The sequence below is a fragment of the Streptomyces dioscori genome (genome assembly GCF_003024195.1).
GTDB lineage: Bacteria > Actinomycetota > Actinomycetes > Streptomycetales > Streptomycetaceae > Streptomyces > Streptomyces dioscori.
This window is the reverse complement of record NZ_KZ679068.1, coordinates 1-57,671: the sequence shown is the minus strand read 5'-3', so window position 1 is coordinate 57,671 and position 57,671 is coordinate 1. Positions and strand designations below refer to the sequence as shown.

At 68.2% G+C, this 57,671-nt stretch carries 46 protein-coding genes and 8 pseudogenes (1 of these 54 running past the window's edge); 26 read left to right on the top strand and 28 right to left on the bottom strand.

All coding sequences use genetic code 11. From position 1 onward, the window contains the following. A protein-coding gene (locus tag C6Y14_RS43280; RefSeq protein ID WP_107022425.1) for a hypothetical protein crosses the window boundary here: on the bottom strand, window positions 1–286 show its 5' portion. The gene continues 155 nt to the left of window position 1, outside the view; 286 of the gene's 441 nt are visible here — the first part of the coding sequence; its start codon is at window positions 284–286; its stop codon lies off the left edge, out of view. A gap of 23 nt (window positions 287–309) precedes the next feature. On the opposite strand from C6Y14_RS43280, the gene C6Y14_RS46000 reads away from it, so the two are divergent. Then, window positions 310–789 (top strand): helix-turn-helix domain-containing protein, encoded by a 480-nt coding sequence (locus C6Y14_RS46000; protein WP_404828932.1) that lies wholly within the window; start codon window positions 310–312, stop codon window positions 787–789. Window positions 790–1,330: 541 nt separating this feature from the next. Here the strand turns inward: C6Y14_RS46000 and C6Y14_RS43265 are convergent. Then, window positions 1,331–1,981 carry a response regulator transcription factor gene (locus C6Y14_RS43265; protein WP_318658089.1) on the bottom strand — a complete coding sequence of 217 codons (651 nt, stop codon included), beginning with the start codon at window positions 1,979–1,981 and terminating at the stop codon, window positions 1,331–1,333. Window positions 1,982–2,226: 245 nt separating this feature from the next. On the opposite strand from C6Y14_RS43265, the gene C6Y14_RS43260 reads away from it, so the two are divergent. The 4 genes from C6Y14_RS43260 to C6Y14_RS43245 all read left to right on the top strand — a co-directional run bounded on the left by C6Y14_RS43260 (window position 2,227) and on the right by C6Y14_RS43245 (window position 10,413). Further along, entirely contained in the window at window positions 2,227–4,215 is a 1,989-nt protein-coding gene (locus C6Y14_RS43260) for a sensor histidine kinase (protein ID WP_159074422.1), read from the top strand. 139 nt (window positions 4,216–4,354) lie between these two features. Beyond that, window positions 4,355–5,128: a glycoside hydrolase family 25 protein gene (locus tag C6Y14_RS43255; protein ID WP_107022421.1), complete on the top strand. Its 774-nt coding sequence runs from the start codon at window positions 4,355–4,357 to the stop codon at window positions 5,126–5,128. A 534-nt stretch (window positions 5,129–5,662) separates the two neighbouring features. After that, a complete protein-coding gene (locus C6Y14_RS44405; protein ID WP_159074421.1) occupies window positions 5,663–6,757 on the top strand; it encodes a hypothetical protein in 1,095 nt (364 codons plus the stop codon). A gap of 32 nt (window positions 6,758–6,789) precedes the next feature. After that, complete coding sequence (locus C6Y14_RS43245) at window positions 6,790–10,413, top strand: nSTAND1 domain-containing NTPase (protein ID WP_159074420.1); 3,624 nt, start codon at window positions 6,790–6,792, stop codon at window positions 10,411–10,413. A gap of 1,176 nt (window positions 10,414–11,589) precedes the next feature. On the opposite strand, the gene C6Y14_RS43235 is transcribed toward C6Y14_RS43245, so the two are convergent. Further along, window positions 11,590–12,054 carry a hypothetical protein gene (locus C6Y14_RS43235; RefSeq protein WP_225891569.1) on the bottom strand — a complete coding sequence of 155 codons (465 nt, stop codon included), beginning with the start codon at window positions 12,052–12,054 and terminating at the stop codon, window positions 11,590–11,592. Between C6Y14_RS43235 and C6Y14_RS45460 the strand changes: the two genes are divergently transcribed. Next, window positions 12,029–12,481: a DUF6207 family protein gene (locus C6Y14_RS45460; protein WP_225891568.1), complete on the top strand. Its 453-nt coding sequence runs from the start codon at window positions 12,029–12,031 to the stop codon at window positions 12,479–12,481. The two genes, C6Y14_RS43235 and C6Y14_RS45460, sit on opposite strands and share 26 nt — an antisense overlap. A 110-nt stretch (window positions 12,482–12,591) precedes the next feature. On the opposite strand, the gene C6Y14_RS43225 is transcribed toward C6Y14_RS45460, so the two are convergent. Further along, on the bottom strand, window positions 12,592–13,128 hold the full coding sequence (locus C6Y14_RS43225) for a hypothetical protein (protein WP_107022417.1): 537 nt from the start codon (window positions 13,126–13,128) through the stop codon (window positions 12,592–12,594). Window positions 13,129–13,311: 183 nt separating this feature from the next. Continuing rightward, window positions 13,312–14,518: pseudogene (locus C6Y14_RS43220) on the bottom strand (SMI1/KNR4 family protein); the annotation flags it as partial. A 392-nt stretch (window positions 14,519–14,910) separates the two neighbouring features. Between C6Y14_RS43220 and C6Y14_RS43215 the strand changes: the two are divergent. After that, the gene (locus tag C6Y14_RS43215) at window positions 14,911–15,609 is read left to right on the top strand and encodes a hypothetical protein (RefSeq protein ID WP_159074419.1); all 699 of its coding nucleotides are present in this window, start codon (window positions 14,911–14,913) and stop codon (window positions 15,607–15,609) included. Between the two features lie 152 nt (window positions 15,610–15,761). Here the strand turns inward: C6Y14_RS43215 and C6Y14_RS43210 are convergent, their stop codons facing one another. From C6Y14_RS43210 to C6Y14_RS43190, 3 genes are all read right to left on the bottom strand, one after another. After that, window positions 15,762–16,109 (bottom strand): DUF6415 family natural product biosynthesis protein, encoded by a 348-nt coding sequence (locus C6Y14_RS43210; protein WP_107022415.1) that lies wholly within the window; start codon window positions 16,107–16,109, stop codon window positions 15,762–15,764. Between the two features lie 817 nt (window positions 16,110–16,926). Continuing rightward, entirely contained in the window at window positions 16,927–17,739 is an 813-nt protein-coding gene (locus C6Y14_RS43195; protein ID WP_107022413.1) for a maleylpyruvate isomerase family mycothiol-dependent enzyme, read from the bottom strand. A gap of 7 nt (window positions 17,740–17,746) precedes the next feature. Continuing rightward, a complete protein-coding gene (locus C6Y14_RS43190) occupies window positions 17,747–18,514 on the bottom strand; it encodes an enoyl-CoA hydratase/isomerase family protein (RefSeq protein WP_107022412.1) in 768 nt (255 codons plus the stop codon). Between the two features lie 306 nt (window positions 18,515–18,820). On the opposite strand from C6Y14_RS43190, the gene C6Y14_RS43185 reads away from it, so the two are divergent. Continuing rightward, the gene (locus C6Y14_RS43185; RefSeq protein ID WP_107022411.1) at window positions 18,821–19,741 is read left to right on the top strand and encodes a LysR family transcriptional regulator; all 921 of its coding nucleotides are present in this window, start codon (window positions 18,821–18,823) and stop codon (window positions 19,739–19,741) included. Between the two features lie 381 nt (window positions 19,742–20,122). After that, on the top strand, window positions 20,123–20,743 hold the full coding sequence (locus C6Y14_RS43180) for an IS5 family transposase (protein ID WP_263973129.1): 621 nt from the start codon (window positions 20,123–20,125) through the stop codon (window positions 20,741–20,743). Between the two features lie 120 nt (window positions 20,744–20,863). Here the strand turns inward: C6Y14_RS43180 and C6Y14_RS43175 are convergent, their stop codons facing one another. The 11 genes from C6Y14_RS43175 to C6Y14_RS43125 all read right to left on the bottom strand — a co-directional run bounded on the left by C6Y14_RS43175 (window position 20,864) and on the right by C6Y14_RS43125 (window position 33,040). Next, window positions 20,864–21,349 (bottom strand): hypothetical protein, encoded by a 486-nt coding sequence (locus C6Y14_RS43175; protein ID WP_225891570.1) that lies wholly within the window; start codon window positions 21,347–21,349, stop codon window positions 20,864–20,866. Between the two features lie 212 nt (window positions 21,350–21,561). Then, window positions 21,562–22,533, bottom strand: a complete 972-nt coding sequence (pip, locus tag C6Y14_RS43170; RefSeq protein ID WP_107022410.1) for a prolyl aminopeptidase — start codon at window positions 22,531–22,533, stop codon at window positions 21,562–21,564. Window positions 22,534–22,992: 459 nt separating this feature from the next. After that, the gene (locus tag C6Y14_RS43165) at window positions 22,993–24,201 is read right to left on the bottom strand and encodes an MFS transporter (protein WP_107022409.1); all 1,209 of its coding nucleotides are present in this window, start codon (window positions 24,199–24,201) and stop codon (window positions 22,993–22,995) included. Between the two features lie 12 nt (window positions 24,202–24,213). Continuing rightward, window positions 24,214–25,476, bottom strand: a complete 1,263-nt coding sequence (locus C6Y14_RS43160; RefSeq protein ID WP_225891566.1) for a preATP grasp domain-containing protein — start codon at window positions 25,474–25,476, stop codon at window positions 24,214–24,216. Window positions 25,477–25,526: 50 nt separating this feature from the next. Next, window positions 25,527–26,615 carry a radical SAM protein gene (locus C6Y14_RS43155; protein ID WP_159074417.1) on the bottom strand — a complete coding sequence of 363 codons (1,089 nt, stop codon included), beginning with the start codon at window positions 26,613–26,615 and terminating at the stop codon, window positions 25,527–25,529. A gap of 1,160 nt (window positions 26,616–27,775) precedes the next feature. Next, window positions 27,776–28,060 (bottom strand): ester cyclase, encoded by a 285-nt coding sequence (locus C6Y14_RS43150; protein WP_107022406.1) that lies wholly within the window; start codon window positions 28,058–28,060, stop codon window positions 27,776–27,778. Window positions 28,061–28,180: 120 nt separating this feature from the next. After that, window positions 28,181–28,594, bottom strand: coding sequence for a hypothetical protein (locus C6Y14_RS43145; protein ID WP_159074416.1), 414 nt, complete (start codon window positions 28,592–28,594; stop codon window positions 28,181–28,183). 357 nt (window positions 28,595–28,951) lie between these two features. Beyond that, window positions 28,952–29,575, bottom strand: a complete 624-nt coding sequence (locus C6Y14_RS43140) for a class F sortase (RefSeq protein ID WP_199855071.1) — start codon at window positions 29,573–29,575, stop codon at window positions 28,952–28,954. A gap of 101 nt (window positions 29,576–29,676) precedes the next feature. After that, window positions 29,677–30,069, bottom strand: a complete 393-nt coding sequence (locus C6Y14_RS43135; protein ID WP_107022404.1) for a hypothetical protein — start codon at window positions 30,067–30,069, stop codon at window positions 29,677–29,679. Window positions 30,070–30,192: 123 nt separating this feature from the next. Continuing rightward, complete coding sequence (locus tag C6Y14_RS43130; protein ID WP_107022403.1) at window positions 30,193–32,265, bottom strand: sensor histidine kinase; 2,073 nt, start codon at window positions 32,263–32,265, stop codon at window positions 30,193–30,195. Next, window positions 32,252–33,040, bottom strand: coding sequence for a response regulator transcription factor (locus tag C6Y14_RS43125; protein ID WP_225891565.1), 789 nt, complete (start codon window positions 33,038–33,040; stop codon window positions 32,252–32,254). Before C6Y14_RS43125 ends, C6Y14_RS43130 begins: the two co-directional genes overlap by 14 nt. Window positions 33,041–33,192: 152 nt before the next feature. On the opposite strand from C6Y14_RS43125, the pseudogene C6Y14_RS45995 reads away from it, so the two are divergent. After that, a pseudogene (locus C6Y14_RS45995) lies at window positions 33,193–33,314 on the top strand (IS5 family transposase); the annotation flags it as partial. A gap of 376 nt (window positions 33,315–33,690) precedes the next feature. Next, window positions 33,691–34,683 (top strand): aldo/keto reductase, encoded by a 993-nt coding sequence (locus C6Y14_RS43115; protein WP_107022401.1) that lies wholly within the window; start codon window positions 33,691–33,693, stop codon window positions 34,681–34,683. Here the strand turns inward: C6Y14_RS43115 and C6Y14_RS43110 are convergent. The 3 genes from C6Y14_RS43110 to C6Y14_RS43100 form a co-directional block, all read right to left on the bottom strand. After that, the gene (locus C6Y14_RS43110) at window positions 34,680–35,681 is read right to left on the bottom strand and encodes an alpha/beta hydrolase (protein WP_225891564.1); all 1,002 of its coding nucleotides are present in this window, start codon (window positions 35,679–35,681) and stop codon (window positions 34,680–34,682) included. The two genes, C6Y14_RS43115 and C6Y14_RS43110, sit on opposite strands and share 4 nt — an antisense overlap. Window positions 35,682–36,009: 328 nt before the next feature. Further along, entirely contained in the window at window positions 36,010–36,798 is a 789-nt protein-coding gene (locus C6Y14_RS43105; protein ID WP_107022399.1) for an SDR family oxidoreductase, read from the bottom strand. A gap of 38 nt (window positions 36,799–36,836) precedes the next feature. Next, window positions 36,837–37,217 (bottom strand): nuclear transport factor 2 family protein, encoded by a 381-nt coding sequence (locus C6Y14_RS43100; RefSeq protein WP_107022398.1) that lies wholly within the window; start codon window positions 37,215–37,217, stop codon window positions 36,837–36,839. Between the two features lie 78 nt (window positions 37,218–37,295). Between C6Y14_RS43100 and C6Y14_RS43095 the strand changes: the two genes are divergently transcribed. The 5 genes and pseudogenes from C6Y14_RS43095 to C6Y14_RS45990 form a co-directional block, all read left to right on the top strand. Further along, window positions 37,296–38,090, top strand: coding sequence for a MerR family transcriptional regulator (locus tag C6Y14_RS43095; protein ID WP_107022397.1), 795 nt, complete (start codon window positions 37,296–37,298; stop codon window positions 38,088–38,090). 520 nt (window positions 38,091–38,610) lie between these two features. Beyond that, the gene (locus tag C6Y14_RS43090; protein ID WP_225891563.1) at window positions 38,611–39,507 is read left to right on the top strand and encodes a flagellar biosynthesis protein FlhF; all 897 of its coding nucleotides are present in this window, start codon (window positions 38,611–38,613) and stop codon (window positions 39,505–39,507) included. A gap of 271 nt (window positions 39,508–39,778) precedes the next feature. Further along, window positions 39,779–39,878, top strand: a pseudogene (locus C6Y14_RS45455) (Uma2 family endonuclease); the annotation flags it as partial. A gap of 1,561 nt (window positions 39,879–41,439) precedes the next feature. After that, window positions 41,440–42,234, top strand: coding sequence for an SDR family oxidoreductase (locus C6Y14_RS43070; RefSeq protein WP_107022396.1), 795 nt, complete (start codon window positions 41,440–41,442; stop codon window positions 42,232–42,234). Window positions 42,235–42,311: 77 nt separating this feature from the next. Then, window positions 42,312–42,749: pseudogene (locus C6Y14_RS45990) on the top strand (hypothetical protein); the annotation flags it as partial. Between the two features lie 561 nt (window positions 42,750–43,310). Here the strand turns inward: C6Y14_RS45990 and C6Y14_RS43055 are convergent. After that, complete coding sequence (locus C6Y14_RS43055) at window positions 43,311–44,063, bottom strand: SDR family NAD(P)-dependent oxidoreductase (protein ID WP_107022395.1); 753 nt, start codon at window positions 44,061–44,063, stop codon at window positions 43,311–43,313. A 122-nt stretch (window positions 44,064–44,185) separates the two neighbouring features. Here C6Y14_RS43055 and C6Y14_RS43050 point away from each other — a divergent pair, with 122 nt between their 5' ends. From C6Y14_RS43050 to C6Y14_RS45785, 4 genes and pseudogenes are all read left to right on the top strand, one after another. Then, the gene (locus tag C6Y14_RS43050; protein WP_107022394.1) at window positions 44,186–45,136 is read left to right on the top strand and encodes an AraC family transcriptional regulator; all 951 of its coding nucleotides are present in this window, start codon (window positions 44,186–44,188) and stop codon (window positions 45,134–45,136) included. A gap of 617 nt (window positions 45,137–45,753) precedes the next feature. Next, a complete protein-coding gene (locus C6Y14_RS43045; protein ID WP_107022393.1) occupies window positions 45,754–46,329 on the top strand; it encodes a hypothetical protein in 576 nt (191 codons plus the stop codon). A 410-nt stretch (window positions 46,330–46,739) separates the two neighbouring features. Continuing rightward, a pseudogene (locus C6Y14_RS43035) lies at window positions 46,740–47,195 on the top strand (molybdopterin-dependent oxidoreductase); the annotation flags it as partial. Window positions 47,196–47,754: 559 nt separating this feature from the next. After that, complete coding sequence (locus tag C6Y14_RS45785) at window positions 47,755–48,069, top strand: hypothetical protein (RefSeq protein WP_318658088.1); 315 nt, start codon at window positions 47,755–47,757, stop codon at window positions 48,067–48,069. Between the two features lie 23 nt (window positions 48,070–48,092). Here the strand turns inward: C6Y14_RS45785 and C6Y14_RS45445 are convergent. Continuing rightward, window positions 48,093–48,430, bottom strand: a pseudogene (locus tag C6Y14_RS45445) (NF041680 family putative transposase); the annotation flags it as partial. A 53-nt stretch (window positions 48,431–48,483) separates the two neighbouring features. Here C6Y14_RS45445 and C6Y14_RS45440 point away from each other — a divergent pair. Both C6Y14_RS45440 and C6Y14_RS43020 read left to right on the top strand, forming a co-directional pair. Continuing rightward, a pseudogene (locus tag C6Y14_RS45440) lies at window positions 48,484–48,681 on the top strand (IS5/IS1182 family transposase); the annotation flags it as partial. 239 nt (window positions 48,682–48,920) lie between these two features. Continuing rightward, complete coding sequence (locus tag C6Y14_RS43020; RefSeq protein WP_107022390.1) at window positions 48,921–49,919, top strand: STM4015 family protein; 999 nt, start codon at window positions 48,921–48,923, stop codon at window positions 49,917–49,919. A 333-nt stretch (window positions 49,920–50,252) separates the two neighbouring features. Here C6Y14_RS43020 and C6Y14_RS43015 read toward each other — a convergent pair whose 3' ends face one another. Then, on the bottom strand, window positions 50,253–51,233 hold the full coding sequence (locus C6Y14_RS43015; protein WP_225891562.1) for a hypothetical protein: 981 nt from the start codon (window positions 51,231–51,233) through the stop codon (window positions 50,253–50,255). A gap of 1,160 nt (window positions 51,234–52,393) precedes the next feature. On the opposite strand from C6Y14_RS43015, the gene C6Y14_RS43005 reads away from it, so the two are divergent. Next, on the top strand, window positions 52,394–53,332 hold the full coding sequence (locus tag C6Y14_RS43005; RefSeq protein WP_107022389.1) for an alpha/beta fold hydrolase: 939 nt from the start codon (window positions 52,394–52,396) through the stop codon (window positions 53,330–53,332). Window positions 53,333–53,371: 39 nt separating this feature from the next. On the opposite strand, the pseudogene C6Y14_RS45985 reads toward C6Y14_RS43005, so the two are convergent. Further along, window positions 53,372–53,605 (bottom strand): annotated as a pseudogene (locus C6Y14_RS45985) (IS481 family transposase); the annotation flags it as partial. 401 nt (window positions 53,606–54,006) lie between these two features. Continuing rightward, window positions 54,007–54,984 carry an Lrp/AsnC family transcriptional regulator gene (locus C6Y14_RS42990; protein WP_107022387.1) on the bottom strand — a complete coding sequence of 326 codons (978 nt, stop codon included), beginning with the start codon at window positions 54,982–54,984 and terminating at the stop codon, window positions 54,007–54,009. 101 nt (window positions 54,985–55,085) lie between these two features. On the opposite strand from C6Y14_RS42990, the gene C6Y14_RS42985 reads away from it, so the two are divergent. From C6Y14_RS42985 to C6Y14_RS42975, 3 genes are read left to right on the top strand one after another with little or no spacing between them, the layout of a single operon-like run. Next, complete coding sequence (locus C6Y14_RS42985) at window positions 55,086–55,538, top strand: VOC family protein (RefSeq protein WP_107022386.1); 453 nt, start codon at window positions 55,086–55,088, stop codon at window positions 55,536–55,538. Next, window positions 55,535–56,119 (top strand): NADPH-dependent FMN reductase, encoded by a 585-nt coding sequence (locus C6Y14_RS42980; RefSeq protein WP_107022385.1) that lies wholly within the window; start codon window positions 55,535–55,537, stop codon window positions 56,117–56,119. Before C6Y14_RS42985 ends, C6Y14_RS42980 begins: the two co-directional genes overlap by 4 nt. 44 nt (window positions 56,120–56,163) lie before the next feature. After that, a complete protein-coding gene (locus C6Y14_RS42975; RefSeq protein ID WP_107022384.1) occupies window positions 56,164–56,535 on the top strand; it encodes an antibiotic biosynthesis monooxygenase family protein in 372 nt (123 codons plus the stop codon). Between the two features lie 496 nt (window positions 56,536–57,031). On the opposite strand, the gene C6Y14_RS42970 is transcribed toward C6Y14_RS42975, so the two are convergent. Beyond that, window positions 57,032–57,544, bottom strand: a complete 513-nt coding sequence (locus C6Y14_RS42970; protein ID WP_225891561.1) for an amino acid permease — start codon at window positions 57,542–57,544, stop codon at window positions 57,032–57,034. Window positions 57,545–57,671: the final 127 nt, after the last annotated feature.

Below are 57,671 nucleotides of genomic sequence, written 5' to 3'. Positions count from 1 at the left end.
TCCAGCCGTCTTCCCACAGCGTGACGACGAAGGGTCGTCCGGAGCCCGAGGTGCAGGAGTTCAGCGTCAGGGAGGTCCGCCCGGCGTTCTGGGTCCACTCGGACGAGTCGAGCCGGTAGATGAAGGAGAACGAGAGCGGGACCGTCCCCGACGGTCGGGCAGCTGCCGAAACGCTCGGCGTGACATGGGCGGAGACCGGTGACGAGGGCGCGACGGCTCCGGCAGGAGCGGTGAGGGCGGCCGTCGCGGTGACAGCGAACGCGGCGGCGAGAATGCTCTTACGCATCGTGTGTTCCTCCTGGGAAACGAGTGGCGGGCCTGGGCCCGACGGGCGGTGGTGCCCGCCGAACAGATGCTTCGGCCAGCCGGCAGGGCAGCGGAAGCGGTTGCCGGTTTCCCACTCGACCGGATACCTGGAAACCCTTTTTGACCTGGCACTTCCGGCATCCGTGGGGCGGTGCTGCTGTCCTTCGTTTCCCTCTGTGCCCGGGCATCCCTGAGGAGGCGGGCTCCTTTCGGGGCCGTGACAGGAGGGGCAACGTGGTAGAGCCACATGCTGGGGGCGACGGGGCGACGTTCGGCACAGAGCCGCGCCGTCTACGCCGGGCAGCAGGTCTGTCGCTGGCGGACCTCGCCGTGGTACTGGGGACGGGGAAGGGCTATCTCAGCTGTCTTGAGCGGAACATGCAGCGGCCGAGCGAGCAGTTCGCCAGGGTGCGCGACGTAGCGCGCACCACCGGTGGTGCGCTCCTGGCGCTCGCTGGTTCTTTGGCAGAGAGCGGGCGGTGAACGAGTTGGTAAGCCTGCTGGGTGACCCGAGTACGGCCGGTGGGCTAATGATGGTCATCGGCCCGTCTCTGGTCGTCGTGCTCCTGTTCGAGGAGTTGTTCACGCTGTGCGGGACGAGGCCGAGCGCGATGCCTTCGTGGACGAGTTGTGTCGGCGGGCATTGGCGGGTCCTCCCGTGGTGGTCGGCGTGCGCGCGGACTTCCATGAACGTGGTGACCCGCTCGCGGGAGGTGGCTATCTGCACGGCCCCCTGAATACGGCCTACTCCACTTTCGACCGCCTCTCGTAATGTTGAAGTGCGCTCAATCTCCGCTTTGCGAGCGCGCGCCGTTGTGGGACTGCGTGCGAGATCAGGCAGAAAGGCTGCTGCGCAGAACTGACCGGAGATGGCGGCCTGCCCGTTCATCCTTGACGCGGCCGATCTGCTCTGGGGCTGAGGTCGCCGATGAGCCAGGACACGCAGAGGTCGCAGGACTCGGCGATCGCATCGCGTCCACCGAGGCCCCCAAGTGGTAAAGAGCTGCCGCCGGACTCAGGTCTGTCAGTCATCGACGTCTTCACCCAGGCCTGCGGCGCGAGCCCGGGCAACCAACTCTGCCCGCGATGCGGCCTGCATCTTGTCCAGAATGTGCGAGACGTGGTTGCGCACGGTCTTTTCGGACAGCCCCAGTTGCTGGGCGATTCGGTGGTTGGCCTTCCCCCGTGCCACATGGTCGAGGACTTCCCGCTCGCGAGCCGTCAGTTGCGGCAGCACTTCGGGATTCCTGGCGGTGCCTGTACCGCGGAGCAACTGCGTGACGCGAGGGGCGACACCGGCACAGAAGACCGCTCCGCCGGCCGCCGCGGTGCGCACCGCGTGCAGCACTTCCTCGCGTCCGGCACCCTTGACGAGGTATCCCCGGGCACCCGCGCGGACGGCGGCCAGCAGGTGGTCATCGTCCTTGGACATCGTGAGCACCAGGACCGCAACCGTCGGGGCTTCGGCTGCCAGGCGTCGCGTTGCTTCGATGCCCGAGGCACCGGGCGTGCCCAGCTCCAAGTCCATCAGCACGACGTCCGCGGCGGTGGCGAGCGTGGCTGCGACTGCGGAGTCGAGGTCTGCCGCCTCGCCGACGACGGCGATGTCGCTGGAACTTTCCAGCGCGGCGCGCAGACCGAAGCGGAACAGGGGGTGGTCGTCGACGAGTACCACTTTAATGGACATTCGGTCACTCTAGGTTAGCGACCGTCCTGTCTGTGTTGCTTCCTCACTCCATCAGGTGGTTGGCGAATATTCCGACGGAGCACAGTAGTTGCGCCCCCTAGCCTGGCGCCGTGCTCGCACTTCAGCGCTCTGCCTCCGAACCGTCCGGCGCTGCTCCTTCGCGCTGTCCGACGAAGCCTCGCTCCGGGAAAGTGCCGGTCATGGCGACGGTTCTTGTTACAGGTTGCACCGTTGTGGCGATCGCCTCGGCGGTGGTGGCCGTAACCGAGCGCAGACTGGAGCTGTACACCAATGTCGGCTCCTGGACGGCGCGTGCCTTCGTCATGAGCCTGTGCTTCGCGGCTGCCGCCGCGGTCGTGCTGCAAGGCGGCGGGCGGCGTGGCCTGGGCCGCGTACTGACGGTCACCGCGGTGGCATTCAGCGCCTACGGCATGGGCGGGGTGCTCTTCTACGCCGCGAGGAACGGCGGGTGGCATCTGCCTCCCCCGCTGCTGAGCCTGTTCAGGGGTACGGCCACCATGACGATGTTCGGCTGCCTGGCGGTGCTGCCGCTGTGGTTCCCCCACGGTCGGCTGGAGCACCGGTACTGGCGGCGGATCATTGTCTCGATGGCTGTCGCGCTCAGCCTCTACCTGGCCCCCGTCTTCTGGTACGGCAGGGGCGTCACGAACGTGACGTGGATGGCCGACGCGGCCGCCAAGGAACATGTCTGGTGGGAGGCGTACGGGTACGTCGTGATTTGGGTGCCCCGCATCGTGGCGGTCGCCGTGCTCATCGACCTGCTCCGGCGGCAACGGGCAGCCAACGGCCTGGTACGTCGTCAACTAACAGCGATGGGCGTCGGGTTCGCCGTGTATTGGGCTGTGCAGATCCTCTATCAACTGCTGGAGAAGAGCGCGGGGCAAAAACTTGCCGAGTGGCTGCTCTATCTACTCAATGCCCCCGCTGCGCTTTCCCTGGCACTGATCTCGATCGCCACCGTCTACCGCGAGGACCTGACGACCTTCGACCGGTTCCTGCGCCGTTCCCTGATCGGCGTGGGCCTGATCGTCGGCCTCAGTTCCGCCTACTACGGGATGTTCCTCGGTCTGTCCCGGCTTCTGACGCTGCGGGCCGACGTGAGTGCCGCGATCGCCTCCGCCCTCGGTGTGCTGGCGCTGCGCCCCGCGGCGGGTCTGCTGTGGAGGGCTGGTGACCTGCTGCTCTACGGGCGCAGGGCGAAACCGTACGAGATGCTGCGCGCACTGGCGGACAGTCTCAGTCACCGAATCCCTGCCGACGACGTACCGGTTGTCCTGTGTGGCACGGTCGTCCAACGTCTGGGCCTGCCGACCGCCGTCCTCACCGCGCACACCAGGTCCGGAAATCAGGTACTCGCCCGGACGGGAGCAGTAGACCGCCCGGAGGCTGTCACCGTGCACCTGGACCTGGTGGACCGGGGCGAGCTGGTCGGTGTTCTCAGCGTTCAGCTTCGGCCCGGACAACGCACCCTGGACGCGAACGACCGCGCAGCGCTGGGTGTGGTCACGGACCAGCTCGGCCCCATCGTCTCCGCCATCGGGCTGCGGGAGGAACTGCGGATCAGCCGGGAACGAGTCGTCTCGGCCTGCGAGGAGGAACGACGCAGACTCCGCCGCGATCTGCACGACGGACTTGGCCCCACCCTGGCCGGGATGCGACTGCAACTTGATGCCGCGGCGATTGCCTTGACCCCGTCCTCCCGCCCTCGCACTCTCGTTGAATCAGCCAGCATCGAAGCCGCCCGGAGCCTGGACGAAGTACGCCGGATCATCGACGACCTGCGCCCGCCGGTGCTCGACGACCGGGGCCTGTCCGCCGCTCTGACCTCCCTCGCGGCCCGGTTCGACACCGGGGCCCTCAGCACAGCCGCAGCCGTTCCTGACACGCTGCCCGAGCTGCCCGCGGCCAGTGAGACCGCGGCCTACCGCATTGCCGCTGAAGCGCTGGCGAACGTGGTTCGGCACGCGGGGGCAACCACCGCCCACCTTGTGCTCGCCGTCGACCGCGAGCAGGACCAGCTCGTGCTGGAGATCACCGACGACGGCTGCGGCCTGCCCGAGCGCCCGCGCCGCGAGGGAGTCGGACTGGCCTCAATGGCCGAGCGGGCTGAAGAGATCGGCGGCCACTGCACGGTCTCCCCACCCACGGACGGCAGCACCGGAACCGTGGTGCGGGCACTGCTACCCCTTCACCTGGATTGACGCGCCCTGCGGGATCGGTCTGCACCGGTACCGGGAGTACACGGGACATTCGCTTCATGTGCCTGGGACAGCGGGCGCACCAAAGTACTCCGCAGAAACACCGCAGCTCTCTCACACACAGCCGAAAGAGACCACAGTCATGCCAAAGCCCCGCTCACTCAAGCGCCTTGTCATTTCGATGCTGTCGACCAGCCTGGCCATGTCCGCCAACTTCGCCACCGAGACGGCCTCAGCTGCCAGCCCTGACGACTACCCCGTGCACGGCGTAGACACCTCAGGCCACCAGCACCCGGGCAACAAGTCCATCGACTGGGTCCAAGTGAGCCGCAGCGGACAGAAATTCGCGGTCATCAAGGCCACGCAGGGCTCCCGCAGCGTCAGTCCCTGGTTCGTCCGCGACCTCGCCGGAGCCCGCAGCATGAGGCTGATTCACACGGCCTACCACTACTTCGAGCATGGACAGGGCGGTGCCGCCCAAGCGCAACATTTCCTCGAAACCGTCCGTGTACAGAAGCTGAACGGCACCCTCCCTTACCAACTGCCCCTCGTACTGGATGTAGAGCGTCAGGAGAAGGGAAAACCCGCCTGCGGCGCCGGCCCCGGCGCCCTGGCTTCGCGCGTGCTCGACTTCCTCAACACGGTGGAGAAGGAAACCGGCGTCTCACCGACCCTGTACTCCCAAAAGTCCTTCGTGAACCAGTGCATGGGAGGCACCAAAGCGCTCGGCAAGTACCGCGCCTGGCTGGCCCACTACAACCCCACCTCGCCGCCCGCGCTGCCGGGCGGCACAGGCTGGTCCTTCTGGCAGTACACAGACAAAGCCACCGTGCCCGGCATCCCGAAGGCGAAGACCGACGCAAACGTTTTCAAGGGCAGCTACGCCGACCTAAAGAGGCTGGCCAACATCCGCTGACCGCAAGACAACCGCCTGCGTACTCATGCCGGTGACCTCCATGACCGCGGTTGGCTCGTGCCCTCACCGCTGAAGGCAAGTCAGTCCAATGTGTCGAACACCCGCGGCGGGTGCCTCCTCGGCCTTGCCTTCAGCCGGAACGGCAGCCGCTGGCCGCCGTCGCGGGGCACCACGAGGCCAAGGTGTGGGACGTCAGCGGCCCCGCTCAGCCGAAGGGCCACTCCATGCCGGGACCGGAAAGGAAACCCGCCTGCACGAAGGTCGCTCTCAGCCCTGATGGGCACGTCCCGCCTCTCTGCAACGCCGCCGCCCCGGCTACCCCGTCCTGCTTGCACGCGTCATGGCCGGGTGGGTGCTGCCATGGTCCTCCTGTGTGGGGCGCGCTCAGTGGCCAGGTGACACCGCACCGCCCTGTCGTCCTTCCCGCCAGGGCGCGACCGGCGCGCGTTCACACCGCATCACGACCTCGTACGCCGGGTGACGACAGCGCTGTGTTGCCCCGAGGTGCCGGCTGATCGTCCGATGCTCTGGGATGTGACCCCTTCATCGCCCGCGCACCGCTCGTTGTTCTTCCGCTCCTTCCGCTGGCTTTCCTTGCTGGCCCTGCTGGCCGTCCTGTCACCGCTCACGGCCTCGTCCGCCCCTGCGGCGCACGCCGCACCCGCCGCTCTGCCCGGGGGGAAGAGTACGTTCGTCGTCGCGGCCGCGAAACTCCACGACGGCAAGAAGTACAACAACTGGACCCAACTCGGCTGGTACCTCTTCGACGCATCGCGGCACCAGGTACGGGCGGAGACCTTCGTCTGGAGACAGGACGCCCCCGTCAAGGAGCTGCGCCGCGAAGAGGCCGGAACGCTCCCCGACGCCCGCTGCAGCGGAGCTCCCGGGAAGATGAGGCGCTGCCAGGTCATGACCGCACCCCGATACTCGGCCGCATCGTCGTCTCGCCCGCCGGTCGTCCGTACCGGTAGCTACCTGCTCCGCGCCAAGGACGGCACCGCCTACCTGGATATCCGCTGGCCCCGCGGGGTCACCGAGACCTGGTCCGTCCACCCCATGCCGGGCCTGGCACGCCTCGACTGGGTCGCATCCAACAACAGCACCCACGGGTACGCGTACGGGAGCAACGCACCGATCAGCGAACGCCGTGAGATGGACACGGTGAAGAAGCACCAGCCCCTTCCTTACAAGAAGATCGAGTGGTCCAAGGACCGTGTCTCAATGGAGTCCTGGCAGGGGCCTTTCGACCCGTCGCGGTACGGGCGATGCAAGACCACCAGTTGGTGTATGACGTACTTCCAGCCGACGAGCGGTGCCTGCAAGTGCGCCAAAGCCGGTTCGGTGACCTCTCTGCAGTACTACCTGGCCCGCGTGAGCAGCAAGGACAGGCGGGACACCTGGTGGCACTGGTGCACCTGCCTGTCCCCCCGCGAGGGCACTTGCTACACCGGCAACTCGCACATCAAGCCGCTGCTCCAGATCATCGACGACGACCACCGCTTCCGTGGATACGTCGGGGCGGAGGCTTCGTTCAACCCCTACAACCGGATCGACAGGGACGGCCACAGCCCACGGTGGCACGACATGCTCGGCGTGTTCCGGTTCGCCGACCCCGGACCCGGGAGGTGAAGGAGCACGTGGAGCGACCGGAAGGGGCAGGAGTGGCATCCGGCGAGCCCGAGGAGCGCGACGTAGACGACAGCGCGCCCGCCGACATCACCTTCGGTTCGGAGTTGCGCCGGCTCCGGCAGGGGCAGGGTCTTGCGCTGGCCGCGCTCGGCGAGAGGCTGCGGACCAGCAAGGGCTATCTGAGTCGTCTGGAGCGCGGGCTGCAGCGGCCGAGTGAGGCCTTCGCCCGCGCCTGTGACCGGGTCCTGGAGGCAGAGGGTGCGCTGCTCGCACTGGCTGCGGGACCGGGTGCTGGGCCTTGCCCCTATCCGGGTCTCACGTCGTTCCGTTCGCAGGATGCGCACTGGTTCTTCGGCCGTGAGCGCGCGGTCGCGGATCTGCTCGGGCTGCTGGCCGATCCCCGTACGGCCGGGTGTCCGGCGGTGGTGATCGGTCCGTCCGGCATCGGCAAGTCGTCGCTGCTGCGAGCCGGGCTGGCCGCGGCCGTCGCTCAGGGCGCGCTGCCCGAGCGGCAGCCCGGCACTCCCGGCGTGCTGTACCTGACGCCGACCGCGCAGCCGTTGCGGGAACTGCACGCTCAGGCGGGGCAACGGCTGCTGGGCTCCTACGCACTGGTCATCGTCGACCAGTTCGAGGAACTGTTCGCCCTGTGTCAGGACGAGGCCGAACGTGTGCGGTTCATCGACGCAGTGTGTGCGCAGGCAGCCGACGGCATGCCCGTCGTCCTGGGGCTGCGGGCCGACTTCTACGGCCACTGCCTTGCCCATCCTCCGCTCCTGGCCGCGCTGCGCTCTCGGGCTCTGCCCCTGGGACCGATGAGTTCCGAGGAGCTGCGCCTGGCGATCACCGAACCGGCTGCCGCCGCCGGACTGGGCCTGGAGCCAGGGCTGGTGGAGGTTTTGCTGCGCGACCTCGGCGCTGTCGGCGGCAGCGGGGCGTGCGAGGCCGGGACCCTGCCGCTGCTGTCCCACGCCCTGCGCGCCACCTGGCAGCACCGGACGGACGGCACGCTCACCGTGGCCGGATACGCACGAACTGGCGGCGTCCATGAAGCGGTGGCAGCGACGGCGGAGCGCGTGTACGGACAACTGCACGCACAGCAGCAGGACATCGCGCGCAGGATGCTGCTGAACCTGGTGCATGTGCGGGACGGCGCGGATGACACCCGCGACCGGTGTGAGCGCGTGGAGCTGATCGAGGTGACCGCGACGGGTAGGGCGGGCGGCGGGCCTGACGACATCGCCGCCGTCCTGGACGCCTTCACCGATGCCCGGCTGCTGACGGCCGACGCCGACGAGGTGGAGATCAGCCACGAGGCCCTGCTGTGGGCGTGGCCGCGGCTGCGCGAGTGGATCGACGGGGACCGTGCCCGGCTCGGGATGCACCGCCGGCTGGCGGAGGCGGCCCGCGGCTGGCAGACGGAGGGCCGGGACCCGTCGTTGCTGCTGCGCGGCGTCCGCCTCGCCGCGGTGTCGCCGTTGCTGGACGAGCAGACCGATGACGCGACTGTCGTACTGCGGCCGGTGGAGCGGGAGTTCCTGAAGGCCTGCCAAGCGTTTGCGGAGGCCGAGCGGACGAGAGAACGCCGCACCAGCCGCCGACTGCGGCAGCTGGTCGCGGCCCTCGCCGTGCTCCTGCTGCTCTCCCTGGCCAGCGGCCTGCTCGCCGTACAAAATTCCGCCGAAGCCGAACGGCGCACTGCCGAAGCCTCCCGGCAGAAGCACCACACGCTGGCCTCACTGCTGTCCAGTGAGGCGCGTGAACTGACCCCGTCTCGGCCGGAGTTGTCCGCTCTGCTCGCGGTGGCGGCGGACGGGCACGAACGGACCGCGCAGACACGCGACGCGCTGCTCGGCACGCAGGCCCAAGGATTCGTGGGACGCCTTTCGAGCGCGCGACACCAGGACATGCTGTGGTCGGCCGGACTCAGCGGCGACGGCCGCGTCCTCGTCAGCAGTGGCCTCCGGGGCAGGGCGCTGATCTGGGACGTCAGTCACCGCAAGGTCCTGCACGCGGTCGATCTCGCCCAGGGAAAGCCGCGTGCCGTCGCCGTGAGCCCGGACGGGTCCCGGGTGGCGGGAATCGGCGCAGACGGCGTGCTGCGGCTGTGGGACGCCCGGTCCGGACGGCAACTGGCGCGCACAACCACCGCACCGTCCAGCACGCCGGCTCTGGGTGCACTGGAATTCAGCCGGGACGGCCGCACCCTGGCCGTGGCCGGGGCCGGTGTCCGGCTCCTGCGGGCGGACAGCCTGGCAACGGCCGATTCCCCTGCCGCGCGCCCCCGCCTGGCGGGGCTCGCCCTCCATCCCGACGGCCACACGGTCGCCGGTGCCGGATGGGACGGCACGGTGTACGTGTGGCGGCGGTCCGCCGGCGGATTCACCGATGCGCCGCTGCGCCTCGACGGCGGCTCCGCGAACGTCTTCGATGTCGACTTCAGCAGGGACGGCGCGCTCCTGGCCGCCGCGGGGCGCGACGGCGTCGTCCGGCTCTGGCACACGTCCGACTGGCGGCCCGCAGGAGCGCTGGAGGGGCACAGCAGCGAGGTCTGGCGGCTCGCCTTCCGCGACGACGGAAAAGTGCTGGCCTCCGCCGGGGAGGACCAGCAGGTGATGCTGTGGGACGTACGGGAGCGGCGGCGGCTCGCCGCACTGGGTGGTCACAGCGGGTCCGTCCACACGGTGTCCTTCTCCCACGACGGCCTGCTGGCCGCCGGTGCGAGCGACCGGACGACGACCCTGTGGGACACCACCGGCTGGCTGACGGACGGCTGCGCCGTCCAGGGCGGACCGCTGCGCGCGGCGGCGTACAGCTCCCAGGGATTAGCCCTCGCTGTCGGCGGCTCCATCACGTTCCGCAGCTCGGGCCTGTGCCGAACACTTCGCCTCAGCCCGGGACCGGTGCGCGGTCTGGCCCGCGGCGGCGGGCTCGTGGCCGCGGGCGGTGACGCCGGTACGTTCCGGGTCTGGGACCTGCGGAGCGGGCCGGGCAGACCGTACGAGCTCGACCCTCCTTCGGCCCCCGAGGACTACCGGTACCAGTACGGGACGGCGGTGAGCGCGGACGGCAGCCTGGTGGCCGTCGGCGGGTACAGCAACCAGGTCCGTGTCTGGCGCATGGGTACCGACGGTCCGGCGCCCGTATCCTCGCGGCCCTGGGATGCGACGGGCACGGTCCGGGCTCTCGCTTTCAGCCCCGACCGCCGCACCCTCGCGGTGGGCGCCGACCGCGAGGTCGAGTTCGTCCGGCTGCACGGCAACCACACCGTACGAAGCTTCGCGTCCTTCACCGCGCCGGTGACCGCACTGGCCTACAACGATGCGAACCGAACACTGGCGGTCGGGACCGAGGAAGGCACGGTGGAACTGTGGGATCTGCGCATCCACCGCCGCACGCTCGCTCTGGCCACCCATCAGGGTGCCGTACGCGCCCTGCACTTCGCTGCGAACGGCGAGCGCGTCGCCGTGGTCGGAGCATCGGGAGCGGCCCGCTGGTGGACGCTGGACGTGCGCCGGGTGCACGGGCGAGCCTGCCGCGTGGCCGCGGCGCCGAACTCACAGGAGTGGCAGCGGATGGTCCCCGACGTGGACCGCTCCGCTGTGCTCTCGACGGCGGCGAAGTCCTGCCGTACCCACACCCCAGGTGCCCCGTGACGGGAGCCAGAAGGCCGGGCCCGCGTAGGCTCCTGCCGAACCGGTAGGCACTCGAACGGCTGCACGCCCTGTTGGTGCTGCCGTGCGGCCAGGTGTGGCAACGACGTGCAGGTGTGGTTTCCCGGTTGGTGTCCAAGTCTGTCGAAGCGGCGCAGCACGGATGGAACGCTCGGCACATGGACGTCATCGAGAACGCCGCGGCGGGTCTCATCGTCGCCACCATGGTGTGGCTGGCCCGATGGGCAGATCTGACAACCTTGCGCGACCCGACCTCAAGCCGGGTGCGCATTGATTGATCTATGCACAGCCTGCACCGCCAGGCGGGATATCCCTCCCTGCGTGAGACGGCCCCGCGCATTAGTGCGTCCGTCAGCACGCTCAGCAACGCCATGACGAAGCCGAAGCTGGCCCCCCCTGCACACGTACACCGCACTGGCGCAGCAGTTTGCTGCACGGCTCCGCTCGGGCCCGTGGAGCGGTGATCCCGAGGAGTGGGCGGACCGCCTTGACCGGTACGTTGTCCAGCTGTGGGAGAGGCTTCCGGTGCCGGCCGTCCGCCCGCCGAGAGGACCGTTACCACCGCTGTCCGCGAGGCGTGGCACGCGGTCGGTGAGGGGCGCGGCCCCGAGAGCATCCCGCGCAAGAGTGGTGAACGTGGTCCGACGGTCCGACGTCCTGGGCGTCGAGGTCGACCGCAAGATGATCTGGGTGTGGGTGTCCACTCTCGGCTGTGAGGAGGTGGACGTGCTGGACGGCGACAGCATGGTCTCGGAGCGATGGCAGAGCGACTTCGAACGGCTGGTGTCACAGTGGCTGGACGCCGTCGTCCACGTCGGTCCGGTCGTCGAGCCCTGGGGCATCAAGCCCCGGGCGGGAGGGCGATGCACCCGGGACACCGCCCGGGTGCCGGCGACGGGGAGCCCCCCCCCCGCACCCGGGACTCCTTCATACGGCCTTCTATCGCCCGAAGGCCGAGGAGCAGAAAACCGGAGACGCCTCAGCGCCTTCGACACAGGCCCTGTCGCGGTGCCGACAACCTGGGATGACGCGGCCGACAATCCGGTCGAAGCGACCGCGACCGGTGTGGGACCTTCCCGGGCTTCCGCGCAACGGCTGCGTCGCCGCAGCCGGCCAGCTCACATGAGGCTGACCGCCGACCTGCTCAGGTAGGGAGCGCTACCTGACCTCAACGGAGTAGCGGCTGCCGTCGAAGGTCCAGCCGTCGGAGCCTTCGCCGATGTCCTCGACGATGACGTCGTCGATGGAGTGGTCCTCGAACTTGTCGTCGGTGAGCTCGCCCGCCGTCCAGAGGTCTTCGATCTCGTCCCAGTGGCCGCGGCGGCCGTCGATGCGCAGCGGCGCGGCATCGGGGGTGCCACGCTGGCGCCGGTCTGTGCCGGTGGTGACCCAGCCGCTGATCTCGAAGTCGCCCCGCTTGATGGTGTCGGGGAGGGGTTCGGCGGGGACGACGGCGACGTTCTCGTAGGCGGTGTGGATGACGTCGCGGTAGCTGCGGCGGATGTTGTATTCGGGGTCGGACAGCCAGTTGAGGAGGGTTTTGACGGTCACGTCGAGGCCGGCCTCGTCCAGGGCCTGGTAGCCGCGCTGGGTGCCGGTGAGCTGGGACTCACAGCTCGTCAAGGGTGGCCGGGGAACCTCGGAGAGCTGGATTGTCATCGAGCCCGTCGCCCACGCCATCAATGTTCTGGAACGCCTGCCCCACCGTGACCTGCTGTTCTGCCGGCCGGTAACTGGCCGTCCACACTCGACGATCTCTGCCAACCGCCACCCCATCCAGGAAACCCATCTGTCCGAGACCGGCCTGCTCGTCCTCGACATGGCTGGCCTCGACGACACCACCGTCTACGCGTTCCAGGACGCGATCGCCCGCACCTGGGCCGCGACCGTCGACCGCACCACGCGCGCCCCGGGCCAGCCCGGGGCGCGCGTGCGCATGTACGTCGACCTCCGGCAGCCCCTCACACAGGCCTCACCGCAGCAGATGCTCATCGGTGGCACGCAGGAGGCCTGGTCCGCCACCACGGGGGGAGCGGCGGACCAGGCCTGAAATCCACTGTCCCACAACGATCTTCGATGCGTCGTCCGCTCTGCGGAGGCCGGGGCCGGCCCTGAACGGCTTCTCTGGCCGCAAAAGAACGAGTCGGTGGCCTTGGTGAGCTACCACTGATCGAAGGACCAGCCGGGATGGCACTTGATCAGGAGAGGTTGGTGTGTGTCCCAGTCATTGGGTGCCAGGCCGCGTACGGACCGTGGGGTGATCCGGCCGGTGTCGTCGATGTCGAACCCCCAGGAGAAGCCGGTCAACGGCACGACACGCCGTTCGGTCTCTTCGAGTGGGGTCCGGGCGAGGAAGCTGTGGGCGAGCCACGCCAGCGGCGAGCGCTCAACCCGTGACGGTGCATCGAACAGCATGGGCCTGACGCCGAAGAAGGCATAAGGGGAAGGCGCATCCTCGAAGAGGAAGAACGGGTCCATCTCGAAGGCCGTCCCGTTCGAGGGGCTGTCTGTTGACCGGACCAGCTGGACCCAGCCGAACATTGCTCGATAGCCCTGGGCAGGATGCTCGACACGGGCACTGCAGCAGGGGAACCCGCGCGCCCCCGGCGGCTTGCCGACCACTTCGGGATCATCGACGAGGTCTACGGTCACCGTTACGGTTCCCGCCGCACCATCATGAACAAAGGGGATGATCACCTCCCCACCCTTCCGGTGATCCGCTCCAGCGGCAAGGTGCAAATCCAGGCACGGCGCGAGGGTCGTTCCGCGGCGGCTCCAGGGCGCGGCAGGTCACCGCAGCCGCAGTATCCGGGCGTACCGGTCGACGCCGCGGGCAGCATCACCAGCCCTGTGTCACGGGGCCCGCGGCCGGCAGCGGCACGGCCTCGGGACTTCACCTGTTTTCCCGGCCGCGCGCAATCGACAGCAGTTCGCGGCCCCGCTCCGGTGTCAGCAGCGGGCAGAGGAGAGGATCTGCCACCCAGCCCAGCGGCGCGAGATGATCCGGCCCCAGCGGCTCCCACTGGGGCAGTGCGTCCCGCAGCGTGTTCCATGCCGCGTCGCTGTCCGCCCGTTGCGCCTGCTCCCGTGCCCGTTCGACCGCCTCCCCGAACGGCCCGGTTGCCGTGTACCGGTATGTCCCGTCCCGCACCTGTTCCAGCGTCGCGTACGCCAGTGACACCAGATCCTCGTCGGCACCCCGCAGGTGGAACATCAGCGTGGAGTCGTCCCGGTATCGGTGCTCCGCGTGCTCGGCGACCAGCGCCGGCAGGAAATCGGGCGCGTACTGCGGATCCGTCACCAGGTCCTGGAAGTACACCGTGTAGGTCTGCCCGAGGAGCCGGCGTATCTGATCCCCCAGGCCGGTGGCCCGGGGCCTGCCGTACGCCCTGGCCTCATCCAATGCTTCCACGGCCCGTTCCCAGTCGCCGCGCAGCGCGTCGAGACGGGCCTGCTCCACGACGGCGTCCATCTCTCGCGTGGTGTCATTGGCGAACACCGGGGCCCCGTCGGCCGGCCGTGCGTGCAGGCTGTGGAACTCCCGGAACATGTCGCGCATGAACTCGTAGAAGTTCGTGTACCGCTCGGGGGCTTCCGCTCGCCAGCTCGCCCACGTGTACACGGCCCACTCACCGTCCTCCCCCACGTCCTCGGGATCCAGGAGGACGTACGTGATGTCGGACTCAACGTCGAGTTGCAGCCCGCGCCGCCAGATGTCAGCCTCCTGCCGCTCCTCGGGGCCGGCGTCCTCGTCCAGGTATTCCTCGAACGTGTCGGCGAGGCCCGAGGCGTTGTCGTGCCAGTGCGCGGCCGTCGTCCCCGCCAGCAGGGACACGAAGCCGCCGGCATGCCGCCACCCGTCGCTCACCTTGAGGAACTCCCGGTACGAGGGGGGCATTCGCCGTCCGAGACGCTCCTCCATGGCCACGATGAGCTCCTCGGACGCGGGCGGGAATCCCAGCCACCGTCCCTGCCGAGCGGCTTCGTTGCCTGCGCTCAGCGCCGTGGCACTCGGCAGGGAATCCGCCCACTCTCCGCTCCATCTGAGCAGAAAGGGACGCCAGTTGATCGTTGCGTGGACCGTCATGCGTCCGATGCTGCCATCCGCCACTGACAGTGCCGCGTGGGCCGCAACCAGGAGGCTCTGCGTACGGTTCGGGGGCATCCCGAGCCTGGCCACCTTGTCCTCGCTCGCGGGCGGCTGAAGCAGGTGCACTCCCCCGTTGCCCCGTGCGGGTCGGTTCGCTCGACGACCTTCCTGTCCGGCGGGCTCGCCTCAGTGAAACCGCTCCCGGCTCCCAGAGCCTTCCACAGCCGCCGAACGACGCCCTGAGCGGGTCCGCTCCTGCCGTTGCCCCGCAACGCCGTGCAAACGTCAAAGCGTTGCGAAGCGGCGAGGGTCTCGTGTTGCCTGGGCAGCGCCCAGGCAACACGAACACTCCGCTCATCCGCCCCTGCAAACCGAGGGAACGCCGAACAGTGTCGAACGACCCGCCCACCGCTGATGCAAAACCGCAGGCGAGCACCGACGAAGGATCCATTGAACGATCACTGCCCGCCATCGACTGGGCAGCCCTCAGGCGCAGAAATGACCGCCGTCGCGCACGCCGCAGACAGATCGGCGGAGGCGTCGGGGCGTCCCTGCTCGCCGCGGTCTTTCTCGGTGCCTGGATCGCTACCCGGGGCGAAGAGCAACCGCCGGTGCGCTACACGGCTGAGCTGCCGACCGTGTTCGACGACTATCGGCTCGCAGGCCCCGGCGAATCCCTATGGGACAAGACGGGCATCGGCGAGAACCTCGACCCGACGACAGAGACAGCGCACGCCACCTATGTGCGGTCCGACGGCAAGAAATCCTTCATCATCACTGTGGATCTCGACCCGGTAGCCGATGTGTCAGATCCCGGTGAGGGCGACGACATCGTCTCGACGATCCTGGGCACCTCCGTCGACTCCGACGAGGCCAAGAGCTACGATCCCGGCCCTATCGAAGGCAAGCTGCTCTGCGTGCAGTACGCGGTCGCCGGCACCACCAGTTCCCGCTGCCTCTGGGGCAACGGCACGGCCCTCGTCACCGCCCAGCCGGTCGTCACCTCCGGCCCCAGGCCCACCCCGGAGCAAACGGCCACAGAAGTCCGCTCCTTTCTCGGCGAGCTGCACGTGCACCCAGTGACGTAGGGTCCTCTTCCTCAACGTCCAGCGTGCATTTTGCTGAGGCGACCGTCGAAGTACTGCGCCTTGAGTTCCCGGTCGCCCTCCTCGGGGGTGGGACGGCGACCGGTCCCTCTTCCCACGCCGACTCCAGCCGTCCGGACAGCCGGTGCGGGAGTTCAGTGAAAGACCGTGCGCTTCTGGCGGCCGATGGCCGCCATCGCGCGCGCTACGTGGCCCAGGTCCTCGGCGTGGAAGGCCGCCGCACGGCCTGTCTCGCCCGGCCCTTCGCTGAGCCCGGCTCGTGCGTTGGTGAGCAGCCAGTACGCGGTCTCCCGGCCGATGTCACGCACACATCGCTTTACGGCGTCCCTGACCGGCAGTTTTATGGCCGCGATGTCCTCGCGGAGCGCAGCAGTGATCACGTCGATCTGGACACGGCTGGGGACGCGCCCGGGCAGTTGAGCGGTCAGTGCAAACGCACTGTCGTAGTGGTCGCGCACGGTGTCGTACTCGCCGTCATCCACCGGCCGCCCCTCTTCCCACAGGCACGGCATGGTCCCGGCCGGCCACGCCGCGAGCGACAAGCTGCATGACCGCGCCCGCCACGCACAGGGCGCCCGGCGCATACATCTCCAGCGCCCAGCAGAGCCGCGCAGGTCGGTCCCGGTCAACGGACGCAAGGCCCGGGCGTGGCACACCGATGTGCCAGCCTCGCCCAGACAGCGCGTTTCCGGCATGTTCCAGCGCAGGCAGGCGCCCGGCCAGGTGGTTTCCGCGTTCTTCCGGCGCGACGCAGCCCGATCCCAGGCATGCGGCGGGCACGGGGTTCCCGCCGAAGAACTGCGGGATCAGCAGGCCGAGGCCGCCCGCGACGATGCGGCCGTGCTTCGGGGCGACGCGAACGTCGGCGTGCGAACCCGGCCTGCTCGTCCGCAATGTGGCCAGCCTCGACGTTGCCGGCAAACGGCCGGTGATGGACTTGTTCCGGGCGCCACCCTTGGCGACTGTGGAAGGCTCAGGGACCTGGCCGCATACACCCCAGAGGGTTTCGTGCAGGCGCGTGATCCGTGGCGCAAGGGTCGGACAGGTCGACCGCGTGGAGCTCACCGGGGAAGGTGTCGAGCGGGGTGCGTGCCAGGCCGACCGGCCGATGGCCCTGGCCGGTCAGGCGTTCGGCCACGGCCAGGCCGATGCCGCGCGAGGCTCCGGTGATGAGCACGCGTCGGGAGATCATTGGACGGGGCTGCCTTTCTCATATCGGCGGGTCGTGTCTATACGGGGCGATGGACGTCACGGGTGCCGGTGCCTTGCCGGGTGCCGACACCCGTGGCGGTACGGGTTTCAGAAGCCGGGGAAGAGGAACTGCAGGTCGTCCAGAGTGATGGTTCCGGTGACCTGGATGTTGTCCGTGGACTGGTGGCGGCCGTAGACGAGGCGCAGTACGGCTTCCGCCGTGCCGCTAAGGACGCCTGCCGGTTCGGCCGGCTCGCACGGGTACAGATGCAGTTCGGCGCCCAGGTCCAGCATCATGCCGGTAGCCGGCTCGGTCAGTGTCAGAGCGAGCTGTGCGGGGGCGAGCCGGGTGAGGGTGTCAGCGTCCCGGAAGCGGGTGGCCACCAGGTCCAGCCGCTGCCACAGCAGCCGCGTTTCCGGCGCAGGAACGGTGGCCTGCGGGTTGAGGGCGGCCTCGATGTCCCAGGCGTGCACGGACTGCTCGGAGAGCCGGTAGCCGGCGTAGACGGGCATCTCGAGCAGGCCCGCGAAGTACGGGACGCGCACCGGCTGCTTCTGCGGCGCCTCGTGGGAGTCCAGCAGCTGCAGGTGGCGGGCGTCTGCGGCATGCCATGCCTCACGCTGCGCCAGTGGGGACAGGGCGTTCCACCGGTTCCATACGGGCTCCAGCTCCTCCCGCATTGGTTTCCGCTCGTCGCCCGCGATACCGCGTTGGATGAGAGCGGTGCAGATTTCGGCGGCGCTGCCCAGGTGGGAGAGGACCTGGGCGATGCTCCATGCGCCGGCTTTCGAGGGCCGTTGCAGTTCTTCTTCGGACAGGGCGCTGACGGTGTGGGCCAAGCGCGCGGAGCTGGTGTGCAGGGCCGCGAGCCAGGGGCGGAGAGTGTCGGGGGCATCGGCGGTGCTGGTGCGGATCGTCATGTCGCTTTCAGTTGCTCTGGTAGGCGAGGTCGGCGGCGGTCAGGCCCTCCAGGGCCATGCCGAGCTGGAGTCCCTCGGCCATGCGGCGGCTGATGCGCTGGCGCAGGGTGACGGCGAGGTAGCGGGTGAGCAGCTGGGGCTTGGCGGCCAGGTCCTCGGCGAGCTGCTGGGCGCGGGGCAGGACCTCCTCCAGCGGCAGCACTTCCGCGACGGCGCCCCAGCGTTCGGCCTGCTCGGCGGTGAAGGAGCCCTGGGTCAGGGTGAGGTAGCGGGCTCGGTTGACGCCCAGAGCCTCTTCCCAGGCGATCTGGATACCGTCGCCGGGGACGATGCCGAAGGTCAGGTGGGGGAAGTCGGAGAAGACGGTGGTGTCGGCGGCGATGACGATGTCCGCGAGCAGGGCGTACTCGCTGTGGACGGATGCGGGGCCGTTAACCGCGGCGATGACGGGCATCTCCAGGTCGACCAGGCGCTGCAGCACGCGGCGTCCCTCGGCGATGGTGCGGTCCCACTGGGCGGGCTTCGTGATGTCGCCCAGGCTCGCACCGTCGATGTCGGTCATGAACCGGTCGCCGGTGCCGGTCAGCACCAGTGCCCGGTTGTCGCGGTCCTCACCGATCTCGAACAGGGCACGGGGGAAGTCGGTGTGCGTGGTGCCGGTGAAGGTGGCCGGCCCCTCGTCGGTGTGGAAACGCAGCGTGAGGACGCCCGAGGCACTGCGGCTCATCGCGAGGTTCTTGAACGCCGTGAAGTAGGACGGGATGTGCTCGGACATGAAAAGCTCCCAAGTCAAGTAGTAAGGGGCGGGAAGTCGTTCCGCTCTGTGCTTCCCTACTCAACTCCCACCGCGACCGCCTGCATAGTGCCTGGCCAGAGCACCTGCCGAGGGCGGCTATAAGCTCCGGTGATGGGGCCGGGCACACTCGGCCCGCACCCGCCCAGACGGCAACGGCTCGCTGCAGCGACGTTCCGGTATTCGTGCCCGCTCGTCCGCAGGCACGGAGGAGTGTCACGGACAGTGACATTGCATCGGTCCGCAGACGTGCGTGGCGTTTCTCTCGATGCGTGATGCGATGAGCGCATGGAAATCCGAGCAATGCGCGCGTTCGTGGCGGTGGCCGAGGAGGGAAGCCTGTCCGCGGCGGCACGACGGCTGCACATCAGCCAGCCCGCCCTTTCCCAGACGGTCAACGCCCTGGAACGCGAATTCGGCACTCGGCTGCTGACCCGCAGCTCCACCGGTGTGCAGGCCACCGAGACCGGCCAGACTCTGCTCGCCGAGGCCCGTGCCGTCCTCGCCCGCTACGACCAGGCAGTGGCCGCCATGGCGGCCCGCACCGGGGAAAGCACGGCCACACTGCGGATCGGCATCCCCCTGGAACTCCCCGCCGACCTGCTGTCCAGAGCCCTGCTGGACCTGGCCGCCGCCTATCCCTCAACACGCGTTCAGGCCCGGCACCTGTCCACCACCGCGCAACTGGCTGAACTACGCAAAGGCGACCTCCATCTCGGTCTGCTGAGAGAACGTCCCCTCGGACAGGAATTCGACGCAATGCTGGTCGTCGAAGAGCGCCTGGGAGTTCTCCTCGCAACGCAGCGCGCCGCAGAGCTGGCCGACCCCGACGGCATCCGCCTCGACGCCCTGAACGGCCTGGACTGGGTGGGCTTCGCCCGCTCCGGCAGCCCCGCCTGGTACGACGAACTCACCGCCATCCTGCGCAGCCACGGCATCGACCCGGGCGCCCCCGTCCCCGAAGGGCAGCCACTGATTGCCGAGGTCAAACTCGCCTCCGTCAGCGCCGGTCACGCCTTCACCCTCGCACCCCCCGGCTGGTCCCAGCCCCTGCCCGACACCGCCACCTGGTACCCGCTGACCGGCCATCCCATCGTCCGGCGCACCTGGGCCGTCTGGAACGCAGGATCCCACCGCCGCGACCTCGGCCACCTCATCGCCGCCCTGGACCAGCCCACCGTTCAAGGGCCGTCCAGCACCACCGGTTGAGGGCCGCGTCACCAGCCAGCCGGTGCCACTGCAGTTCACTGCAGTGGCGACGCGGCCAGGCCCGGGCGTGCGACGATCTGGCAGGCGACCTCAAGCACGGCAAGCAGCCCCATAAGCCGCATTTCAACCGATCTTGGAACGTGTGGATCGAACGGAATTCCTGGTCGGGTGATCCTCCGGCGCTGCGCGCATGAAGGCAGGGCCTCCTGGTAGCTCCGGCGTGCGACCCCATTCCGAGCGGTTCACGGCGGCCCTGTTGTCGTTGTTGTACGCGCCCGACCCCGTGGACTGCAACTCGCCCGCAGTGTCATGCGATTGCCTCGACACGTGCACGGCACGCGGCTGATCATCCCGATCGAGTGCGCCGGTATCCCTCCGGACATGACGGACGCGAAGTGGGCGGAGGTCCGGCCCTTGTTGCCGGTACCGGCCTGGTTCCAGGGGCGGGGCGGACGGCCCCAGGTCTACTGTCACCGGCAACTGCTGGACGCGATCCGTTACCTGGTCGCGGGCGGGATCTCGTGGCGGGCGATGCCCGCGGACTTCCCCGGCTCGGGCCGGGTTTACGCCTTCTTCCGCCGCTGGCGCGAGCACGGGCTGATCGCCGAGTTCCACGACCGGCTGCGCGGGAAGGTCCGTGAACGCGAGGGCCGCGAGGCCGAGCCCTCGGCGGGGATCATCGACGCACAGTCGGTGCAGGCCGCCGCAACGGTGCCGTCCGCCTCACGCGGCTACGACGGCGGGAAGAAGGTTCCGGGCCGCAAACGGCACGTCGTGACCGACGCCCTCGGTCTGCTCCTGGCCGTCGCAGTCACCGCCGCGAACATCGGAGACCGGGACGCCGCAGCCGGCCTGCTGACCCGGCTGCGCCAGCTGCACCGCGACATCACCCTCGTCTGGGCCGACGGCGGATACACCGGCTCCCTCGTCGGCTGGTGCCGGGACAAGCTCGCTCTGGCCTTGGAGATCGTCAAGCGCACCGACGACATGACAGGTTCGTGATGCTGCCGAGGCGGTGGGTGGCGGAGCGCACGTTCGCGTGGTTGATGAACTCCCGCCGTCTGGCCCAGGACTACGACACCTTGCCTGCCACCAGCGAGGCGATGATCTGGTGGCCGATGGTCACGCGGACAAGTCGGCGTCTGGCACGGCCACGGCCACGGGCCGCCGGCCGGCACTGAATGCCCCTGACGCCTCCAGGAGAAGCCATCCGCACTCCGCCAGGCGACGGGCTTTGGACCGCAGCCCCTCGACCTTCGCCGGCATCGCCCCAAGGCCCAGCTTCACCGCGATCTCTTTGGCCCGAAGCGGCCCGTGACCCGTGGATCGATGCTGTTCCAGAACGCCCAGAATCCGCTGATAGCCCGGCGCCAGAACCGTCACCGGCAGCCCTTCCCGCCAGAGCGGCACTGTCGAGCCCGGCACCGGCGCAAGTGATGGCGCCGCTTCCTCCTCCGCCTCGGTCGTGGTCACGGCAGTGGACTCGGCCGCGGAGACTGCCAGGGCCTCGACCAGTTCCTCCCGCGCGATCACCCGCCGGTCGAGCTCGATCTCCGCGGCCTCCAACACCTCAGCCAACCGCGCGACTTCCTCCCGCAAGCCCTCCACCCGCACGCGGGCAGCCGCCCCGCACCTCCAGCATTCGCAGCACCGACGCCACCGCGCACCCCTCGGTCATGAAGCGGACACAAGACGTCGGCATGCCTCCCTCACCCCAAGCGAAACCAACGCGACTGATCATTTCGGCCCTGACCGTGCTCAGTCTCACCGAGGGATCGCCAGGTCTCAAGCCGGCCAAGTGTCGCATCGCCACGGCGGACTTATGTGACACCTCCCTCGGCGAAGTGGTCGAGGGCGCGAAGCACATGACCGCGCGTCGTGACGGTGCCCAGATGCCCGGCGTCCTCGACCACGATCAACTCGGCACCGGGCCAGGCCCGGTGAAGCGCCCACGCGGTGTCAGGAGGCCCGCCCATGTCGAGCCGGCCGTGGACCAGCACACCAGGGATGCCGGCCAGCCGTCCGGCTTCGCGAAGGAGAACACCCTCCTCCAGCCACGCGCCGTGGGAGAAGTAGCGGGAGCAGATCCGCACAAAGCCGAGCCGTGAGGCCGGAGGGCGATCTCCGTACACGCTGAAGGCGCCCTTGGTCTCCCCGGACAGGACGGTGTCCTCCCACGCGCACCAGTCGGCCGTGGCCTTGTCGCGGACGGCGGCATCGGGATGTTCCATCAGGCGGGCGTAAGCCCCGACCAGGTCGCCGTCGGGAGACAGGCCGGCACCGGCGATGAAGCGTTCCCACTGCTCGGGGAAGAACCGTCCCACGCCCCTGTAGAGCCAGTCGATCTCCGAGCGCCGGGTGGTGGTGACACTGGAGATGACGATCTCCGATACGCGCTCGGGGTGCTGTTCCGCGTAGGCCAGGATGAGCGTGGAACCCCAAGAGCCGCCGTGAAGAAGCCAGTTGTCGATTCCCAGATGCTTCCGCAGCCGTTCCATGTCGTCGACCAGATGCCAGGTGGTATTGGACCGCATGTCGGTCGCCGGGTCGCTGGCGTGCGGGATGCTACGGCCGCAACCTCGCTGGTCGAACAGCACGATCCGGTACTGCTCCGGGTCGAAATACCGGCGCACGCCCGTTCCGCAACCCGATCCCGGGCCTCCGTGCACGACGAGCGCCGGCTTGCCACGGGGATTGCCGCACACCTCCCAGTACACGTGATTGCCGTCACCGACGTCGAGAACGCCCTTCTCGTAGGGCTCGATCGGGGGATACAGCTCACGCTCATTCATCCGGCACCCTCCACCCCTGCATCACGACTCCGGCACCCTACAACCGCTCCGCTTACACACGACATCGCCAAACCCGGACCACCATGTCGGTCACCTCGACCAACTCGACCACCACATTCATCAGCGAGGAGAGCAGCAGCTCGTCGAGCCGCGACCGTACTTCGTTCACGGCGCAGCACTGTCGGCCACACAGCGCACCGGCCGGGCGATTTTCGGGCTATCTCAGCCACCATCACGAGAAGATCGACAGTCACGCTGCGTACGCGACCACACGAGGTGAACCAGAGCCGCTCAGACCTCCATAGCCACGGACCCGAAGTGCGCTCGCTCCACACCCAACCCCGGCCGCGAGTTCCCCAGGGGGCCTCTTGAACCAGCGGCACGAGCAGCCGGGGAAGCGGCGCGCATTAAGCCGTAGGTACGTCAGTGATCGGCCTGTACGCGCCTGGGGACGTACTCTCACCCTTCCTCAAGGAGAGGGGCATCCTGCCGCTGGATATCCGCAGACCGCTGCTTGTCCCTTGGGGGCCTCCGCCTGAGACACGTCGCTGCGGTCAGCAGGAACGTGGTGCCGGTGGCGATGAGGACGACGGTGTCGGGAGTGGTGACGGTGAGGAGGAGTCCAGTGGCGGCAGCGCTGAGGCCGTAGCCGATGCCGCTGCCGGCGTACAGGACGGAGTAGCCGACGGGGTGCAGGTCGGCGGGCAGTTGTTCGCGCAGGGTGAGGTTACGGGTGATCAGTACGGCTGCCTGCAGGAGACCGGTGAGAGCGAGGAGAGCGGCGATCACGGTCCAGGTGGAGGCGAATGCCGTGGCGGCGACGCCCGCGATCATGATGCCGAGTAGAAGGGTGCTTTGGCGTTCCACGCTGCCGGGCCAGATGCGCGCGCCATAGACGAGGCCGCCTAGGATACTCGCGAGGGTGAAGCCGGTGAGGATCGGGCCACTGTAGGTAACGGGCAGCTCCCGGTGCTGGAGCAGGGCGGGCAGTGTGAGTTCGATGCCGGCCAGCAGGTACATGGCGGCGATGCTGGTCAGGTAGACGGGCCAGGCCGTCAGGGCTTGTTTGAGCGGGGCGCGCTGTCCTTCGTCCGTGGCGCCGGTTTTGTCGGGCAGCAGCCACAGCCCGGCGGTGGCGGCGAGCGTGGCGATCGCGGCGAGGAGGAACGGGGTCTGCGGAGCGGACTGGAGCGCGAGTACGGACACCAGGGCCGGTGAGGCGGCCCAGGCAGCCATGTTGAGCGTGGATTCCAGACTGAGGGCGGCGTGGAGGTGCTTTTGGGGGGCGAGGTCCTCGGCCATGGTGCGCAGCGCGCCGGGTGCGGCGGCTGCGGCGGCGCCGGCGAGCGCGGCGAGGATCACGGCGAGCGCGGCGTCGGGGGTGGGAAGGAAAGCGAGCAGGGCGAAGGCGACGGCGGACAGTCCGAGTCCAGCGGTGATTTCTCGGCGGTAGGGGCGCGTGCGCAGGCGCATGCTGAGAAGCGGGGCGCCTATCGCTTCCGCGATGGCGTACGCGGCGGCCATGGCGGCGCCGCCGCTGTAGCCGGCGTCCGTTCCGCGCCCGTAGAAGAGGAAGGCGAGTGGCGCCATTGCCACCGGCAGGCGGCTGGCCGTGACGACCTCGGCCCAGATCGAGACGTGCTTGGTGAACAGGCCGCGGTACGGCACGCGTGGTGATCCTTAACTGTCGTACTGGGCCAGGAGACCGGTCAGTTGGTCTTCGAGGGCGCTGGCTTCATCGTGGTTGTGGGCGAGGACCACGTACTCGAGGTTGCCGGTGGCGGCGGTGTCGTCGGAGGCGATGACGATGCCATGACCACGATGGGGATCCCAAGCGAGCCCGTGTTCTCGCATGGCGGGCAGAAGATGGGCGAGCGCGGGTGCCCGGACGTTGAACCTGCTGATCAGGACATGGCTGTCCGTCCAGTCCGGTCCGACAAGAGTCTTGGCGATGTGATGCAGGTGGGTACTGCCGCCCAGACGCGCGTTGACCTCGTTGAACCAGACGTTGTCGACCTGGTCGATCACCGCGTCGATGCTGGCCAGACCGCGGTAACCGAGGCTGTGCATGAAGCGGGCCATCCGCAGGGCCTCGCTGGTGAAGTGTTCCCAGGCCGGTCCGGGCACGCTCCTGGGCGGCAGTGCGAGTCCGGCGAGGACCGGCGGATGCTGGTCGGTACGGAGCTGTCCCCCGTTGAGGAGGACGGCTTCGCCGTGTTCGGGGCAGTCCACCTCGACGTACACGGATGTGCAGTCTGGGTGGAACACCTCCAGGACGATCTCTCCCTGCGGGGCATGGGTGGCGGTCAGCCCGGCCTCCTTCAGCACCTGTTCGTCATCGGCGGGATCGCCGAGGACGATCGTGCGCTGGGCTCCTGTGCCTTCCAGGCCCGGGTCGGTGGTGATCACAGTGTTGCCGTGGCCGCCGACGGCGCGGTCGCGTTTGAGGATGACAGCCGGGTGTGCGGCCAGGAGCCGATGCAGCGTGTACAGCAGATCCTCACTGGTGCGGCACGGTATGCCGTCGGGGACGGCGAACCCGGCCCCCGCCGCCAGGGCACGGAAGACGACCTTGCTGTTGAGCAGTTCCGCACCGCCTTCCGCCACGAACCGTGATCCGGTGACAAGACCGAGCTCACGCGCGAACACCTCGGCGCCCCGGTCGTGGATGTACGGACAGAACTCCCAGTCAGGAGTGACCAGTTCCCTCAGACGGCCGAGGATCTCCTTGAAGTGGAGCAAGCCCTGGGCAAGGAGGTCCGCGTCCGGCGCGATCACGTGGATGCGGGCCGGGGAGATACCCGTGTGCTGCGCGACGTGATACAGGAAGTCACCAGGCACCGGTCGTGGCAGGACGAGGGCATCGCCGTCCCGCATCAGCCACACCAGGCGTTTCATCGCGAACAGGATGCCGTCGAAGTCATCCTGCGTGAGCAAGTCCATGCGGTCAACCATGTGCTCGGTACAGGCATTGCCGAGCCAGAGGCGGGGCATCAGAACTCGGCCTTTCCGCCGATAGCGTCCAAGTACCACACCTGCAGAAACCCGTTGTCGTCGACGCGAGCATTTTCGGGAAGCTGCCAGCCGGGGACCCAGGACACCCTCTCCTCATACCGGTAGGCGGTCTGTATCAGCATCCGGTTGTGCTCGTCCCGGCCGATGATCGACCCCTCGTACAGCGGCACCTTGCCCACATCCGTCATCAGCGTGAAGTGCGGGCGTATGCGGCCGGACGTCAGACCCGACGCTCCCAGCCGACGGTGCAGTTCGAGGCCCTCCTCGACGGACGTGCGATGGTGATCCATGCCGCGGATCGGGACGCAGTGAAACAGATAGTGCGCCTCGATTCCCATGTAGCGCAGCTCGTCGAAGAGCCCGACGAGGGTGTCGAGGCTATCGTTGAGCCCGCGCAGCAGGACCGTCTGGTCGTAGATGCGCGCCCCGGCCTCCTGCAGCGCGGAATACGCCTCCCTGACCTCGGGAAACAGCTCGCCTTTGTGGTTGATATGAGTGGCGATCTCGACCCGGAACGTCGCACGGCGTCGCAGTGCATGCTGCATACGGGCATCGACCCGGCGCGGGTCCTGGAGCGGTACCCGGGTAGCGATGCGCACGATCTCGACCTGGGGTGCATGTTCTTCCAGCGCGTCCAGCAGCCATTCGATCCGGTCGACCAGAATCAGCGGGTCACCACCGGTTACAAGCACTTCACGAACATCCTGGTTCTCCTGAGCCGTCCCGCAGTAGCGGGCAATGAGTTCCAGATCCTCACGAGAGAGCGTGGCGGTGTCGTACTGCCCGCGGATGCACCAGCGGCAGTGCGCGGCACAGATCGTTGTGGGCTCGACCAGCAAAGTCCGCCGGTACAACTTCTCGACGCCACGCACTTCACGCCCCTCGAAGAGGGTGCTCATCTCCAACTGGTAGTGCCGGGCGACCTCGAAGGTCTGCTCGACAACCTCAGAAGGGTCAACGGCGTACTGTACGTCGAGGAACGGGAGCGACCCACCGGCTTCCTCGATCTTCTTGCGTAAGTACGGGGATATCTTCTCGGCGAAGACGCCGTTCTTGGCTCCGGCCATGACTGTAGGGCCTGTCCTCTCAGGATCACTGAACGGGAAATGGCGCCTCGCCATTGGTCGCCGGCAAGACGTGCAGGCCCACTGAACCGGATCGGGAAGCCAGTTCGGCATCCTGACGGTGCGACAACAACCCTGCTGTGTCAGGTTGATGACAGGAAGTTACCGACGGCCCCATCAGAACACATGTCCGGTGCACCGGATATGGCGTACCTCACGTTTCGTAGCGTTGAGGAGTTGAGTGCAAGCAATAAGTGGCCGAGTGGGGACATTCAGACAGCCCAGACCCGGTTAACCGTCCGGTTAGCCACATCAGGCGATTCCGTGACCTGATGCAGGGATCCCACCGACCACACAGCAGATGGCATCCGGGCCACCCCGGAGAGCAGCCCCGGCAGGACGCCAACCTTCAGCACGTAGAACTTGACAGAGAAGCCTCCTGCCCGGGACTTCATCAGCCTGTCCGTCCAACTGACATGCTGGCATGGGGCGTTGTGAAGGTCTCATTGCCGATCTACCCCGACAAACTGCCCTTGCTCAAGGACGTCTGTGCTGCGACCGGGTTGTTGCTGGCTAGCGGTCCACCCGGACCAGTGACCGTCCAATGGCTCGTCAACGGCAACGGCCGAGCGATGGTGGCGGGCCAGGAGCTGCAGGTCGGGCCGTCCACCGCGGCAAGGTCGCAAACGGGTGGCGGAGGACACGCATTCCACATCGCCCACGGCGGCGAAGACCCGGCCGTTCACCCGCGCACGAGAGAAAACCGGTCACCATGGCCAAGCCGTCAATCCCGGGAGCCGAGTCAAACAAGTAATGAAGCAGAGTGTCTACGAAGTGCTAACCCTTACACCCCCTTGCGGAACCAGGCCCTGGCCCCGGATGAACGACACAAGGCAACACTGGACATGGCCGCCCGCGTCCTGGCCACCACGCTGCAGCAGGCCGCGGCATGCCGCGCTGGCCCGCCTCTGACCTGTGGCACCGCGGTGCACGCTGGGAGCACTGCGTCGGCATCATGGGTGGGTGTGCACACCGTGTGATGCCGGTGTACAGACAACAGTGGCTGTCCGCACCCCCGACGATGCGATATGCCGCGCGGCGCATTGCGAAGCCGAAGTCGCCGCCTGGGGCAGCCCAGTTGGCACTGGCAGCTTGCCGGTGCGTTACGCCCCGGCTGCGCCGATCTGCCTCATCGTCTCGTCCATGTCGGCATGGTCCCAGACCTCGACGATTTTCCCCTCTTCGATACGGTAGAAAGTGAACTGCGCGATGCTCACCCGTCGGCCGGTTGCCTCGATGCCCTGGAAAGTTCCCTGGTGGGTGCCCGTCACCATGAAGTGCACCGCGATGACGTTCCCGTCGATGGCGAGATGTCGTATCTCCCAATGCCAGTCGGGGAATGCGGCAGTGATTGGGGCGAACTGGCCAGCCACGGCTTTCGGATCCATCGGTGCGTCGTTGACCTGGTGGTCGAGGTGCAGAACGACGCCATACCGTCGAAGTCATGCTCGTTGCAGCGCTGCAGATAGGACAGTCGATGATGCGCAGCATACGCAGTCTGCCCGGGATCAGCCTCCGGGGTGACCGAACAGTGCCCCGAGCACGGTGTTCATCGCGGCGTTGCGCACGACTTCCGGGTTGGTGGGTTTCGGTGCATTCGGTCGGTCGCACAACATGTCGACCACTGCGACGATCAACGAAAAGGGGTTCACATAGAAGAGGACCGTCTTCGTGGCCCCCGCAGCAACACCACCCCTGTGTGCGGTTTCAAGGGCCGCGCCCCTCGCGAGGCCCGTCACGACGTCTCCCTGCAGGAAGTCGCCAGCGACGTGCCCATAGCTGATGCTCTCAGCAAGGTCCATCGTCCGGTGTTCGCCCGGCTGGTGCATCCCTGCGCTGAAAGGAGCACCCTCCCTCGGTGGGGGGAAGTGGTTCGGCGGGTTGTGGAGTCGCTCGGCCGGCGGAGGGTCGGGCTTCTTCACGAAGGGAGCGGCGGGCTCCATCACGAGCCCGCCGGTGGGATCGCACACCCACCTGCGCCGCCGGGACCCGGTCCGTTGAGGGCACTCGTCCGTCACGGAGGCCGACGCGGAACCAGCCTCTGTTACCAATCGCCCGGTGGGATCGCATACCCACCTGCGGCGTTGGGACTCGGTCCGCTGAGGACCCGCCCCTTTCACGAACCCCCCATAGGTTCGTATTCGACCTTCATGCGGGTTTTCGCAATCACGGCCACCCCTGGAACTAGGTCTCCACTCACATAAAACGGTACTACCACTTTGGGTATCCGTCAGGGTCCGCCGGACCTAGGTTGCTCCGAATCCCTGCGCCTACGGGCCTCAGCTCGCTGTCGCGTACACGATGAGGTTGTCGACAGGGTGCCCCTCAGCATCGAAGTCGCCGTCGCACGTGATGAGCCGTAGGGCACGTTCCTGGGTCGGCCCGTAGACCTTCTGCGTCGGGAAGGCGTTTTTGGCGACGCTCTCGGTGGCTGTGACGGTGAAGTGGAGGGTTTTTCCCGTCTTGTCGGTGACGGTGATGTCCGCACCCTCCTTGATCTTCTTCAGGTCGTGGAAGACGGCCTCGCCGAAGCGGGTGTCGTTGTGGCCGATGATGACGGCCGCGCCGATGTCACCGGGCACCGCGCCGCCCGTGTACCAGCCCGCGGTCATCCCCTCCTCGGCCGGCGGGACCTGGACCGTCCGGTCCGTGTTGAGGCCCAGCTCCATCAGCGAACTGGTGATCCCCACGGAGGGAACGGCCACCTCGGCTGGGGCCGCCGCAGCGTCGGCCGCAGGCCGCTCGGACTGCGCAGTGCCCGACGCGGCGGCCGGGGCGGTTGGGGCGACCCGGCCCGTCGGGTCGGGGGCGGACGAACAGCCGGTGAGCAGGGTGACCAGGGTCAACGCGGTGAGGGTCGCGAGGCGGGCCCGGGACAGGGCCGGACGGTGTGCAGGGGGCAACTCGGGCTCCAGGACAGGGTGCGAGGGTTCGCCGGAACGCACAGGGCGCCGCCTGGTGAAGGGCGGCGCCACCGTTTCGTACAAGAGGTTGTGCTGACGGGTCAGCCTTCGCGGCGGGCGGTGGTGCGGCGGCGCAGTACGTAGGTGCCGGCGCCCGCGAGCAGCAGCGCACCGGTGGCCGAACCGATGAGCGTGCCGGTGTTGTCGTCCTGAGCGGGCGCCTCGCCCGCGGCGACACCGCCACGCGGGTAGTCCTTGCCTCCGGCCTTCCGGGCTTCAGCGGCCTTCCGGGCCTCGGCCTCCTTGAGCGTCCTGGCGTCCTCGGCCTTCTTCTTCGCCAGGGCCTCCCTGTCGGCCTTGGTCGAGTCTGTCGCGCCCGGCGTCGGAGTCGGGTCGGTGGCGAAGGCCGCGGAGGCCGGGACGAGCAGCGCGCCGGCCGCGACGCCGGTCAGGACAGCGATACGCAGCGGGCGCAGGGTGAGACGGCGGGACATGTGAGAGCTCCAGTTCCAGCCCGGCTTGGTCGTTCCTGGTTGCCGATCCGCACCAGGTTCCGGGCATGGCTTCACCCTGACTGCCACTTGTGAGGAAACTGTCAGAGCGCTGTCGTCATCCCATCAGGGCCGACCGGGATCCTCCGGCTTCCGTGACTCGGCTGTCGGCAGCCGCAGGGTGAAGGCGGCCCCCTCCCCCTCCGTGCTCGTCACGTCCACCGTGCCGCCGTGGGCCTGGGCGAGCTTGAGGACGATCGCCAGGCCGAGGCCGCTGCCGCCGGTGCTGCGATTGCGGGACTTCTCCGCCCGCCAGAAACGGTCGAACACGTTCGGGAGGTCGGCCGCCGGAATGCCACTGCCGGTGTCGGACACCTCCACGGCGAGCTCGTCCCCCGGGTCGGTGACGTACCGGCGCAGGGTCACCGTGCCGCCGGCTGGCGTGTGGCGCACCGCGTTGGAGAGCAGGTTGCTGACGGTCTGCCGCAGCCGTACGGGGTCGGCGTCGAGGAGCGGTGGGGCAGGGATGCCCGGCGGCGGTGTCAGGACCGTGAGGGTGACGCCCGCCGCCTCGGCCAACCCCTGGTGCGCGGCAGCGGCCTGGCCGAGCAGCTCGTCGATCCGTACCGGCTTCCGATGCAGTCGCAGGGCGCCCGCGTCGGCCGCGCCCAGGTCCTGGAGGTCGTTGATGAGGTGCTGGAGCTGCACCGCCTCCTCCAGGAGAGAGGAAACGAACGCGGGGTCCGGCACGGCCAGTCCGTCGTGGGCCGCCTCCAGCCAGCCCCGGATGTTGCTCAACGGTGTTCGCAGCTCATGGGCGACATCGCTGACCATCACCTTGCGCTGCTCCTCCAGGCGGGCCCGGTGCGCGGCCATGTCGTTGAACGCCGCCGTCAGCCGTCCGATCTCGTTGTCGAAGACGACGGGCACGGGCACCGGCGTCGCGTCCAAGCCCTCTCGCATACGCTGGGCGGCGCCGGTGAGCGCATGCAACGGGCGTACGAGCCTGGCTCCGGCGAGCACCGAGGCCCCGACGGTGAGGGCGAGGACCAGAGCGGTGACACCGGCGATGCGTGCGGTGTTGGCGCGGGAGAGGTCGAAGCCAGGCACGCCGGCGGCACCGGGGCCGTCGATGAACAGGAGTGCGGGCTCGGCGACATAGCCCGTGAGCTGTTCCCGGCGGGCGCTTTCGACACAGGTGGCCACGGCCCGGTCGTACGCGCTGTCGCGGATCTCGGCGGGGGCGTAGTCGAGTGCGCTGCCGGAAGCCGCTTTGCGTTCGGCCGTCGCGGCGTCCTCCGCCTTCTTGGCGGCCAGGGCCTTCGCCTCCCGCTCGCTGAGCCCGTCCTCGGCGCCGGAGACCGCGTCGTCCCGCCCGTATATGTAACTGCGGTCCCAGGACAGGTCCAGGTTCAGTTTCACGCCGGTGCGACCCTGTCGTTTCAGGCAGGCGTCAGCCAGTTCGTTGAGGGCGCTCAGGGCCTTCCGCTCGGTCGCGGTGGGACCGACCGGATAGGACGCAAAGCACTTGGCCTCCATGTCACGGTCGGTGACGCTGCCGGTTCCCGCCTCGGTCTCGTCGCTCACGAACTGGACGCGGGGCCGTCCGCCCGGGCTCTCGACGACGTCGGCGGCGATACCCATCCGGCTGAGGCACTCCACCCTCCCGGCGGCGGCCTTCCGCAGTGCGTCGTGTTCCTTCGCGGGCAGCCGGAAGGGCCCCACGGCCCTCGGATCGACGCGGTCGGCGCCGGCCTTGGCCGCGTCGGGCACCAGCACGGTGTCGACGGAGCGTGGATCCACGACCGCCGAGGCCTGCTGAGCGAGCAGCTCGTCGGACGAACCACCGCCCGCTGAGCGCGAGTCGGCCGAGTCCACGAACGGGCGTCGGCCCGGCGTGGTGAGCACGATCCGGCGCCCGGACTCCAGGGCCAGATCTCGCACGGTGGTGTCGACGCCGTCCCAGTCGGGGTGGGTGGCCGCGTAGCCGAGGAGCATGTTGTAGATCTTCGCGTCGGACTTGAGGTTCTGCCCCTGCTCCTGGCGGATCGCGACGGAGGTCGTCTGCACTGCCAGCCAGGCGGTAGCGGCGACCGAGCACGAGGCCACCAGCGCCGTCACGGTCAACAGCCGCCCCGCCAGGCTCTTGCGCAGCGGCAGCCGGGCGGCCCCCGCCGCGCCCCTGTCAGGACGACGCATGGCGCACGTTCTTCGCGGGGTCCGTGAGTTTGTAGCCGACGCCGAAGACGGTGATGAGGCGGGCCGGCCGTCGTGGGACGCGCTCGATCTTCTTGCGCAGGTTCATGACGTGCACGTCGACGGTCCGGCCGCTGATGTACTTGTCGAAGCCGTGCAGCTCGTCAAGGAGCCGTGCCCTGGTGAAGACCCGGCCGGGCTCGGCCGCCATCGCCGCGAGGAGACGGAACTCACCGGGCGTGCACTCGACGGGGGTCCCGGCCACCGACACCTCATGCCGCAAGGGATCGACCCTGAGCGCGCCGACCGTCAACACCTCGTCGTCCGGGGCCGCTTCGGGGCCCGAGGCGGGAGCGGGGGCGGGGGCGGGGGCGGGTACGGTCGCCGGAGACGGAGCCGGATCGGGGGCGCGCCGATTGCGGCGAAGCAACGTCCTTACCCGGGCAGTGAGTTCACGCGGACTGAACGGCTTGGTCATGTAGTCGTCGGCACCGAGGTCGAGGCCGAGCAGCAGATCGTCCTCGGTGCTGCGGGCCGTCAGCATCAGCACCGGCACCTCCCGGCGTTCGGCGCGCAGGATCCGTACGACGTCGAGACCGTCGGCCCCGGGCATCATCACGTCGAGGACGACCAGGTCGGGTTCCCGGTGCCGGACCGTCTCAAGAGCCGTCCGGCCGTCCCCGACGACCGTGACGGCGTGACCCTCGTGCTCCAGGTAACGGCGGACCAATTCGGCCTGCTTCGCGTCGTCTTCGGCGACCACAATGTTTGCGCACACGCCGCAGATCGTAGCGACCACCGGCGCCGGGAGGTCGGAAGTGTCCTTACCGCGAAGGCCGTTCGGAGGTGGACAAACGAAAGTGCAGGGCTGAAGTCGAGCGTGGCCACGGTCACCGCGGTCTGCCGGGCATGCGGAATGAATGCCGCATCATGGAATGTCGTGCGTATCCAGGTGACCGGTCCGATGCGCTCTGCAGTTGATCAAACCGGTGCTGTCCGCCTGGCGTTTCGAGCGCCGCGGCAGAGCGCTGGGCTTCGGCCGGCCACCAGATACGACGAAACTGTGATCTCCTGCGAAGCGGCGGTCACTCTCGCGTCATTCCTGCTCTGGACAAGATCAGCTTGCAGACGGACTCCAGCACTCCAGTTTGACTTCGCGATCTTGTCGCGGACCCTGCTGGGAACGGGTCCGGCCACTGAGCCTCTGCACCCGCTGGTGAAGACGGCCGGGACATACGCGATGTCCGGGCCCTGTGGCGACCTGCTGTCGGTGAACCGCTTCACCCTCCCGTGCCCCCGCCGTGCCTGATCTGCCGGCGGGGCCGGTTCTCCGGCTTGACTTCGGGTGCGCTCCAAGTCCTAGCGTCGGAGTCATTCGTCGGCCCTTGAGGTACCGCCCGGTCCGCTGGGCAGGAGGAGTATCCGCGCATGATCACCCGAACCACGCTCGGCTCGCCCGGTCTCACCGTCAGCGCGATGGGCCTGGGGTGCATGGGGATGAGCGAGAGCTACGGCGCCGCCGACTGGGACGGCGGCCTGGCCACCATCGACCGGGCCCTGGAGCTGGGCATCACGTTCCTGGACACCGCCGACGCCTACGGCACCGGACACAACGAGGTGCTGGTGGGCCGGGCCGTTAACGGCCGCCGGGACCAGGTGCAGCTGGCCACCAAGTTCGGCATCGACCGTAGCGCCGGCGACCGGGCACGCCGCATCCGCGGTGCCCGGGACTACGTGCTGCGCTCCTGCGACGCCTCGCTGCTGCGGCTGGGCGTCGAGGTGATCGACCTGTACTACGCCCACCGCCCGCCCCAGGACGTGGAGATCGAGGAGACCGTCGGAGCGATGGCCGAGCTCGTCGAGGCGGGCAAGGTCCGGCATCTGGGCCTGTCCGAGGTCGACGGCGAACTGCTGCGCCGGGCGCACGCGGTGCACCCGATCACCGCGGTGCAGAGCGAGTACTCGCTGTGGACCCGCGACGTCGAGGCGCTCACCCCGGTGATGGCCGAGCTGGGGGTCGGGCTGGTGCCCTACTCGCCGCTGGGGCGGGGGTTCCTGACCGGCACCCTGGACCGCTCCACGCTGGGCGAGAAGGACTTCCGGCGCACCAACCCCCGCTTCGCCGGCGAGGCGGGCGAGGCCAACGAGAAGGTCGCGCAGACCGTGCGTGAGGTGGCGGACCGGCTGGACGCCACCCCGGCCCAGGTGGCGCTGGCCTGGGTGTACGCCCAGGCCGAGCGGCTCGGGGTGGCGGTGGCGGCCATACCGGGCACCCGCAGCCCGGCCCGGCTGGAGCAGAACGCGGCCGCGCTGGAACTCACCCTGGACGCCCAGGCGCTGGCCGTGCTGGACCCGCTGAGCGACCAGGTGACGGGCGAGCGCTACACGCCCGCGCACACCGTTGAGGTCGCTCGGGGTTAGGACTGCACTCTGACTTCGCGATCTTGTCGCGGACCCGGCCGGGAACGGGTACGGAGCGAAAGGCCCGCGCTCCTACAACTGGGCCTGGATCCGCATCGGCGCCGGCCGGGCGGCTCGCGTACGGCGCTGGACGACACACTCGCCGCCACCGTCTGCACCAGGGCGGCGATGGCGTCCTGCGAGATCACGGCATGCGGGGCCACGACGTCGAAACCGTGGAACCCACCGGGCCATACGTGCAGTTCGAGGCGGCCGCCCGCCTGCCATAGGCAGCCTGCGTAGGCGATGTCCTTGTCCCGGAACGTTTCGGCCGACCCGACGTCGATGAACGTGGACGGCAGGCCGGAGAGGTCTGTCGCACGGGAAGGCGCAGCATACGGGGACACGTTTGGTCCTCCGCGAACGCCGTCGCCGAGGAGCGCGTTCCATCCGGTCTCGTTCGAGGAGCTGTCCCAGATACCGACGCCGCGCATCTGCTGGGCAGAGGGCGAGTCGTTGCGGTCATCGAGCATCGGCGACAGGAGCAGCTGGGCCAGGATGGCCGGGCCGTTGCGGTCGCCCGCCATCAGGGTGACACCTGCCGCGAGTCCGCCGCCGGCGCTCGCACCGCCGATGACGATGCGTTCAGGGTCGATGTTGAGTTCGTGGGCGTGATCCGACACCCGCACCAGGCCCGCGTAGCAATCCTCGACGGGACCCGGGGGGGGTGTCTCGGGTGCGAGCCGGTACTCGACCGAGACCACGGCCATGCCCATCGGTTCGGCCAGGTTCAGCATCTCGACCAGGCCGAACCGGTTGTCTCTGACGATCATGCCGCCGCCGTGGATGTGGTAGATCGCCGGGGTCGGGGTCGCCGCATGCTTCGGGAGGCAGATCAGCAGCGAGACGTCCGCTTCCCCGTCCGGCCCCGGCATCTCCCACTCCCCCACGCTGTAGGTGCCACCGCGCGAGAGGACCTCATCGGTCGGGGTCTCCACCCCGGGGACGGGCTTGCGCATCTCGACGATGTTGTCCGAACGGTACGCGCCAGGGGAACGCAGGCTGGTCAGGACCTCGATGACGGGAGCGAGCTCCGGGTCGAAGGGCGGGGGCGGTCCGGCCGGTCGGGCGGATGTCCGGTCAGTGATGGGTGTGGTCGGGTGTTCTCCCTACTTTAGGCAACTGGGTGTCTGCCTGCCCCCGCTCACGGGTCATCGATGCAATGTCACGTGGCCGATGCGGCCTGCCATCTGGTGGGTCAACCTGAGTACTCGCACACGCAGACTGATGACGCGCAGCCGTCGGGTCGAGCTGTTCGCGCGTTGCCACGCGGAGCCGGTGACCGGCTCAGACGGTCGGGACGGTGCCGCCGTCGATCACGTACTCGGCGCCCACGATGGCCGAGGCGCGGTCCGAGACCAGGAACCCGACCAGGTCCGCGATCTCCTCGGTGTTCGCGAATCGTCCCAGGGGTACTCCGCCGAGGGAGTCGTAGATGGTCTGCTTGGCGGCTTCACGTGTGAGTCCGTTGCCCTCGGCGATCCGGTCCACGAACCTTTCGTAGGCCTCGGTCTCGATTCCGCCGGGGCTGATCGCGTTGACCCGTACGCCGCGCGGCGCGAGCTCGTTGGCCAGGCCCTTGCTGTACGTGCGCAGCGCGGCCTTCGCCGCTGCGTAGGCCAAGGACGCGTCGTACTGGGGCAGTTCACGCTGGATCGAGGTGAAGTGCAGCACCACGCCCGCCCCGGACCGGATCATTGCCGGGAGGAGAGCTCGATCAAGGCGCACCGCTCCCAGGAGGTTGAGGTTCAGTTCGGTGAGCCACTGGTCATCGGTGATGACCGCGAATCCACCGGCCGGCGTCGACGCTCCTCCGACGACGTGCACCAGGATGTCGAGTGTGCCGCCGGCTTCTGCGATGCGAGCGGCCACGGCGTTGGTGCCCTCGATCGTCGTCACGTCCGCTTCGATGAACCGGTCCGGGTGCTCGTACCCGTCGGGCATCGTTCGTGCCGTCACGTACACGTCGGCACCCATCTCTCGCAGTCTCTCTGCGACGGCCTTGCCCGAGCCCTTCGAACCGCCCGTGACCAGCGCCCGGCGACCGTCGAGGCGATCGCGATCTGAACCAGACATTTTTCTCTCCACTGAAGATCGAGGTGGCGTGGGGTCGGTCAGGCCGGGTGGTTGGCGATGACGAGTTCGGCGATGAGGTCGTCGTGCAGCGTGAACCGGTAGTCGAGCTCGGCGGTGCCGCCCGGGAAGGTGCCCTCCAGCCGCACGGTCACCACCCAGTGCGCGTCATCGACGCGGTGAGCGCCGATCTGCTCGGTCGTGTAGGCGAACTCGGATCCGGCGTCCCGCAGGAAGGCGTGGGTCTTCTCCCGGCCGCGGAAGGTCTCGTCCTGGTCGACGACCACCACATCCTCGGCGAGGAACGACGTGGCGGTGTCGGCGTCGCGGGCGTCGTGAGCGGCGAAGAACTCGCGCACGGTGGTCGGGAGCAGATCGGTGGTCGGGAGCAGATCGGACGGGAGATCGGTGTGCTGTGTCATGAGCCCACCGTGTGACCTCACGGCGCGGGAGGGTCAAGCCGTGGACTCTCCCCCAGGGGGAGCGTTCACAATGAGGGGATGCTGACCATCGGCGAGTTCTCGCGGCTGACCCACCTGAGCGTGCGGACCCTGCGCCGCTACCACGAGGCGGCCCTGCTGGAACCCGCCGTGGTGGATGAGACCACCGGTTACCGCTACTACCGCGTCGACCAGATCCCGACCGCACAGGTCATCCACCGCCTCCGCGACCTCGACGTCCCCTTGAGCGAGGTGCAGCGGATCCTGCGGACCCCCGACCCCGGTGTCCGGGCGGCCCTGGTCGCGGACCACCTGCAACGCCTTGAGGACGTACTCGACCGCACCCGCGCCGCGGTCGTCTCGCTGCGCCGCCTGCTCCGGCCCGACCCCGCGCCGATCGACGTCGAGCTGCGTGCGGAGCCCGCCCGGACGGTCGCCGCAGTGGAAGCCGTCATCGGGCATGGCGACGTCTCGGCCTGGTACGCAGGCGCGATGGCCGAACTGGAGACAGCCGTCGGCGCCGCCGCGACCGGACCGCCGGGCGGCAGCTACGACAACGCCCTTTTCGAACAGGAACGCGGCCACGCGACCGTCTACCTGCCGACCGCCGCGCCCCCTCGCACCGGACGCGTGCACCCCATGATCCTGCCGGCCGCGGAACTGGCCGTCACCACTCACGTCGGCGAGCACGACGGCGTCGAGGTCACCTACGGCGAACTCGGAACCTGGGTGGTGGAAAACGCCATGTCGGTCGCCGGGCCGGTGCGGGAGGTCTACGTTGTCGGCCCCCGCGACACAAGCGATCCTGCTGCGTGGCGCACCCAGATCGGCTGGCCCGTCTTCCGCGTCACCTGAAGCGGTCAGTGCGGCGCGCAATCCTGGAACGACGGGCACACACCGCAGCCTTGCACTTTCACGAATCGGGGCATCCCGCACGGGAAGAAACACTCTCCAGGTGACGGAGCATGTCGGGCCGGACTCGCGCGTCCGCATCGAGGGCGGCGGTTCATGGCACTCTCGTACGAAGCGCTGTGTCAGTGCGGTGATGCCGGCCGGCGCGGAAGGTGGCGGTGCTGACCATTCGTTAGGTCCCCGCCTTCGGGATTGGCGGCATCGATGTGGCCCACCACGTCGAATCCGGGCACGCGCGGCAGGCGGCCGAGATTGAGTGAGGGGCAAGCCTTGGACCTTCGTCGCCAGTGGAGCGCCGTTGCGCGAGGACGTCCTTGTGCGAACCGATGCCGCGTCTGTGGAGCAATGTCTCGCAGTGTGCTTGCCCCGCCTGCGTGAGCTGGGCTTTTCGTTCCCTGTGTGAGAGAGCAGGTGCGACCGAACCGCCGTCCTGGATGTCAGTGCCGGCTGCTTACATGAGCCCATGGACACCGTGCACACGACCGCCGCCCTCCTCCCGCACCCCGCCGAGCTCCGCGCGTACCTGCGTGCGCTGGCCGTGCTGGACCAGGCGATCTGCCGCGACCCGCGATTCTCCCGCTACTCCTTCTCCACCACCTGGGGGCCTGGGACGGAGGTGGCCGTGATGGACAACGGCTCGGGTGACGACTTCTCCGTCCTCTTCACCCCGGCCGGTGTGCTCGTCCGCGGCTTCGACCACGAGTCGGAGATGAGCCCGTACGCCACGGACGACGAACAGGTCTGGCCCGGTGTCATCGACGAGGTGCCCGCCGCGCTGCGCCCGCTCCTGGACGACCCGGCCTTCGTCGACGAGGGCCTCGGCGCTCCGCGGGTCACCGCCTGCCTGTGGTGGGAGACCGACAGCAGCACCTGGCGCACCGGCTCGGGCATCCAGTTCCCCTCGGGCAGCCCGGACCCGGACGGCTCCGGGCACCTCTTCCGCCTCCTCACCGACCGCTCCCCCGAGGCCGTCCAGGCGCACTTCGAGGAGGACTACGGGCGGCCCGTCCCCCTCGACACCGTCCGCCACGTCCTCGCAGGCCACCCCCTGACCCCCGAAGCCGCCCGCGGCCTCAACCCGGCCGCCCTCTCCGACGAGGCCCTGCTCCGCCGGATCGCCGCCGCCCCGAGGTCGAGGCGTACCTCGCCTGCGACGGTGAGTTCGACCTCACGCGGACCGACCCCATCGAGTCGATCGCCCTGCCGGCCGGTCTCCCGGTGGAGCCCGTGGCCGGCTGCAACGCGGGAGGCACCCACTACCTCTGCGGCCCGGCCGGCTCCGACCGCGTCCGCCCCGTCCTCTACACCGACTCCGAGGGCCAGGCTTCCCTCATCGCGGAGTCCCTCGCCGAGGCCCTGACCCTGGCCATCGTCCTCCCCTCCTGGCACGACGCCCTGGCCGGCTTCCGTCCCCCCGCGCTCAACGCCGACCACCTTGAGGACAACCCGGACCATCCCGAGGTCCTCGCCCGCCTCCTCACCACGGCCGCCCGCACCGTCCCGGACGGCTTCCTCCCTTCGGTCGAGGGCGAGGAGGACGCGGCCTTCGAACCGATGCTCCGTCTGCCGGCCGAGTAGGATAGCCCCGCGCGCGCAGCCTTCCGGACCCGACGCACCGCTATGGCGAAGCCATGACCGCACTGCCCGACTGGATGCGCCCGCCCAGCGCGGAGGGCTGTTCGCGGAGGACGTGGACCGCCTCCCCGAGGCTCGGCCCGGCGCACGCGGAAGCCTCGGCAGGAGGCTCTGGGGTGATCGCCCTCAAGGACGTGAAGGGATGGGCCGGTCGTCACGCGGCATCACAACAACGTCCTTACCTAGATCAATCGAACCCGGTTGGCGCTGAGATCAATCACGGTCCGGCCATTGCAGCATTAAGGACATCGACGCGATTCTCGTACTCGCGGCGGGCCTTGCGCTGAGCCAGGACCCTCGGGGTGCCTTGGCCGCCGTCGAGGGGCCGACAGCGGGCGAGGAACCGGCGGTGGATCGCCGGGGGTGCTGACGCGCAGGGTGCAGCCCCGGCCGCGCCGTACGGTGACGCCTTGGTCAGGCGCGGTGCGCTCGACGGGCTCCAGGCCCGGCCAGCGGAGGAAGTCAGCGACCTTGCCCGGCATGTCGTGGGTGACCGGTAGCCCTGGAGCCGGGACGTCTTCCTGCTCGATGGCACTGCGGTCGGGCATGAGGACCGCGACGGCCGTGCGGATCGCGCCGCGGCTGACGCCGTACTCGCGGGCGAGGGCGGCGATCGAGCGACCCTTTAGGTAGGCGGTGCAAACACCGCAGGCCCGCGCCGCCCTACGAAGGGTGCTTCCTGCAGCGGGACTTCCAGCCCGGCAACGTGCTGTTCGCCGTGTCGTCTCGAACCCGGAAGTCGCTCGGATCACACCGGCGTCATCGACTGGGCAGCAGCCTCCTGGGGCCCAGCCGCTCTCGAAGTGGCGCACTGCTCCGTCGATCTCGCGCTGCTGCACGGCCTGGCCTGAGGTCTGCGGTTCACCGAGGCGTACAAGGAGGCACGCAGCGGCAGTTGCCCGAGATTGATCGAGGGCTACGGCACGATGCCTCCCAACCGAGACTGCCTCGGCTTCGTACTCTTGCCCGCCCATCGTCGCAGAGCAGGTCCTGCCCGCGTACCCGCCTTCGCGCCACGTAGGGCAGGTCCGGTTCAGGCAGGCGACACGAGCGCCAGGCGTCCTTCCGCGGGGCCGGTGGCCGAACCCCGGGCCGCTGCCGAGCTGCCGAGCGGCGGCAGCTCACCGGCCCCTGGTCCTGCTTCGATTCCGGGGACTCCTCGAAACGCCGTTTCCCGTCCCGGGGCACCTCGATGCGCGGTTCCACGCCACCTTCACCGCGTACACGCTTGCGGCGGGGCCTATCCGCCCCGCCGGTTCCGGTGCCGTGCCCGGCGCGGCGGTGTGCCTGCGGAGCAGGACGAGCACGAGGATCCCGGCCGCCAGGGCGGTCGCGGAGGCGATCCGCACGGTCGCGTTGAGCCCGTTGGAGAATCCGGCCGGTAAGCCAGCGGCCTGCGCCTCTGACCGAGTGCGAGGAGCAGATCCTGGCATGTATCCGCCACTCGATCGCCGACGGGGGCGAGGCACCGACCCAGCGCCCTGCCGATTTCCCGTCCGTTCCGCTTGCCTGGAGTGCACGTCAAGTCCATAGCGTTGGAGGCATTCCGGTATCAGCAGGGTCTCGCCGGTTTTCCGGAAGGCTTCCTTCTGTACGTCCTCGGGCTCGGCCGCACGGGCACGAGTTTCTTCTGCACGACGAATGAGAAAGACGGCACATGGTGGACAAGCAGTTCACGACGCACGCAGAGCTTTTCGATCTGAGCGGAAAGCGCGCGCTCGTCACCGGTGGCACCAGAGGCATCGGGATGATGATCGCGCGTGGCCTTCTCCAGGCGGGCGTCCGCGTGGTCATCAGCTCACGCAACGCAGAAGCATGCGCTCAGGCGCAGGAGGAACTGTCCGCGTTCGGTGAAGTGCGGGCCGTCCCCGCCGACCTGTCCCGCCACGACGAGTGCCGGCGGCTGTCCGACCTCGTCACCGCCGGCTCGGAGCGTCTCGACATCCTCGTCAACAACGCGGGTGCCCTGTGGGACGAGCCGCTGGCGACGTTCCCGGACGCGGCCTGGGACACGGTCGTCGACCTCAACCTCAAGTCGCCGTTCTGGCTGGTGCAGTCGCTGCTGCCCGCACTTCGCAAGGCGGGCACCGCCGACGATCCCGCGCGGGTCATCAACATCGGCAGCATCGCCGCCATCCACATCCCCCAGCGGCCCAACTACTCGTACTCCAGCAGCAAGGCCGCGCTGCACCAGCTCACCAGAGTGCTCGCCAAGGAACTGGGACCACAGCACGTCACCGTGAACGCCGTGGCGCCGGGACCGTTCCCGTCGGCGATGATGGCCGCCACCCTCGACGAGCTGGGAGAGCAGATCGCGGCGTCGGCCCCCCTACGCCGGATCGGCCGCGACGACGACATGGCAGGTGTGGCCGTGTTCCTCGCCAGCCGGGCGGGCGCGTATCTGACGGGCGCCGTGATCCCCGTCGACGGCGGCATCGCCACCACCGCGTGACGTGCCGATGTGCCGGTGACCGGGCCGCCCTCCTGGCCCCCTACGCCGGGCTCGCGCCAGCCACGGAGTCGTCCGGGGCGCCGAGCCTCGGCGGACACGCGTTCAGAAGCAGCAGTCGGCATGACTTCGCGCCCTCGGTGGCAGCCCTTGCCGCCGGCCGCGGTCAGGAGGCATTCGCCTCCGTGACCTGGCGGAACGGCTCGCAAAGTGAGTTACGCTCCCGCGTCGATCACCATCCTGGTCCGTCTGGCCAAGGTCCGCTGGCGCATCGAGCACGACTACCGCGAGCTCCAACACGGCCTGGGACTCGATCACTTCGGAGGCCGTTCCTGGCCCGGCCGGCACCACCACGTCACCCTCGTGACCGCCGCTCACGCCTTCCTCACCGAACAGCGCCTGGCCCGAAAGGTGGCCGCACCGGCCTCACCCCCCCCACCAGGTCCTCGACGCCATCATCGGCCTCCCACTCTCCCTCCCTGTGCGAGGGCCGGGGCCCCGGACGGCTCGCCCGGTAGCTGCGCCAGCACCCCGGCGTCGAGGTCGCCTGCCGCGACGGCTCCCTCGTCCACCGGCAGGGCATCACCTTCGGTGCCCCCGCCAGCCTGCAGTTCAGCGACCGATCTCACCTCTGGCAGGGCTTGTCCCGGCAGGTTCACAAGATTGCTGTCGCCCACCACAGCTGCCTGCCCGCAGCCCTCCCCGAACTCGAATCACCGCCTCTTGACAGCCGCGACGCCGCCCCACTGAGGGAGTGGCTCAACCAGCTCATAAACAGCAGTGCGGCGAGGGATTCCGCCCGGATCCGCATGCGATGCCGGCGGGAGGGCCAGCGCCTACCGCAGGGGGCCGGCGTGATGGCGGGCCCCGAACCGAGCCGCTGCTCGGCGTCCCAGGCCCGGAACCGCTCCGCATCGACACACCTCAGTCGGCGGCGAGGCGCATGGAGCCGTCGGTCACGGCCTGGGTAGCGCCCACCACGGGCTCACGGGAACGAACCCTGCCGAGCACCGCCGCACACGCCCCGACGGGCTACCTGAATCCCCATGTGTACGGCAGGAACAGGTGGCCGAGACGGGCTAGATCTGGTTCGCCCCTCCGTCGACGTGGAATTCCACGCCAACGACGTAGCTGCTCTGCTCCGAGGCCAAAAAGGCCACGAGGGCGGCCGCCTCCTCAGGCTGACCGAAGCGGCCCTTGGGCACGGTCGCGGCGACAGTCTCCTTGACGGCCCGGATGGTCTCTTCGTCACCGAAGACAGCCATGCCCCCGGGAGTCTCGATCCATGCCGGCGAGACCACGTTGACCCGGATCTCACGGCCCTTGAGCTCGACGGACCACGCTCGCGCCAAGGCCCGTGCCGCCGCCTTCGACGCCGAGTACGCGCCGAAGCCTGCGACTCCGCGGGTGGCGGCAGCCGAACCGATCAGGATGACCGAGGCTCCATCGTTGAGATGCGGCAAGGCCTTCTGCACCGTGAACACCGTGCCACGGACGTTGACCCCGAAGATCTGGTCGAAGTGATCCGCAGTGGTCTGTTCCAACGTCACAAACGAGGCGACCGCCGCGTTGGCCACCAGCACGTCCACACCCGTGCCCCTCGCCTCGATCACTTCGTAGAGACGGTCCAGGTCCTCCAGCTTGGAGACGTCCCCGACGACCGCAGTGGCCCGGTGCGCTCCGATCGTTTCGACGGCTGCCTTCAATTCGGCCTCACGTCGACCGGTGATGACCACGTACGCGCCTTCATCCGCAAGACGCACGGCAGCGGCCAGACCGATGCCGCTGCTGCCTCCGGTGACGACTGCCGTCCTGCCTTCCAGCTGTCCCATGTGAATGTCTCCTCGCCATCGCCATGCCTATGCCCTTCGGCATCGATACTGCGAGAGAACGGGGATACTATCCATAACGCAACGTCCAGGATCTTTTACGTATCGTCCAGGAGGCGCCGTCGATGCTCGGGTTCCAGGATCCAGTGGCTGACGCGATCAGCCTGCTCCGGCCCCGCACGGTCATCGGGCCCAGCCTCAAAGCTGCAGGAAAGTGGGCTTTGAACTTCGACCCGTTCTTGCACGTGCGCATCGGAGGCCTCGTGCGCGGTACATGTTGGTTGATCGTCGAAGGGCAGGAACCGGTACGTCTGCATGAAGGGGACACGTTCATGCTGGGCAACCCTCCTCCCTATGTGCTGGCCAGCACACTCGATGCAAGCCCCCGCCCGGCGGCGCCAGTGCTGGCGGGCGCCGAAGACGGTTACGTGCGGATCGGCCCGGAATCCGAGGAGAACCTCTACCTCTGTGTCGGGCACATCACGTTCGACGACAGGAACGCGGCCCTCCTCACCGATCTTCTGCCACCGCTCGTGATCGTCCGATTGGACGATGCTCATGGCGGGCGACTCGCCCAACTGATCGATCTTCTCGCCTCTGAAGTCGGGGTCACCGCCGCCGGCGGCCCGCTGGTCCAGAACCACCTTGCACAGATCCTGCTCGTGCACATGCTGCGCGCCCACGCCGCCCAGACGGACCGGCCCACCGGCTGGCTCGGCGCCCTGAACGAGGACGGCATCGGTGCCGCTCTGCGCGCCGTGCATGCGGACGTTGCCCATTCCTGGAGCCTCAAGGAACTCGCCGAGATCAGCAACATGTCACGTTCCGCGTTCGCCCACGCCTTCAAGCGCCACGTCGGAGTTCCGCCACTGGAGTACCTGATTCAATGGCGCATGAGCCTGGCACGCGACGCCCTCGCCCGCGACACTCAGTCGCTCTCCGAGCTCGCACGGGCCACCGGCTACATGTCCGAGAGCGCGTTCAGCACCGCATTCCGCCGCGTAGTTGGCTCATCGCCCGCACAGTTTCGAAATCACGTCAAAAAACCGGCACATTCCGGCGCGCAAGAAACCTGAAGCGCGTCGACGAGCGGGAGTTGCAACGTGCCGAGAGCCGTTTTCCTTCGGTTGGCGTTGGCCGCTCGGAGGTATTGAGGATCGCTGCGCAAACTCGCTGGCTACTGCCGCAGTTGGCTTTAAGCGGGGTCGGACGCGGGTCGACCGGGCCCCATGGGAGGCGTCGGTCACCGGGCAGGACAGCACCTGCTGGAGCAACGGAACGGTGTCCACCAGGCCTTGAGGAGTGCCACAAGGGCTGATCGGATGCCGGACCGCCGGGCGGCAAGATGATCGCCCTCACGCCCCGTCGACCATCCACCTCCCATTGGGGTCGCTCCCCGGCCCGAGAACGAACTGCACACTTCGCTTGCCGTGTCTTCCTGACAGATGTCAGGAAGACACGGCACGACGGGCCGCGTACGTTCTGCCACATGCTGCGGCACATCGGCGGGCGAACCCTCAAGGCCCACCGGACTGCCCGCACGTCCGGTGACGGGAGGAGGTCAGGCAGAGCCCGACTCAGCCGCTGGACGGCCCTCGTCATGTATGTACGGATCAATACGGCGTTGCTCGGACGATGACCAGTATCCGGGCCAGCTCCTCAGTACCTTTTGGTTCGTCGGGAAAGGAATTGCATGTCTCTATTGAAGCGCTACGCATTCCTCGCAGCTGCAGCCGCCGCTGTGGTGTCTGTGGGTTTGACCGGACCGGTATCCGCGCAGACGACGCACACTCAGGCCGCCTTCACCCAACAGGCCCGCGATGCAGGCCTCAGCCGAGACGATGCCGAAGCTCTCCAGACGAAAGTGGAGCGCTACCTCACTCACCACGACGGACGGCAGGTCGCGGCGAATGAGATTGCCCTGGCCGACGGCGCCACACTGACAGTCACCGTTCCCGGCGAGAAGTACGTGCGTGAGTTGAACACGTCGGCCAAAAGCCGTGCCGCAGCACAGTGGGACTGCGACCAGGACTACTTCTGTATGTACCGTCAGACGCTGGGCATGGGCGACAGACTTTCCCTGTACCACTGCCAGGACTACGCCCTGCAGGATTGGATCGGAGAAGGTTCCTACTACAACCTCCAGACCCGTGGCACCCAAGCATTGCTGAAGAACCAGAACCGTACCGTCATCGACATCACGCCTGCCGCCCCCTTCAGCAACGCGAGCTACGACTGGACCCCTGTCTGGTACGTCAGGCCCTGCTGACAGTGGAGTGGGGTCTCGGGTGTTGCCCGCCCCTCTGACCAGAGGTAGACGAGGTGGTATGCATCCAGGCGGTGCCACCTTCCCGCTGCTCGGCCGTCCCCTCCTCGGCCGGCGGGACCTGGACCGTCCGGTCCGTGTCGAGGCCCAGCTCCATCAGCGGCCGCCATTCCGCGTACAAGGGTGGCCACTTGAGGTGGATGGCTCCCGTGGAGTGCTGCACGATGACGCCCACGATCGCGGCAGCGGTCACGAGGAGTACGCCGCCAACCGCGGCGATGACATCGCGACGCTCCACGCAGGGGACCCGCCGCAGTGCTTCGGCAGACGGGCGTCAGGGTTTCGTCACAGGTCGCGGTCCCCTGTCTGCTCCTGCGCGGACTACCGTCGAACCCATAAGCCGTGCGCTTCGTATCAACTCCCCGGATCGCCCTGATTTCTGGCACAGCCCGTTGCGTGGCCCATGGCTGACCGCGGTTCTCGGCACCGTGCTCCTCGCGGGGATCACGCTGGTGTTCGTGACGCTGCTGTCGTACGCCGCGTACAACCCGAATCTGTCGCCACTGAACGACAAGACGCCGGACAAGGGCCTGCTCGGCTTCCATCTCTTCGACCGGCCGACCGACCCGCACTGGCTGTATCGACTCCCCCAGGGGCTGCACGTCACGGTCGGGACAGTCCTGATCCCGGGGGTGCTGGCGAAGCTCTGGTCGGTGGCGCCCCGGCTTTTGGCGCTGCCGCCCGTGCGCTCCGTGGCTCATGCCCTGGAGCGGATCTCGCTGCTTCTGCTGGTCGGTGGCGTGTTGTTCGAGCTGGTCACGGGTGTGCTCAACGTGCAGCTCAACTACCTTTTCCCGGGATCCTTCTGGTTTCCGCTGATCGCGGGGCAGGCGGGGCGCTACGAGTCCGCCACCGGGCTGGACGCCGGGGTGTTCCTCACCCGGTGGCTGCTGCTGTCGGCCGCGCTGTTCGGGGCCTCGACGCTGCTGCTGTGGGTACGTGTCGTGCGCGGGCGGCGCAGCGCCACGAAGTGACGTCCACCGGTGGCCCAGTGCTTGCCGGATTACCTCCAAGCACTCCTCGACCGGCACGGCTGAGGACTCGCCATCAGTACCCTCCAGTGACCTGCCTCGCGGCTGCGGCCGACGTCTCCTTGCAGCCTGATCAGAGCCTGGCCGACTGAGCTTGAGATGAATCACGTAGGAGCCTTCGGTGCTCGGCTCGCATACTGGTCCGATGAGTTCGATCTCCACACACCATCGGTTCCGGGACCCGCGCAGCACGAGGTACGACTTTCTCGCGCCGGTCATCGTGTGCTGTCCCGGCTGCGAGAAGGTCGCTCACGTCGTGGCCGGTCCGGAGCCGGCCGGGGTGCACAATCCGGGCCTCCTTGCACCAAGGCGTCTCATCTGCCGGAACTGTGGGGTGATGAAGGAATGGAGCCGTGGAGGTGTGGCCCTGCACCGGGACCGGAACGAGCCGGCCACGGACCCGTACTTCGGTGTCCGTCTGTGGCTGCAGACCGAGTCCCGGCACGGGTGGGTATGGGCCTACAACCTGGAACACATGGACCTGATCAGGCGATTCGTGCAGGCTTCGCTGCGTGAAGGGATTCCCTGGCACGACCACGGCCGGAAGATGACCGTGGTGGCCCGCCTTCCCGCATGGATGCAGCAGGCCAAGAACCGGGACGAGGTGCTGCGGGCCATCGCCCGCATCCACGCCTCCCTGCTCAGCACCTGATTCGGGGCCACCGAGCCTGCCGCTCATCCCGTGACGCGTCTGGGCCTGGTGCCTTTCTTGTGATGACTAGGACGTGAATGCGCTTCTCCGGTCTTGAGGATCAGGAGGATCAGGAGGATCAGGTCGACGTCCTGAACAGTGGCCCGGCGTCGGTTTCTCACGCCGAGCGGGCGGCCCGGGCCAGGTTTGGCGAGTTTGGGCGCACGGGCTGGTAGGGGGCACTTCATACGGAGGTTCCTGAACACGCGCCGAACGCGGGCCGCGAGAGCTTGTTCGGCAGAGCCGGCCGTTCCCAGGGTCGACGGAGATCGGTGACCAGGCCGCGGACAAGGCGGAGTTGGGTGTGAGCGGCAACGGACAAAGCGCACTTCTCCGCCGACCACCTGGCATGCCTGCGAACGGGGTCTGCTCCCGCGCATCGCGCGACCGGGCATCGAGTCCGGCGAACGGCTCGACCGACACCGATGGAAGATCGAGCGGCCCACCGTCCGGCTCTTCGGCTATCGCCGCCTCACCGTGCGCTACGAGCGAAAGGGCGCCCGCTTCCTCGCCTTCCTCGGCCTCGCTGCCGCACTGGCCTGTTACAAGAAACAGGCGAAACTCGCCACATGAGACAACATCCAAGCCGGGACCAAACAGGAACCACGGGACCGAACACTGCGATCGATCGAGCCATCGGCCGAGGGAAGGTTCACTAACCCCGCTACGGGTGCCCCAGACATGCAGAGGGGGTGACCGGCACCCCGGGAAGGGTGAGCCTCGGCATTGTCACTGGCGGCTGGTAGAACTGCCGTTCAGATCACGGGCGTTGGAAGCGCCGGATACCTCGTACGGCGGGAGCAGGCAGGCACATGCGAACCCAGGACGACCACCTCACCGAGCTCTACGGACTTCCCGCCTTCACGTTCCCCGAGGAGCGGGACGCGGCCGGCGTCGCGCTGCCCGAGGCCGACGCCGTGGCCTGGCGGATCGGATACGAGCGATGGAGCAGCGGCGAACGGTGGAAGGACACCTTCGAGCGGCTGTGCGCGGCCGTGGACAGCGCGCGCATCCGCGCGCTGATCATCGGCATCTGGGGAGACCCGGAGGACACCGAACCCGACGAGGTCATGGAGGCGTTCCTGGACGCGCGGGACAGACTGACCGGGCTGCGATCCCTCTTCTTCGGCGACATCACCGACGAGGAGTGCCGACTCTCCCGGATCGGCCAGACCGACGTCACGCCGCTGCTCGCGAGCTATCCGGCCTTGGAGGAGTTCTCGGTCCGGGCCGGCGAGTCCTACGACATGGAGGGGCTGCACCCGCTCAGGTTCCCCCGCATACGCCACGATGCGCTGCGCAGGCTCGTCGTCGAGAGCGCGGGGCTGCGCGGCCATGTCCTGCGCGGGGTGAGCGAGAGCGAGTTGCCCGCGCTGGAGCATCTCGAACTGTGGCTGGGCGCGCGCGACGACGGGGGCGACGGCGAGATCGCCGACCTCGCGGGGATCCTGTCCGGACACCGGCTGCCGCGGCTGCGTAGTCTCGCCCTGCGTAACAGCGAGATGCAGGACGAGGTCGCGGCGGCCGTGGGGGCCGCGCCCGTCATCGCCGGCCTCGACGCGCTCGACCTGTCGCTCGGCACACTGACCGATACCGGCGCCGAGGCGCTGCTCAGCGGGCAGCCCCTGACCCATCTGAGGAAGCTCGACCTGCACCACAACTACCTGAGTGAGCCGATGAGACAGCGTGTCCGGGACGCGCTCGAACCGGCCGGCGTCGAAGTCGACCTCGAACCGTCCGACGCCGAGGCGGAAAAGGACGAGAACGGCGTGCCGGTGCCCAGCATCAGTGTGGGCCCGCTCACTTACTGACCGTCCTCCCGGGCGCGCTACCGGCCCGGGTTCGTCCGGCGCCGCCATGACGTTCCGGCCAGTTCCGGTACACCCGCCGGACGCCGACCGGCCCGGCGGCCACCCATTGGACGCTGCAAGGTCCCCGTCGGTACCACGGCGCGCACGATGACGCGTGCACGATGTGGTCCCGCAGCAACAGCACGCTGGCCGTGCACCGATGCCGTACAGAGCCTCAAGCCGACAGCCCCAGGATGCCGCCAGGGCTCCACTGCCATCCGGAAGAAGTCCACGAAACACTTCCCCGCATGCCGCGACTCCGCTGCCGAGCACCTGCCGAAAACCCCGGCAAGCTCAGCCAACATGCGTATCCGCCAGCGCAGCCAGGTCGACGGTGTCCCCGGCGGGCGGGGTCCTGACAGTGACTGGTTCGTTGATGTCGAGGAAGGTGAAGGTCAGGTCGATGGGGTCGCCGATGCCCGGCTTGAGCGGCTTCCCGTCGGTGGCGTAAGGCATCGTGTACGTCGCGCCGCGCATACGGAACTGCTTGGCGCGCCCGTCGCCGTCGATCCACAGGTCCATGGTGAGGTTCTTGTCGAGCCTCAGCCCGTAGAAATGATCGAGACTGTCGATCTGACGCTTCCGGGCTGCCTTGCCCGTGACGGCGTCACGGCTGGCGCGCAGTCCTTCAGAGGTGACCGTTCCCCTGTAGTGCACCGTCCGGGTGCCGTCGACGGTCTCGGTCCCGATCCTCTTCGGATTCCTGGAACCGGTCAGGATCGTGGACTGTACGACCGGACTGCCCTCAATCTGGCGGGGCAGTACACCATAGGTGTTGTTGTCCACCACGCCACGGCCCCAGGCCGCCGGTTCAGCGCGGAGCCAGCTCCTGCCGCGCAACTGCGCGAGGCCCGACTCGTCAAGGCCCCACTTGTCCCCGACGAGCGCACTGTCGTCGAGCGCGCTGCCACCGAAGTACAACGCCTTGCCGACGAACCGGACCTCCATCGGGCCCTTCGCGCGCTGGTCCGCCGTGGTCAGTTCCATACTCATGGCCGACGGCTTCGTAGCCATGGACGCCTCGCCCCTGAGTCGGCCCCGGTCCGGTACGGACCCGGTGATCCGGTAGCGGAGAGACGTGATGCCGGCGGAGTCCTCCGCAGCCTCTGCCACGGCTTCGGCGGGCGTCAGAACCGGTGTCTGCTCCGTGGCGGTTGTGGACGTGGCGGAACCACTGCCGACACCCGTTCCGCAGGCCCCGGCGCCTGTACCGAACAACACGACGGCGAAGACGGTGCCGGCCGTCCGCCGTGCCGCAGACGGACGTACGGACATTCTCATGGTTCCCCCGGAACACGAAGCCGATCACGCAAAGGCTGTTGAGCCTATCCCGGGAAAGGAAGGCCGGTCCTCCGTCGTCCCGCAGGGCCCGACTCAGGACCGGGTTCTGTCAGTACCGCCGTGCACGCTGCGTTCCATGAGCGACCACTACGAAGCCGGCTTCGCTAGCTTCCTGCGTGCCGACACACCGGTTTCCGTACTGGGGCCCCTGCACCGACACCTGGGTATGGTCAGCGAGGGACCGGAAAGCCTGGACCCCGAGGACCACCCGTACCAACTCCTCGTTCCGAACCACAACAGCCGCCTCCAGGGCGACGTGACGCCGGGCCGGATCCGAGGCGCAGATCAGCACCTTGAGCCGTCTGCCCACGCCGAGGTTTCTGCGGCCCCCGACGGACAGCTTCTTCCGGGTCTCGGGCGAGCTTCCCGTAGGCCGCTGCAACGTCCGGCACACCGCCCGGCCCCGCGAGTGCGTCATGTACCCCGCTCTGCAGCCAGTCGGCCTGATTGTCGTCAGCCTCGGCAACCGCAAGAGCGACAAGCCGTATCGCGGCCAGCGTCCCCGCCCGGGTCAAAGCCTCTGCAGTCTGACGGGTCACAGCCGTGTCCTTGACGTCCAGCACCAGCACCAGCACCAGCACTGTCAACGCTCCCGCAGTCTCTGAAATGTCAGCGAAGGGAACAAGATCACTCCCGGCACGAACACGCCGGGTGCACGAAGGAGAAGACGCCTCGGCCAAGGCTGTCTCCAACCCGCCGCGTGCTCGTGGGCGCACACAATCGTGGAGTCCACGGAGACGGCCCGGTTGAGGTCCTCGCACTGAGCAGCCTGTGGAACCCGGTCCCCGTGCTCATCACCGGATCCGGATCCGGACTCGCACTGGCCACCATGGCAATGAACTGCAACACCTGGCCCTCACAAGTCCGTTCACCGCGCGGCGCATTTCCTGATGCCTGGCGATTCCTGCACCTGCAGGGGGGCGCCGCGCCCCCAGGAAGCGGGCCCGTGACCGGATACGGGGGTTAACCCCACCTCACGCGGTGTCAACCCCAACACCGCCAACACACGTGCCAGCCGGGTGCCTTGCTCACCGCATAAGCGGAACGATGGTTTCACAAGCACAACAGCACCTCTCAGTCACCTAGGATCCACCATGCCCAGCACCTCACCCAGCCTCCGGTCCATCTCCCGGGCCCTGTCCGCACTCGCTCTGCTCGGCGTAACCACCGGCGTTGTCACTGCCTGCAGCGACAACGACTCCGCCACGGGTCGCTCCGCCTCGTCGTCGGCCAGCTCGCCCGCCTCCGCCGGCGCAGTCGCCCACACGGACAAAGCCGAACTGCACATGATCGACAACGACGGCCACCGCCTGGCCTTCTACGTCACCAAGGGCCACGGCCCCACCATCGTGCTGGACTCCGGTGGCGGCGAGGACGCCTCCTACTGGAAGGACCTCGCCGGCAAGCTCCACTCAGCCACCGGCGCGACCGTCATCACCTACGACCGCGCCGGCATGGGCAAGAGCGATGCAGTGCCCGGCGCATGGCAGGTGAAGAGCGCCGTCAGCGACCTCAAGACGGGACTCCGACAGCTGGGCCTCACACACGGTGTGACGCTGGTGTCCCACTCACAGGCCGGCGAGATCGCGACCTACTTCGCCGAGGAGAACCCGAGGATGCTCTCCGGCGCGGTCCTGGTCGACGCCAGCCTGCCACCGCTCTACACCGACGAAGAGATCGCCCGCATCAACGCCGCGAGCCGGCCCCAGGTCGACGCCGCGAAGAACGACCCGGACAAGCCGGCGAACCGCCAGCTCATCTCCATCGCCGAAAGCTACGTACCGATGCACAAGGCCTACCACCGGGCCACCTGGCCGAGCACTGTTCCGGCTACGGTCATCGTCTCGGAGAAGACACCGTTCGACGGATCACCCGAAGACGCCCAGCGCTGGCGAGAGGCTGCGGCGACTTTCGTCAAGCAAGGCCCGGACCGCACGCTGATCACCGCGAAGGGAAGCTCCCACGACATCCCCAAGGACCGCCCCACCCTCATACTCAAGGAGATCGAAAGCATGGTGGACGCACAGCACTGACTCCTTGTGGCCACCGCCGCCCGAGAACCGGCCGAGCTACTTGACGTCGACGTGAAGCAGGCCGCCGGGCCGGGCTGTTTCGCAGCGACGGAGGAATCGGCCGGTGGGCCGATCCATGTACGCAACCTGGTTCAGGCCGTGAGGGACCAAGATGCGGTGCAGGGTCGAGGCGGGCAGTCCCAGGGCGAAGCCGAGTTCGCGGCTCTGGTGTGCAGCCGGCATACCCGGCCCTCCACCGGTGTATGCCGTCCTGCATGGCGTCGGTATACCCCGGCCATCGGCATTCGGGGGCAGCCGGTGTTCTGGGCTCGGCTTCAGTGCCGCGCCCAGTGCGCCGACCCCCTGCAGCACTTCGCCGCCGGCGACTACCAACCGCGGCCCGAGCCGGTCGACCAGCATCGGCAGGGTCAGCACGGTCGTCATGCTGACCAGGACACCGACCGTCGCCAGCTCCAGGTCGGCGGCCTTGCGAGGCGGACACAGGTATTCATCCGGACGACCTGTCTCTTCGCGACGCAGCTCGCCGCCGCGGCCTTCCAGCCAGCCGGGGATCGGCGCCGCGCCGCGCCGCGCCGCGTCTGACGGACCGCTTCACGTCGCTTATGTCCGACGGTCCCCCTGCGCCTGTGTGGCCGGTCCACTCGTGCTCACCAAGAGCAACACGGAAACAGCTTCTAGGCGAGGCGGCCGCCGACCACTCGGGTGGCGGCCTGTTTGAGCCTACTGAGCAGCGGGACGACCTCTACGTGGGTCACCCCAGGCAGAGGGCCAAGCCGCTCCGTGACATAGGTGAAGAGCTCAAGGCTGTCGCGGCAGGTCACTGCGGCCAGGATGTTCGCGGAGCCCGTAATCGCAGCGACCCAACTGGTCTGCTGATGTCCAGAGAGCGCTTCGCAGACCGTGACAATGCGGTCCGGTGACACTTGAAGGAGCAATGTGGCGGAGGTTCGATAGCCGAACGCTTCCAGCATCACGTCCACGTCCACGGTGACCGCGCCACTGTCCATGAGTGCCTGGAGACGGCTTCTGACACGGGACGGCGGCCAGTTCAGGGTGCGGGACAGCGCTGACGCGGTTGCTCTGCCGTCCCGGCGCAGTTCCTCCACCAGCGGACGGTCCTCGACGAGCACGGGGCTGTACGTCGTCTTCCGTCGGCTGGGCTCGCGCCCTTGAAGAAGATGCCGCTTCGCGTCCTCGCTCAGCGGTTCCTCAAAACCCGACCACTCAGCAGGACCGCCGGAATACGAGTGCAGGACCAGATGGGTGGTGAACGAGAGCACTTCTGCCGTGTGCGAGATCCGCGGCAGGACCCCCGTGCCGCATTCCGCATCGGCGGGCAGGGTCGTGGTGCACATCAGCTCCGCGCCGCCGGAGTACAGCCCGACCCAGGAGACGTCGTCGCGCGCAGCGAGTACGGCACTCAGGTTGGCGGCGGCAGCAGGGCGGCACTGCAGCCGCAGCAGCCAGAGCGGATGCCGGGCGGAGGCGGCTGCCTCGCTGACCAGAACCCGGAGCACGCCTGTCTCACGCATGGCGCGGTAGCGGCGCATCGCGGTCTGCTCCGACACCCCCACCACCTCGGCGATCCGCCGCATCGGAGCCCGCCCGTCGAGCATCAGGCATTGAAGGATCTGTTGATCCAGAACGTTCATTGGCAGAGTTTATTGCACTCACACGAGTTCATGTGGAAGTTATTTCGAGATATGGGGCAAGCACCTGGAGCTTTCGTTACCGCGCGGCGAACACTTGGTGTATGAGCGTTTTGAACCACCAGATCGTCTGGTCCCGGGATGCCGAGACCTCCGCCCGCTTCCTGGCCGACATGCTGGCCTTCGAACCCCCGGTGAAACTGGGCCACTTCGTGATGGTGCAGGTAAGTCCTGACATCACCTTCGACTTCATGAGCACTGACCGCGACATCATGGCTCAGCACTACGCCTTCCCGGTCGGCGAAGCGGAGTTCGACGCGATCTTCGCCCGGGTGCGGGAGCACGGCCTGGAACACTGGGCAGACCCCAAGCACCAGGAACCGGGCACCATCAACCACCTCGATGATGGCCGTGGTGTCTACTTCAATGATCCCAGCGGTCATGAGCTGGAGATCATCACACGTCCCTACGGCAGCGGTGGACTTGAGGCCCAGCACGTCAACCCCCTACTCACCGAGGAGCTCTCGGCCAGTGGAAAGCTTCCGGACCTGTCATGACCGAGCCTTCGACCGCCGACCGTCCCCTCGTTCAGGTCCTGATCGCGAGCACCCGGCCGAACCGCGCAGGCGAACCCACCGCCCGGTGGGTCGCCGATCAGGCCGCATCGAGCGGCAGTTTCGACATCGAGGTCGTCGACCTGGCCGAGATGGACCTGCCGATGCTCGCCGAACCAGGGCACCCAAGTACGCGTGACTATCAGATGGCGTCCACACGGGCCTTCAGTGAGGTCATAGACCGCGCGGCGGCATACATCTTCGTGTTGCCGGAGTACAACCACAGCTACAACGCCGCGTTGACGAACGCCCTGGACCACCTGTTCCGGGAATGGCGCGGCAAGCCGGTGATACTGGTCAGCTATGGCGGCGTGGCAGCAGGGGCCCGAGCCGCGATGGCACTGGAACCGGTGCTGATCTCGCTCCAACTCCACGTGGCCGGGTTCGTCCCGATCCCGCTCATCGACCAACTGCTCCACCTTCACGACGGCCAGCGAGTGTTCCGCCCCACCGAACCGGTCGAGCACGGCCTCACCAAAGCCCTGGACGCTCTCCATCGAGCCCTGCAGTCCGGGACGGTCTGACCCCAGCGCCGGATCGCCCCGCCAGCCTCCGAAAGAGAATCATCATGCCCGAATTCCACGAGCTGGACACCCACGTCACCCTCGCCGACCAACTCGACGAGGGGGGCGGCCCCGTCATCCTCGTCAACGTCCTCTCCGTCGCCCCCGAAGACGTCGACCAACTGCTGCTGGCCTGGTCCACCGACGCGGCCGCGCTGAAGAACCAACCGGGCTTCATCTCCACCCAGCTCTACCGCGGCATCGCCGGCAGCAGCACGTTCCTCAATCACGCCGTCTGGGAGTCGACCGCCCACTACCGCACCGCCCGGCTCGACGGCACAGTGCGCGCAGCCGCCCGTGAGCTGTACCCGTCCAGCCTCACCGCCACCCCGCACCTGTTCCGAGCGCAGGCCGTTCCGGGAATCTGCGTCGCCTGACGGGTTGGTGCATCGCAAGATGTCGTGGCCGTAGCCGCCGTCGGCCAGCAGGGCATCCGGGCGCCGGCGGGGTCTGCCGACCCGGCCAGCCCGCTACGGCCGGGATCTTGTCGAGCAGGAGCAGCAGCACGGTGATGCCGCCCGCGGTTGCCGCCGGTCAGCGACACCGCGAGCGAGACGCCCTGCCCGTCGACGATGAGGTGGTGCCTTGCTGCCAGACACCTCCAGCACGTCACCTGGCAGTCCAGCACCTGCGGTCTGCCCTCGACCAGCTTCTGTGCCGGCCCGGGCAGCAACGGCACCATTGGCGACCACAGTTCATCCGGCACGATCCACCGGCCGCGACTGATGCCTCGTCAGAACCGACCCAACGAACAGATGAGCCGATAGCCACATGAGCGACGGCCCATGTCAGAGTCTGTGCGAGGGCGTCCCGGCTGACGCGTCCGTCTGCGTGGTGGCGCGGCTGCGTAGACGTTCGGCAACTTCGAGGGCGTCACCTTCGGGTGCGGTGGAGTCGCGATCGGGCCTTGCTGTCAGGAGGTAGGCGAGGCCGACGGCGGAGGACAACCATCATGAAGGCGGCATATCCGGCGAGCATCTGGAAAGCCGCGATCTTGACGAGTGAATCGGGCGAGTAGTACACGAAGACGAAGATGAGCAACGGGGCCACGTTCACGCCGAGCAGGGCGTTCATGGGGACGCGGTGCCTGCGGGAGATACTGGAGAAGACGCGGGCGCCGGGGAACATATTGTCGCGTGCGAAGGAGAACACGATCCGGCTCGCGGCGGCCTGCTGGCTCATGACCCCGGCGATGAACGAGGTGACAATGACATCGAGGACAATCTTTGTGCCGAATGCCCCGACCGCGTTCTGCAGGATCCCGGGGATGGGATTGGTGTCCTCCCCGGAGAGGATCGAGGCGAGATCCAGGGCGGCGAGCGCGTAGCCGATGAAGACGAAGAGGGCTGGGAGGCCGGATGCAGAAATTGGGGGCCGAGAAGACAACACCGAGTGAGGACGGCTAGGTCGTTTCTGATGGCTCTTGGATGGTGTCGCGGAGCCAGATGACGATCGCGGTGACGGTGAGGGTGCCGTTGAAGATGTAGTCGCGTTTGTCGTAGCGGCTGGCCAC

What these genes read in the sequence shown, in the direction of transcription:
- C6Y14_RS43045 (WP_107022393.1), top strand. Translation starts at nt 45,754, where the DNA reads ATGTCTCTATTGAAGCGCTACGCATTCCTCGCAGCTGCAGCCGCCGCT.
- C6Y14_RS43150 (WP_107022406.1), bottom strand. Translation starts at nt 28,060, where the DNA reads ATGGATCCGAAAGCCGTGGCTGGCCAGTTCGCCCCAATCACTGCCGCA.
- C6Y14_RS43180 (WP_263973129.1), top strand. Translation starts at nt 20,123, where the DNA reads ATGACGGACGCGAAGTGGGCGGAGGTCCGGCCCTTGTTGCCGGTACCG.
- C6Y14_RS42985 (WP_107022386.1), top strand. Translation starts at nt 55,086, where the DNA reads ATGAGCGTTTTGAACCACCAGATCGTCTGGTCCCGGGATGCCGAGACC.
- C6Y14_RS45785 (WP_318658088.1), top strand. Translation starts at nt 47,755, where the DNA reads ATGAAGGAATGGAGCCGTGGAGGTGTGGCCCTGCACCGGGACCGGAAC.
- C6Y14_RS42980 (WP_107022385.1), top strand. Translation starts at nt 55,535, where the DNA reads ATGACCGAGCCTTCGACCGCCGACCGTCCCCTCGTTCAGGTCCTGATC.
- C6Y14_RS43105 (WP_107022399.1), bottom strand. Translation starts at nt 36,798, where the DNA reads ATGTCTGGTTCAGATCGCGATCGCCTCGACGGTCGCCGGGCGCTGGTC.
- C6Y14_RS43050 (WP_107022394.1), top strand. Translation starts at nt 44,186, where the DNA reads ATGCTCGGGTTCCAGGATCCAGTGGCTGACGCGATCAGCCTGCTCCGG.
- C6Y14_RS43185 (WP_107022411.1), top strand. Translation starts at nt 18,821, where the DNA reads ATGGAAATCCGAGCAATGCGCGCGTTCGTGGCGGTGGCCGAGGAGGGA.
- C6Y14_RS43090 (WP_225891563.1), top strand. Translation starts at nt 38,611, where the DNA reads ATGGACACCGTGCACACGACCGCCGCCCTCCTCCCGCACCCCGCCGAG.
- C6Y14_RS43055 (WP_107022395.1), bottom strand. Translation starts at nt 44,063, where the DNA reads ATGGGACAGCTGGAAGGCAGGACGGCAGTCGTCACCGGAGGCAGCAGC.
- C6Y14_RS43155 (WP_159074417.1), bottom strand. Translation starts at nt 26,615, where the DNA reads ATGGCCGGAGCCAAGAACGGCGTCTTCGCCGAGAAGATATCCCCGTAC.
- C6Y14_RS43195 (WP_107022413.1), bottom strand. Translation starts at nt 17,739, where the DNA reads ATGACGATCCGCACCAGCACCGCCGATGCCCCCGACACTCTCCGCCCC.
- C6Y14_RS43100 (WP_107022398.1), bottom strand. Translation starts at nt 37,217, where the DNA reads ATGACACAGCACACCGATCTCCCGTCCGATCTGCTCCCGACCACCGAT.
- C6Y14_RS43115 (WP_107022401.1), top strand. Translation starts at nt 33,691, where the DNA reads ATGATCACCCGAACCACGCTCGGCTCGCCCGGTCTCACCGTCAGCGCG.
- C6Y14_RS43255 (WP_107022421.1), top strand. Translation starts at nt 4,355, where the DNA reads ATGCCAAAGCCCCGCTCACTCAAGCGCCTTGTCATTTCGATGCTGTCG.
- pip (WP_107022410.1), bottom strand. Translation starts at nt 22,533, where the DNA reads ATGAATGAGCGTGAGCTGTATCCCCCGATCGAGCCCTACGAGAAGGGC.
- C6Y14_RS43020 (WP_107022390.1), top strand. Translation starts at nt 48,921, where the DNA reads ATGCGAACCCAGGACGACCACCTCACCGAGCTCTACGGACTTCCCGCC.
- C6Y14_RS43015 (WP_225891562.1), bottom strand. Translation starts at nt 51,233, where the DNA reads ATGTCCGTACGTCCGTCTGCGGCACGGCGGACGGCCGGCACCGTCTTC.
- C6Y14_RS43190 (WP_107022412.1), bottom strand. Translation starts at nt 18,514, where the DNA reads ATGTCCGAGCACATCCCGTCCTACTTCACGGCGTTCAAGAACCTCGCG.
- C6Y14_RS43160 (WP_225891566.1), bottom strand. Translation starts at nt 25,476, where the DNA reads ATGGACTTGCTCACGCAGGATGACTTCGACGGCATCCTGTTCGCGATG.
- C6Y14_RS42990 (WP_107022387.1), bottom strand. Translation starts at nt 54,984, where the DNA reads ATGAACGTTCTGGATCAACAGATCCTTCAATGCCTGATGCTCGACGGG.
- C6Y14_RS43110 (WP_225891564.1), bottom strand. Translation starts at nt 35,681, where the DNA reads ATGCGCAAGCCCGTCCCCGGGGTGGAGACCCCGACCGATGAGGTCCTC.
- C6Y14_RS43070 (WP_107022396.1), top strand. Translation starts at nt 41,440, where the DNA reads ATGGTGGACAAGCAGTTCACGACGCACGCAGAGCTTTTCGATCTGAGC.
- C6Y14_RS43130 (WP_107022403.1), bottom strand. Translation starts at nt 32,265, where the DNA reads ATGCGTCGTCCTGACAGGGGCGCGGCGGGGGCCGCCCGGCTGCCGCTG.
- C6Y14_RS43135 (WP_107022404.1), bottom strand. Translation starts at nt 30,069, where the DNA reads ATGTCCCGCCGTCTCACCCTGCGCCCGCTGCGTATCGCTGTCCTGACC.
- C6Y14_RS42975 (WP_107022384.1), top strand. Translation starts at nt 56,164, where the DNA reads ATGCCCGAATTCCACGAGCTGGACACCCACGTCACCCTCGCCGACCAA.
- C6Y14_RS43095 (WP_107022397.1), top strand. Translation starts at nt 37,296, where the DNA reads ATGCTGACCATCGGCGAGTTCTCGCGGCTGACCCACCTGAGCGTGCGG.
- C6Y14_RS43005 (WP_107022389.1), top strand. Translation starts at nt 52,394, where the DNA reads ATGCCCAGCACCTCACCCAGCCTCCGGTCCATCTCCCGGGCCCTGTCC.